This is a genomic window from Moritella sp. JT01 (assembly GCF_001574435.1).
GTDB lineage: Bacteria > Pseudomonadota > Gammaproteobacteria > Enterobacterales > Moritellaceae > Moritella.
In genome coordinates, this window is record NZ_LOCN01000032.1 from 58,020 (window position 1) to 105,710 (window position 47,691).

41 protein-coding genes (1 of these 41 cut by a window edge) are annotated in these 47,691 nt (G+C 40.1%); 14 read left to right on the forward strand and 27 right to left on the reverse strand.

The genetic code is table 11. From position 1 onward, the window contains the following. From AKG98_RS19970 to AKG98_RS19980, 3 genes are all read left to right on the forward strand, one after another. Positions 1-96, forward strand: the 3' end of a protein-coding gene (locus AKG98_RS19970) for a tryptophanase (RefSeq protein ID WP_067050265.1). The gene continues 1,275 nt to the left of window position 1, outside the view; only the last 96 of its 1,371 coding nucleotides appear in the window; the start codon falls outside the window, past its left edge; it ends in the stop codon at positions 94-96. A 10-nt stretch (positions 97-106) separates the two neighbouring features. Continuing rightward, the gene (locus AKG98_RS19975; protein WP_067050268.1) at positions 107-1,366 is read left to right on the forward strand and encodes an NAD(P)/FAD-dependent oxidoreductase; all 1,260 of its coding nucleotides are present in this window, start codon (positions 107-109) and stop codon (positions 1,364-1,366) included. 65 nt (positions 1,367-1,431) lie between these two features. Beyond that, positions 1,432-4,125 carry an amino acid adenylation domain-containing protein gene (locus AKG98_RS19980; RefSeq protein WP_067050271.1) on the forward strand — a complete coding sequence of 898 codons (2,694 nt, stop codon included), beginning with the start codon at positions 1,432-1,434 and terminating at the stop codon, positions 4,123-4,125. A 103-nt stretch (positions 4,126-4,228) separates the two neighbouring features. Here the strand turns inward: AKG98_RS19980 and AKG98_RS19985 are convergent, their stop codons facing one another. Both AKG98_RS19985 and AKG98_RS19990 read right to left on the reverse strand, forming a co-directional pair. Further along, on the reverse strand, positions 4,229-5,173 hold the full coding sequence (locus AKG98_RS19985; RefSeq protein WP_067050273.1) for an ornithine cyclodeaminase family protein: 945 nt from the start codon (positions 5,171-5,173) through the stop codon (positions 4,229-4,231). A 33-nt stretch (positions 5,174-5,206) separates the two neighbouring features. Next, positions 5,207-6,385 carry a DSD1 family PLP-dependent enzyme gene (locus AKG98_RS19990; RefSeq protein ID WP_067050382.1) on the reverse strand — a complete coding sequence of 393 codons (1,179 nt, stop codon included), beginning with the start codon at positions 6,383-6,385 and terminating at the stop codon, positions 5,207-5,209. A gap of 137 nt (positions 6,386-6,522) precedes the next feature. On the opposite strand from AKG98_RS19990, the gene AKG98_RS19995 reads away from it, so the two are divergent. Beyond that, positions 6,523-7,437 (forward strand): LysR family transcriptional regulator, encoded by a 915-nt coding sequence (locus tag AKG98_RS19995; RefSeq protein ID WP_067050276.1) that lies wholly within the window; start codon positions 6,523-6,525, stop codon positions 7,435-7,437. Between the two features lie 39 nt (positions 7,438-7,476). Further along, complete coding sequence (locus AKG98_RS20000) at positions 7,477-8,451, forward strand: ribonuclease Z (RefSeq protein WP_067050278.1); 975 nt, start codon at positions 7,477-7,479, stop codon at positions 8,449-8,451. Here AKG98_RS20000 and AKG98_RS20005 read toward each other — a convergent pair. Beyond that, a complete protein-coding gene (locus AKG98_RS20005) occupies positions 8,444-9,838 on the reverse strand; it encodes an MATE family efflux transporter (RefSeq protein WP_067050281.1) in 1,395 nt (464 codons plus the stop codon). The genes AKG98_RS20000 and AKG98_RS20005 overlap by 8 nt on opposite strands. Before the next feature lie 191 nt (positions 9,839-10,029). Between AKG98_RS20005 and AKG98_RS20010 the strand changes: the two genes are divergently transcribed. The 5 genes from AKG98_RS20010 (at position 10,030) to AKG98_RS20030 (ending at position 16,579) form a co-directional block, all read left to right on the forward strand. Beyond that, positions 10,030-10,911, forward strand: coding sequence for a LysR family transcriptional regulator (locus AKG98_RS20010; RefSeq protein WP_067050283.1), 882 nt, complete (start codon positions 10,030-10,032; stop codon positions 10,909-10,911). 267 nt (positions 10,912-11,178) lie between these two features. Next, a complete protein-coding gene (locus tag AKG98_RS20015; protein ID WP_067050286.1) occupies positions 11,179-12,891 on the forward strand; it encodes an ABC transporter ATP-binding protein in 1,713 nt (570 codons plus the stop codon). Between the two features lie 95 nt (positions 12,892-12,986). Continuing rightward, entirely contained in the window at positions 12,987-14,537 is a 1,551-nt protein-coding gene (locus AKG98_RS20020) for an ABC transporter substrate-binding protein (protein WP_067050290.1), read from the forward strand. Between the two features lie 117 nt (positions 14,538-14,654). After that, entirely contained in the window at positions 14,655-15,629 is a 975-nt protein-coding gene (locus AKG98_RS20025) for an ABC transporter permease (RefSeq protein ID WP_067050292.1), read from the forward strand. Positions 15,630-15,634: 5 nt separating this feature from the next. Continuing rightward, a complete protein-coding gene (locus AKG98_RS20030; RefSeq protein WP_067050295.1) occupies positions 15,635-16,579 on the forward strand; it encodes an ABC transporter permease in 945 nt (314 codons plus the stop codon). Positions 16,580-16,952: 373 nt separating this feature from the next. Here the strand turns inward: AKG98_RS20030 and AKG98_RS20035 are convergent, their stop codons facing one another. After that, on the reverse strand, positions 16,953-18,422 hold the full coding sequence (locus AKG98_RS20035; protein WP_067050298.1) for a peptide MFS transporter: 1,470 nt from the start codon (positions 18,420-18,422) through the stop codon (positions 16,953-16,955). Positions 18,423-18,731: 309 nt separating this feature from the next. On the opposite strand from AKG98_RS20035, the gene AKG98_RS20040 reads away from it, so the two are divergent. Together AKG98_RS20040 and AKG98_RS20045 are read left to right on the forward strand one after the other, a co-directional pair. Beyond that, entirely contained in the window at positions 18,732-19,313 is a 582-nt protein-coding gene (locus AKG98_RS20040) for a Tfp pilus assembly protein FimT/FimU (RefSeq protein ID WP_067050301.1), read from the forward strand. Positions 19,314-19,443: 130 nt separating this feature from the next. Continuing rightward, a complete protein-coding gene (locus tag AKG98_RS20045) occupies positions 19,444-19,623 on the forward strand; it encodes a hypothetical protein (RefSeq protein WP_067050304.1) in 180 nt (59 codons plus the stop codon). Between the two features lie 377 nt (positions 19,624-20,000). Here the strand turns inward: AKG98_RS20045 and ribA are convergent, their stop codons facing one another. The 4 genes from ribA to AKG98_RS20065 form a co-directional block, all read right to left on the reverse strand. After that, positions 20,001-20,594, reverse strand: a complete 594-nt coding sequence (gene ribA, locus AKG98_RS20050) for a GTP cyclohydrolase II (protein ID WP_067050307.1) — start codon at positions 20,592-20,594, stop codon at positions 20,001-20,003. 117 nt (positions 20,595-20,711) lie between these two features. Beyond that, positions 20,712-22,310: a sulfite reductase flavoprotein subunit alpha gene (locus AKG98_RS20055; protein WP_083544026.1), complete on the reverse strand. Its 1,599-nt coding sequence runs from the start codon at positions 22,308-22,310 to the stop codon at positions 20,712-20,714. After that, positions 22,310-22,732, reverse strand: coding sequence for a PAS domain S-box protein (locus tag AKG98_RS20060; RefSeq protein ID WP_157534178.1), 423 nt, complete (start codon positions 22,730-22,732; stop codon positions 22,310-22,312). The genes AKG98_RS20055 and AKG98_RS20060 overlap by 1 nt, the downstream gene beginning before the upstream one ends. A gap of 318 nt (positions 22,733-23,050) precedes the next feature. After that, a complete protein-coding gene (locus tag AKG98_RS20065) occupies positions 23,051-23,302 on the reverse strand; it encodes a hypothetical protein (protein ID WP_228140376.1) in 252 nt (83 codons plus the stop codon). 180 nt (positions 23,303-23,482) lie between these two features. Between AKG98_RS20065 and AKG98_RS20070 the strand changes: the two genes are divergently transcribed. Both AKG98_RS20070 and AKG98_RS20075 read left to right on the forward strand, forming a co-directional pair. Then, complete coding sequence (locus AKG98_RS20070) at positions 23,483-23,749, forward strand: hypothetical protein (protein ID WP_067050313.1); 267 nt, start codon at positions 23,483-23,485, stop codon at positions 23,747-23,749. Positions 23,750-24,292: 543 nt separating this feature from the next. After that, on the forward strand, positions 24,293-24,949 hold the full coding sequence (locus AKG98_RS20075) for a hypothetical protein (RefSeq protein WP_067050316.1): 657 nt from the start codon (positions 24,293-24,295) through the stop codon (positions 24,947-24,949). Positions 24,950-25,058: 109 nt separating this feature from the next. Here AKG98_RS20075 and AKG98_RS20080 read toward each other — a convergent pair whose 3' ends face one another. From AKG98_RS20080 to AKG98_RS20170, 19 genes are all read right to left on the reverse strand, one after another. Next, positions 25,059-26,294, reverse strand: coding sequence for a glycine betaine/L-proline ABC transporter ATP-binding protein (locus AKG98_RS20080; protein ID WP_067050319.1), 1,236 nt, complete (start codon positions 26,292-26,294; stop codon positions 25,059-25,061). A 1-nt stretch (position 26,295) separates the two neighbouring features. Then, on the reverse strand, positions 26,296-27,186 hold the full coding sequence (locus AKG98_RS20085; RefSeq protein ID WP_067050322.1) for a proline/glycine betaine ABC transporter permease: 891 nt from the start codon (positions 27,184-27,186) through the stop codon (positions 26,296-26,298). Between the two features lie 111 nt (positions 27,187-27,297). Beyond that, the gene (locus AKG98_RS20090) at positions 27,298-28,302 is read right to left on the reverse strand and encodes an ABC transporter substrate-binding protein (protein WP_067050325.1); all 1,005 of its coding nucleotides are present in this window, start codon (positions 28,300-28,302) and stop codon (positions 27,298-27,300) included. A gap of 398 nt (positions 28,303-28,700) precedes the next feature. Next, positions 28,701-29,177 carry a MarR family winged helix-turn-helix transcriptional regulator gene (locus tag AKG98_RS20095; RefSeq protein WP_067050329.1) on the reverse strand — a complete coding sequence of 159 codons (477 nt, stop codon included), beginning with the start codon at positions 29,175-29,177 and terminating at the stop codon, positions 28,701-28,703. A gap of 171 nt (positions 29,178-29,348) precedes the next feature. Further along, complete coding sequence (locus AKG98_RS20100) at positions 29,349-30,566, reverse strand: choline transporter (RefSeq protein WP_067050388.1); 1,218 nt, start codon at positions 30,564-30,566, stop codon at positions 29,349-29,351. Positions 30,567-30,895: 329 nt separating this feature from the next. Beyond that, positions 30,896-32,587: a choline dehydrogenase gene (gene betA, locus AKG98_RS20105; protein ID WP_067050332.1), complete on the reverse strand. Its 1,692-nt coding sequence runs from the start codon at positions 32,585-32,587 to the stop codon at positions 30,896-30,898. Between the two features lie 9 nt (positions 32,588-32,596). Further along, complete coding sequence (gene betB / locus AKG98_RS20110) at positions 32,597-34,060, reverse strand: betaine-aldehyde dehydrogenase (protein WP_067050337.1); 1,464 nt, start codon at positions 34,058-34,060, stop codon at positions 32,597-32,599. Beyond that, entirely contained in the window at positions 34,051-34,656 is a 606-nt protein-coding gene (gene betI, locus AKG98_RS20115) for a transcriptional regulator BetI (RefSeq protein WP_067050340.1), read from the reverse strand. The genes betB and betI overlap by 10 nt, the downstream gene beginning before the upstream one ends. A gap of 481 nt (positions 34,657-35,137) precedes the next feature. Beyond that, entirely contained in the window at positions 35,138-36,613 is a 1,476-nt protein-coding gene (locus AKG98_RS20120) for a PepSY domain-containing protein (RefSeq protein WP_067050343.1), read from the reverse strand. Between the two features lie 196 nt (positions 36,614-36,809). Then, positions 36,810-37,160 carry a hypothetical protein gene (locus AKG98_RS20125; protein WP_067050346.1) on the reverse strand — a complete coding sequence of 117 codons (351 nt, stop codon included), beginning with the start codon at positions 37,158-37,160 and terminating at the stop codon, positions 36,810-36,812. A 160-nt stretch (positions 37,161-37,320) separates the two neighbouring features. Further along, a complete protein-coding gene (locus AKG98_RS20130) occupies positions 37,321-39,636 on the reverse strand; it encodes an FdhF/YdeP family oxidoreductase (RefSeq protein WP_067050349.1) in 2,316 nt (771 codons plus the stop codon). Then, a complete protein-coding gene (gene fdhD / locus AKG98_RS20135; RefSeq protein ID WP_067050392.1) occupies positions 39,626-40,630 on the reverse strand; it encodes a formate dehydrogenase accessory sulfurtransferase FdhD in 1,005 nt (334 codons plus the stop codon). The genes AKG98_RS20130 and fdhD overlap by 11 nt, the downstream gene beginning before the upstream one ends. A gap of 357 nt (positions 40,631-40,987) precedes the next feature. Further along, on the reverse strand, positions 40,988-41,749 hold the full coding sequence (locus AKG98_RS20140; protein WP_067050352.1) for a carbohydrate deacetylase: 762 nt from the start codon (positions 41,747-41,749) through the stop codon (positions 40,988-40,990). An 11-nt stretch (positions 41,750-41,760) separates the two neighbouring features. Beyond that, positions 41,761-43,062 carry a 6-phospho-beta-glucosidase gene (locus AKG98_RS20145; RefSeq protein ID WP_067050356.1) on the reverse strand — a complete coding sequence of 434 codons (1,302 nt, stop codon included), beginning with the start codon at positions 43,060-43,062 and terminating at the stop codon, positions 41,761-41,763. Between the two features lie 3 nt (positions 43,063-43,065). Further along, positions 43,066-43,386 carry a PTS lactose/cellobiose transporter subunit IIA gene (locus AKG98_RS20150; RefSeq protein WP_228140377.1) on the reverse strand — a complete coding sequence of 107 codons (321 nt, stop codon included), beginning with the start codon at positions 43,384-43,386 and terminating at the stop codon, positions 43,066-43,068. A 138-nt stretch (positions 43,387-43,524) separates the two neighbouring features. After that, positions 43,525-44,865 (reverse strand): PTS sugar transporter subunit IIC, encoded by a 1,341-nt coding sequence (locus tag AKG98_RS20155; RefSeq protein ID WP_067050359.1) that lies wholly within the window; start codon positions 44,863-44,865, stop codon positions 43,525-43,527. Between the two features lie 54 nt (positions 44,866-44,919). Further along, positions 44,920-45,225: a PTS sugar transporter subunit IIB gene (locus AKG98_RS20160; protein WP_067050362.1), complete on the reverse strand. Its 306-nt coding sequence runs from the start codon at positions 45,223-45,225 to the stop codon at positions 44,920-44,922. A gap of 717 nt (positions 45,226-45,942) precedes the next feature. Next, complete coding sequence (locus tag AKG98_RS20165; protein ID WP_067050365.1) at positions 45,943-46,152, reverse strand: NAD(P)H-dependent oxidoreductase; 210 nt, start codon at positions 46,150-46,152, stop codon at positions 45,943-45,945. A gap of 1 nt (position 46,153) precedes the next feature. Next, positions 46,154-47,281: a hypothetical protein gene (locus AKG98_RS20170; RefSeq protein ID WP_157534180.1), complete on the reverse strand. Its 1,128-nt coding sequence runs from the start codon at positions 47,279-47,281 to the stop codon at positions 46,154-46,156. Between the last annotated feature and the right edge of the window lie 410 nt (positions 47,282-47,691).

Consider the following 47,691-nt stretch of genomic DNA (forward strand, 5'->3'; position numbering starts at 1 on the left):
CAACGTAAAGAACAAATACAAGGGCTAAGCATGACACATGATGCGCACCCTTTACGCCAATATGCAGCTCAATTCGAGCCGTTAATTACTCAATAAGGACCACAAAATGAAAACTTTCTATGACGTAGTTATTATCGGCGCAGGACAAGCCGGGCTTTCTGTTAGCTATTACTTAACGCAGCAAAAAATAAATCACCTTATAATTGAAAAAGACGATGTATTAGCGTCCTCTTGGAAAAATCGTAAGTGGGATTCTTTTACCCTCGTCACCCCTAACAGCATGAACCAACTGCCAGATTTCCCTTGTTCTCAATTTAGCGATGATGTTTTTTTGAATAAAAAACAGGTATGTCAGTACATCGAGGATTTTGCCGCATCATTTAACGCCCCCGTTAAGTTTGGTATTACAGCAACAAAGGTATTTAAAAATGATGAGGGCATCTTTGAAGTTATCACAGGTAACGATACGTTATTGTGTAAAAAAGTAATCATCGCAACGAGTACCTTTAACCAACCAAGTATCCCAAGCATTGCCTCAAATATACCCGACGCTGTCCTACAGCTACATTCAAGTAATTACAAAAATCCACAATCATTACCAGAAGGCGGTGTATTAGTGGTTGGTACCGCCCAATCTGGCGCTCAGATAACACAAGAGCTAGTCGAATATGGTCATAAGGTATTCTGTACCACCAGTAAAGTCCCTAAATCTCAGCGTCGATATCGTGGCAAAGATATTTCATTGTGGGCCCGATTAATCGGATTTTTAGATATGAAAAGTGCCTCATTAAAAGAGTTGAATGGCCACTTCCCTGCAAGCCCACAGATTACGGGTAAAAATGGCGGTAGTACGATTCATTTATCCGCGTTAATGAATCAGGGCCTTGTCCTTCTTGGGCGATTAACCAACGTATCAAATGAAGCGTTAATATTCTCTGATACGCTGGCTGAGAATATGAAATTTAACGACGCTGCTTATATCAATTGGAAGGATAAAATTGATCAATATATTTTAGACACCAAAATAGATGCGCCCGAACCTGACTTTATTGAACCACCGAAAGCGGATTATTCCAACGCCCCCACGTCACTGCAATTCCAGAAAGACCAAATTAGCACAATAATCTGGGCGACTGGCTATCGATTTGATTATAGCTGGATCAAGGAAAATGTTTTTGATGAATACGGCTATCCCGATACCAAGCGAGGTGTCACCACTTGTGACGGTCTCTGTTTTGTTGGCCTAAACAACATAGATCTAAATAAAACAGGCCTGTTATATGGTGCTGGAGCACATGCAAAGTATATTGCAGAGCACGTGATAACGGCACTTAAGACTCCATCGTTAGAAGCAGAATTAAACTAATCAGGTAACACGCTTATTTACTGCTTAACCACCAGCGGTAAATAAGTACGCATCAGGAGCTATATATGTCTATTCAAGAATGCTTAATTACAGATGAAAGCAAAAATGATTCTTTTAGCTATTTACACAATGTTGAGGTTCCCTATCCAAAAAATAAAACTATCTATCAAGTATTTCAAGGACAGGTAGAAAAAACGCCCTATAATGTCGCTGCTACATTTGCAGGGCAGATGATCACATATATAGAGCTGGACATACGTTCAAACCAATTAGCTCGCTATATACGTCAAGAATATCTCATCACCGAAGGCAAAAATATAGCGCCTGATACGCTCATCGCTATTTTCTTAGATAAAAGTATCGACATGCTTATCGCGATATTAGGCATTATGAAAGCGGGTGCTGTTTATGTCCCTATCAATATCAATGATCCAGATAAGCGCATTAACTATTTATTAGCCGATACCCAATGCGAACTCATTATCACGCATACGAAACTGACTGATAACCTGACTCATGCGCTGAAAAGTGATAAAGGAAAGCAAACACAAAAATTACCACGCCTCATCACTTTAGACCGTAACGCTTACCAAAGTGAAAGTGTTCAGTGCTTACCTATCTATAATAAATCGACTGATTTAGCTTACATTATCTATACCTCTGGCACGACAGGTAAACCAAAAGGTGTCATGATTGAACATCATAGCGTCATTAATTTAGCTTGTTCTCGAAAACATGATTTTAATATCGATGAAAACAGTGTTGTTCTACAATTCTCACCAATCACCTTTGATGCTTCGGTCTGTGAAATATTTAGTGCATTACTGCATGGTGCAAAACTCGTCATAGTCACAGATGAAGTAAAACGAGACCCCGTTTTACTTACGAATAGCTTACACTCAGAACGCGTTTCAGTTGCAACAATATTGCCTTCATTATTGGCTCAAATATCGTTAACGGATTGCCCTGAGTTACCTTATTTAAAAACACTGATTGTAGCGGGAGAACCCTGCAGCAAGGATGTCATGCTAATGTGGAGCAAAGGGCGACAGCTAATCAATGCATACGGCCCGAGTGAATCAACAGTCTGTGCAACAGTACATCATTTTAAATCAGGTGACTTACCGTCAACCATTGGTGGGGCAATACAAAATACAGCGGTTTATATCCTTGACGAAAACTTATCGCCAGTAGACAAAGGCGTTACCGGTGAGTTATATATTTCAGGTGTTGGTCTCGCGCGTGGTTATTTAAATAAAGCTCAACTAACCAGAGAGCGCTTTATCCCCAACCCATTTCATCTATCACAAACCCATAACGCCCACACTAAACTTTATAAAACTGGCGATCTTGTCCGCTACTTAGAAAATGGGGATATAGAGTATATTGGCCGTAACGATTTTCAAGTTAAGATCCGTGGGCACCGCATCGAACTCGGTGAACTAGAAAATACGCTGCTAAGCTATCCTGGTATCAAACAAGTCTGCGTACTCGCAAAAAGCAGAATTGCGAATCAATCTGGCTCGGTCACAGATAACAGCGCGTCAAAATATCTCGTTGTTTATTATGTCGCTAATCAAGAGATTGATATTGATAAATGTATTAATTTCCTCTCTCAGTGTTTACCCGAGTACATGGTACCCAGCTACTTTATATGGCAAGAAGCCTTTCCACTCACCAATAATGGTAAAGTAAATCGCAACCTCTTACCCGAACCAGAATCACGACAAGAAAAACAGCATTGCATAACGCCTTATACAGACCTTGAATCCTCACTACTTAATATCTGGCAGTCTGTGTTAGGGTTCGAACAAATTAGTATTAAAGATGACTTTTTCAAGATCGGTGGTAACTCACTACTGGCCATTACACTCGCCGTCAAAATCAATACAGCTCTGAATTTAAAAATAAACGTATCCCTGTTACGGATATATAGAACCATTGCAGATCAAGCATCATTTTTACACGAAACCAATAGTAATAATCTTGAGTTCAAACCAATCTCGACCTTTCAGTCTAATGGTTTGAAACCACCACTCTTTTTTATCCATCCGAGTATGACAGGTTCCGAATTATATAAAGATATGGTTAGCGAATTTGATCAAGACCAACCTTTTTATGGTGTTGAATCATACAACTTTAACCATTTAGAAACGCCTGAAACTGATTTACGTTCGTTGGCTAAACGGTATGTCGATTATATAAGAGTCGTCCAGCCTCATGGTCCTTATTTTCTCGGCGGATATTCATTAGGCGGAAATATTTCTTATGAAATCGCCCACCAGCTAATTAATATGGGAGAAACCGTCGAAGGTATTTATTTAGTCGATTCAGTATTACCCGCACCCTCGGCGAAAAAAGACGGTGTCACCTATAAAGATGCAAAAAACTTCCTTGAATATTTTGAATTTAAAGATACTGAAAGTAAACGTTTATTAGCACTAGCAAAAATAGAAATGGAATTATTATTTAGCTATTACCCAACGACAAAATTACCCGTGAAGTTAGTGTTAATTAAAGCCACAAACTTACTTTCACCCTTAGATGATTTAGAGGAAGATCACATCGCAAATCATTTTTTCCAAGTAGATAAAGCGTATAGCGGCTGGGATAAATTTGCCAACGAGGTTCATCAATACAAGATTGATGCCGACCACGAAACCATTGTCGATCCTCAACACCTCGCTCGAGTTGCAAACATCATTCAAAGAGAAATCAATCTACCAGAAAGCATTGAGATGTTCTGTCTTTGGTCATAGTCTAAGTTAAAAAAAGGGTCCACAGTACAGTGAGCATCATCACCAAGGCGGGTATCAAACCCGCCTTTTAAATATCGACTATTCAACCACGCATATTTAAACGTCAGCACTCAATAGCATGCCCAGCATCAAGAGCAGCATTCAGTAAATATTTCCCAACAAACAGATCCTGAACCGCAACACCCGAACTATCAAAAATAGTAATATCCGTATTATTGACACGCCCTTGTGCACATCCAGATAATACCTCTCCAATCATGGTTAATTTGTTTATAACCATCTCTTTATCACCATGTTGAAATTCACCGATCACGACAGATTGCGAAGTGAAATCGCAATATAAATCAGCTTTATAAAACAAAGATACGGGTAACTCTTGCTTGCCTTTGGTATCGACCCCCATTGCTGATATATGTGTACCTGCTTGTACCCATGCCGCAGAAAACAGCGCTGCACGCGCAGTCGTTGCGGTAATGATAATATCCGCAGCACGGCATGCTTCTTCAGCCCCTCTCACTTGTGCATTAATGCCAACATCTGCTAATTTTTCAACCATAGCTTGTGCCTTACTATCGCTACGACCAACAACCAGCACAATACGAATATCACGAACACGGCAAACCGCAACACATTCATAAAATGCCTGATGGCCAGTACCAAAAATAGCTAAACAGTTCGCGTCTTCACGCGCTAATACCGATACAGCAACGGCATCTGCTGCCGCCGTGCGGTAAGCATTAACGGTACTGCCTTCAATCACGGCATCCAAACGCCCAGTGTCTTGATCTAATAAAAAGATAGTCGATGCATGACAAGGAATATTCTTGGCGATATTACCCGGCCAATAACTCCCCGCTTTCCAACCCACTAGTTCTGCGGTGTTAGCCGACTTAAGTGAAAAAACACTATTTTCAGCATACCCCTCTGCGATCACCACAGGGAATAACTTCGCTTGCTCACTCGCCGCAATGAACGCAGCGGATACCGCATTAAACGCTAGGTCATGACTAATTAATTGACTCGACAATACTTCACTCATGTATTTCATATTCTTTTATCTTCCCTTATATGATTAGTATTACTACCAACCCTGAATTCGAGCCCAGTAATCAAGTTCAACCTGCTCTGGGTCTACTACGTAATAACCCGCATGCATGGCTGCGGTGGCGCAAGCATGATTGGGTAAAATGCGTAACTGTGTGCCTACCGCTATATCGGATAGCTTTTTGCTATCATTCGCGCCATCAATATCGCCACCAGCCGCAGCAATAATGCCATGTTCTTGATTAGCACCGATGACTTGCAAACCGGGAATAATACTGCCATCGCTATCGCAAACTAATCCATAACCACAATCCTGTCGTTGCGACTGCGTACCCCGGTCTTGTGACAATGACATCCAACCTGCATCAATAAATAACCAGTCTTTCTCTTCGTTATGACCTATCACAGTGGTGACAACCGATAACGCGATATCACTTGGCTTACAAACGCCAATACCAGCCATTACTAAATCAAAAAAGGTATACACGCCCGCTCTTACTTCTGTCACACCATCCAAGTTCTCCGCAAAATGTGCTGTCGGTGTCGAACCAACGCTCACCACAGGACAAGGTAATCCACTTTCAATTAACTGAGTAGCTGCAATCACCGCAGCACTACGTTCACCTTCAGCAGCAGCGACTAACGCCTTTTTACTGATACAATCATAAGATTCTCCCGCATGTGTCAGTACACCTCGTAGCTCAGCGCCACCTTGATGAAGGATCCTTGCGATCTCGACTAAACGCATATCATCAGGTTTGATACCACCTCGATGACCATCGCAATCAATTTCCAATAGCGTTGGGATCTTGATATTTTGCATCTGACAAAATGTAGCTACTGCTTTTGCTTGCGCAACACTATCAAGCAAAATGCTGATATTAATGCCTTTATTAAGCAATGCTTGAATACGCGGTAATTTTTGCGGAGCGATACCTACGGCATAGAGCAGATTGGTATAACCCGCGTCTGCAAATGCTTCCGCTTCTTTAACGGTCGATAGTGTGGCTGGTGAATCAAAACCTTCTAGTACATGCTTCGCACCCGCAATGGATTTAACGGTTTTTAAATGTGGTCTTAATATCACATGATGCGGGGCTAACTTCGCTCTTAAGAAGGCCACATTGATATCAAACTTGGCTTTATCGACCAACAAAAAAGGCGTGTCTATCTTTGCTAAACTTGTTGTGATTGACGTAGACTTTCCAATTGACATCGTTTTTATAATTGACACAGTAGTCGCTCCTTATACTCACTTTATTCAGTTACCTGCTTGGTAATACACATATTGTGATATATCTAGAATTAGAATAATATTAACGATTACTAACTATCATATTAGGTTTGAACTTAATGCTTACCAGCGAAGACTTGCGTTTTTTCTATGCTATCTCAACTCAGCCCTCCTTAACCGCGGCTGCGCGTAAGCTTAATGTGACGCCGCCGACAGTGACTCAACGCCTACAAGCTATTGAAGCCAAAGTGAGTGTAAAACTGGTACAACGCCAAGCCCGTGGCATAAGCCTGACCGAAGAAGGTTATTTACTGCAAAATAAAGCCCGATTCATCCTTGCAGAAATGGACCAGCTGCAAACATTAATGGCCAGTAAAAAAAACAGGATCAATGGCACTCTAAAAGTATTAGCACCCTTAGGATTTGGTAATGATTACATAGCCCCCTTGGTTGGCGAGTTTCAACAACAACATACAAACCTAAACGTCGAATTAGAGCTCTCGGACAAGCCAAGTTGGGCAGAAAGCCATAAATGGGACATTATCATCTATATTGGTGAACTGAGGGACTCAACATTAAAGCTCGCGACACTTGCACCTAACCAACGCTTTCTGTGTGCCTCTCCAGATTATTTAAAGCGCCATGGTTCACCAGAGTCACCGCGAGAGTTAAAAAACCATACCTGTATTGCGTTACGGGAAAACAGTGAGGATGTGACCTTATGGCGTTTCACCCATACTAACAGCCAAGAGCAAGAGTCGATTCGCATTACCCCCACTTTTACCAGTAACGAAGGCAGCGTTGTGAAAAACTGGACGATAGCAGGTCATGGGATCATCATGCGCTCAGAATGGGACGTTCAACCTGAATTAAATAGTGGAGAATTAGTGCGGTTATTACCAGACTACAGCTTGCCGAGTGCCGATATTGTGGCATTATTAGGTACTGACTCACGCGCTCGTTCAGCCAGAACATCACATTTTTTACAATTATTAAAAGTACGTTTTGCACAGCAACCTTGGTTAACAAAATAGTCATTTTAGACCACGATAACAACACAAAAGAAGCGCATCATGGAAATCGTATTTTTAGGCACATCGGCAGGTACGCCGACCAAAACCCGTAATGTATCGGGCCTGGCTATTCACCGGGTTAATTCAAAAAAGTGGTGCTTAGTTGACTGCGGTGAAGGTACGCAACATCAGCTCTTACATACCAAGCTGTCTTTAACGCAATTACAGGCGATCTTTATTACCCACATCCATGGCGATCATTGTTATGGTCTACCCGGGTTATTAGCCAGTGCGGCAATGCAAGGCAGGACTGAGTCTCTTTGGATTGTAGGACCATCAGAAATTCAAACCTTCATCAAGTTAATGCAAACGGCTATGCATCTCAATTTAAACTATGAATTAAAGTATAAGTGTATTGATGAGCCAAATAATACACTCGATGACTTAGCTATTGAATTTGACGTTGAGACGACTGAGCTCTCTCATCGCCTGCCTTCTTTTGCTTATAGTTTTAGTGAAAATAGACTAAGTAATAAGCTTGATGTCGATAAGTTAGCGCAAGACAAGGTCCCTAGCGGCAAGCTTTGGGGCGAGTTGCAACAAAGGTTAGATGTGCAACTCGATGATGGTCGCATTATATGTGCACAAGACTATTTATTACCGATTCAAGCGCCTCGAAAAATTATCATCTCAGGTGATAATGATGACCCATCACTGCTCACTCAAGTAGCCAAGACCGCAAACGTATTAGTGCATGAAGCAACGTATACGCAAGATATCGCTATCAAATTAGGCAAAGGGCCGCAACACAGTTATGCAAAACTCGTCGCTCAGTTTGCCAGTGATATAGGACTTGATAATTTGGTGTTAACTCACTTTAGCCCACGCTATCAAAACACGATAAACAGTAGCCCCTCGATTGCCGATATCGAAAACGAAGCACGTACTGTTTATAGTAGAAATCTGTTTTTAGCCAAAGACCTTGAGCGCTATAACTTAAGCAAGCAAGGCGTTCTAACTAAAATAGCTAACTAAGACTATTAACTAAAGCTACGTTCTCTCTTTGTTTTATGTCGTGCCACACTAACGGCGCGACAATAACAAACAACGCGATATTCGATAAAGGTAAGGCTAACCAAATACCATTAACTCCTAACCATTGTGGCAAGAAATATAAAAATGGTAATTGAATTAGCATATTACCGACCGATATCGCCAAAGCTTTAGCCCCCTTACCTATCGCCATAAAATACACGGATGCCAACACAATAATGCCATCTAAAAACATCGCGAATAAATGTAAATGAATGCCATTTTTTGCTTCAGCGATGAGTTCTGGATTATCACTAGTGAACAAACGAATCATCAAGTCAGGCATTAAATTCAAAATCACGATAGAACCAACACCAGCCATCACCGTTACTTTTATCGACATTAGCAGCATTTTTTTGATATTTTCAAACTGCTGTGCGCCAAAGTAATAACTCACTGGTGGTTGCATACCTTCCGCGATCCCTTCTGCCACCAAGTAGTAAACCGTCATAATGTAACCTACAATGGCAAACGCACCCACTGTCACAGACGTACCGTATTGCATGAATAAACGGTTATGCAATGCAAATACAAAACTGGTATATACATACATCACGAGTGATGACGCGCCCAAGCTAATAATCTTTGTCGCCATACGCGGATCAATCATCATCACGCTTCTATCGAATTTTAGACTTGAATACTTTGACAGAAAATAACCGATACCTACGATACAAACCGTCAACTGAGCAATAATAGTCGCCAACGCAGCGCCTTCAAGTTGCCACTGCCACAAACCAATAAACACATAATCCAACACTATATTTAATAACGCGCCAAGGATCATTAACGCCGTGGCGACATTTGGGCTTTCATCATTACGTACTAGCATCGGAATCGCAGCAGCCATGATGGTCACAATAGTCGCACTCGCAAAGACATTGACATAATCGAAACCAAGCTCAAAAGTAATACCGTCACCACCTTGCACACGGAGTAAGTCGGCACCCCACAATGACATACCAGCAGTCGACAATATTGCCAATACAATGATTAAGAAAAAACTGACATTAAATGCCTTCTGTACGGCACCTTTGTCTTCTTCGCCACGCTTCATCGAAATAAGGCTGCCGCCGCCCATGCCAACCATTAAACCCAGTCCAGAAACAACAAAGGTAATCGGCCACGCCATGTTAATACCCGCAAGCCCTTCTACACCGACATAATGACCGACAAAAATACCATCGATAATTTGATAAAGGCCGCTAACCAACATCGCGGCAATCGACGGGATCGCATAACGCCAAAAAGAACGTTTAATCTCCGCATCCGATGCTGAATCAGTCTTGTTTTGATCTAATGATCTTGGTTGTAACGGCGATGCACTCACAAAAACCTCTATTTAATATTGAATACGTTTATTTTTATGGATTATGCTTGTTTTTGATATTGATGAAAGTTAGCATCCATCCGATTTTCGGATAGTTAGCTCCCTTTATGCCCGCTATAATATTTTATAGAATCCGTAATTTGTAGATTATAAACCGCCTAGCAGTCACTCAAATAAAGTGAGAAAACAAAATGAATTGGACAGTTGATCAATTAGAAGCATTTGTAACCGCTGTAAAACTCGGTTCATTTTCAGCCGCCGCTCGCCATTTAGGTAAAGCACAATCAAGAATCAGTACTGCGATATCCAATTTAGAAACCGACCTTGATATAACCTTATTTGATCGCAGTGCTCGATTACCGATACTGACACTGGCAGGTGAAGATATGTATGCCGAAGCAGAAGCGGTACTACAACAATGTCAACGCCTACAATCTCGCGCATTAACGGTATCTGCTGGTGAAGAAATTTGTTTAACGATCGCCATGGATGAAGCGGCGCCGATTATCATGTTCCAGCATTTATTTGAAGATATTGCCAAGCAATTTCCCCTATTAAAAATCAATATTATCAGTGGTTCACAAGCGGACATTGCGAAGTGGGTCGATGAGAAAAAAGCCGACATTGGCATCTTATTCCATTTAAAATCACTATTAGACTCACTCGAATTCATGTCTATCGGTAAATTCACCCAATCTTTGATCGTTGCGCCCGAACATCCTTTAGCTAAAACCCCAGAGCCAAAAATCGAACAATTGAACCAATTTAGAGAATTAGTCATCCGTGATCGCATGGGCATAACGCAAGCCAAAGCCACCTCGCCAAATCATTGGCATATCGACAGTTATTACTACATTACTGAATTAGTTATTCGTGGTATCGGTTGGGCACTAGTGCCTGAGCATGTCGCCAATATACATTGGTATAAAGGTGCATTAACAGAACTATCTACTAAGCATATTACCGACCCCCTATTAATTGAAATAGGTATTGTTAAACGTCGCGATCAAGCCAGTGGTCCCGTCATGAATTGGATTTATCAAGCGTTAAGCAAGGGTGTTACGAAAGAGTGAATATATTACTTTTTGGTTAATTTTAAGTAAATAGTCTATAGTTCTGTGCTTAAATATTTTTTAAAAATCTAAATAAACTATGGATAACCTGCCTTTTAGTGCACAAAACTTACATAATCTAGATTTTTATGCCTTTTTTGTTGCTTTATCGCAGTTTTTTTGTCAGATTAATACCCACGTAACATATCAGTGACATCTACTGCTGATAATGAATGGAATCAATTTTTCAGACTGGATGGGGAATCATCGAGTTATAAGGGTCTGGTAATGTCTTTATTAGAAGTAAAAAATCTTCGCATCGAATATCCATCTCGACATGGTGTGCACGCAGCAGTGAAATCATTGTCTTTTTCTATCGAACGCGGTGAAATCGTTGGTGTAGTTGGCGAATCTGGTGCAGGTAAATCAACCGTGGGTAATGCCATTATTGATTTATTAAGCCCACCAGGTGTGATTGCTAGCGGTGAAGTATATCTTGAAGGTGAAAAAATATCGGGTTTAACGCCTGAAGAGATGCGCAAAGTACGTGGCTCAAAAATAGGCTTCATCTTCCAAGACCCAATGACATCGCTAAATCCACTTTTTACCATCGAACGTCAGATCACAGAAACGCTTCTAGCCAACCTTGATGTAAGTAAAGAAGAAGCTTACTCTCGGGCTCTTACTTTAATGGAACAAGTGGGTATTCCTGAGCCTGAATTACGTATTAAGCAATACCCGCATCAATTTTCAGGTGGTATGAGACAGCGTGTGGTTATCGCTATCGCATTGTCTTGTGAACCCGATTTAATTATTGCCGATGAACCCACAACCGCACTCGATGTTTCAATTCAAGACCAAATTCTAACGTTGATCCGTGAATTGTGTATCAAGAAAAACGTAGGCTGCATGCTCGTTACTCATGACATGGGTGTGGTATCAAATGTAACAGATAAAATTGCCGTGATGTACCGCGGTGACCTTGTTGAATTTGGTCCAACCAAGCAAGTACTTAGCGATCCTTCGCATGAATATACTCGTAGCCTTATTTCTGCGGTACCTCGCTCTGATATCAAGTTAGATCGTTTTCCACTGGTAAGCTATATCGAAGAAGCCGAAGAAATGAAGCAAATCGATATTAAAAACCACTGGTTAGGCCAAAGTCAGGATCAACGTGAATACACGGGTCCACTACTGACAGTGAATGATGTAAGTCTTCGCTTTGTGACTAAAGATTCATTTTTTGAAAGTAAACGTGAATACGTACAAGCATCTGACAAAGTCAGCTTCCATATTAACGAAGGTGAAACCTTTGGTCTGGTGGGTGAGTCAGGTTCAGGTAAATCAACGATTGCACGTATTATTGCCGGTCTTTATACGCCTAATGAAGGTAACATCACGTTTGAAGGCATTGATTTAACCGCATTGAAATCTGAAAAAGAACGTCGCCCTATTCGTCGTCAAATGCAAATGGTGTTCCAAAATCCATATACGTCGATGAATCCGAGAATGAAGGTTTTTGATATCATTTCAGAACCCATTCGTTTCCACAAATTAGCATCATCTGAAGCTGAAGTTCGTCAAATCGTACATGATCTATTGGATCACGTAGGACTAGGCAGAATGGCTGGGGTTAAATACCCACACGAGTTCTCTGGCGGTCAGCGTCAACGTATTTCAATTGCCCGAGCACTCGCGACACGTCCGCGTTTATTAATTTGTGATGAACCTACATCAGCACTTGATGTATCAGTACAGGCTCAAATTCTAAACCTACTTAAAGATTTACAAGACGAACTCAATTTAACGATGTTATTCATTAGTCATGATTTACCCGTTATTCGTCAAGTAAGTGATCGCGTCGGTGTAATGCAAAAAGGTCAATTACTTGAAGTGGCGGCAACAGAAGATTTATTTACTAAGCCACAGCATGAATACAGCCAGCATCTTATTTCGTTAATGCCTGAATTTAAAGGCCTGCGTGACAAATTGGCAAGCTAAATTCCATTAATTAGACGAAAAAACAACCGCTAAATAATAACAAAAATAAACACAACACATCGGGAGTCACGTCCCTGCATGAAGGAGTTATGCAAATGAAAACCTTAAAGACCAAACTCGCCATTGCCTTAATGGCCGCAGGCCTAAGCTTTTGCGCTGCTGCAGCAGATATCACTGTTGCTTATGATGCAGATCCAGTATCGCTTGACCCGCATGAGCAACTATCTGGCGGTACACTACAGATGTCGCACATGTTGTTTGATCCCTTGGTTCGTTTTACCAAAGATTTCGATTTTGAAGGCCGTATCGCAGAAAAATGGGAACGTGTAAATGACACAACTTTCCGTTTTCACCTACGTAAAGGCGTAAAATTCCACTCTGGTAACCAACTGACTGCTGATGATGTTGTATGGACATTCGACCGTCTAAAATCATCAGTTGATTTCAAAAACGTTTTTTCTCCATACGAAAAAATGACCAAAATTGATGACTACACGGTAGAAATCGTATCTTCAAAACCGTACCCACTCGTACTACAGACAGCAACTTATATCTTCCCAATGGATAAGAAGTTCTATTCTGGTAAAGAAAATGGTAAAGACAAATCTGAAATTGTTAAACACGGTAGCTCTTTCGCATCAACACACGTTTCTGGCACAGGTCCTTTCATCGTAACGTCTCGTGAACAAGGCGTAAAAGTTGTGTTTGAACGCTTTGACGATTACTGGGATAAAACATCACCAGGTAACGTAGACAAGTTAACGCTTGTACCAATTAAGGAAGATGCCACACGTGTTGCAGCACTCCTTTCTGGCGACGTTGATATGATTTACCCTGTGTCACCAAATGATCAACGACGAGTGAAAAACGCGAAAGATATCGATCTAGTAACCGTATCTGGTACACGAATCATCACGTTCCAAATGAACCAAAACAGCAATCCTGCGCTTAAAGATGTGCGCGTACGTCAAGCTATCGTACATGCAATCAATAACGACGCGATTGTGAAGAAAATCATGAAAGGCTTTGGTACCACAGCAGGCCAACAAGGCCCTGCAGGTTATTCAGGCTATGACGCTGACCTAGTGCCACGTTATGACTTGAAAAAAGCCAAACAGTTAATGAAAGATGCAGGTTATGAAAATGGCTTTAAACTTTCAATGATGGCACCAAATAACCGTTATGTTAACGATGCTAAGATCGCACAGGCAACAGCGTCAATGCTATCTAAAATCGGTATTAAAGTTGATCTGAAAACAATGCCAAAAGCACAGTACTGGCCTGAGTTTGATCTTTGTGCTGCTGACATGATGCTGATTGGTTGGCATTCAGATACTGAAGATTCTGCGAACTTCTCTGAATTCTTAACAATGACACGTGATAAAGAGACTGGTCGTGGTGCTTATAACTGTGGTCACTACTCAAACCCAGAAGTTGATAAGTTAGTAAACAGTGCAAACGCTGAAACAGACACAGCAAAACGTGGCGTGATGCTGCAACGTGTTGAAAAAATATTGTATGACGAAGCTGCTTTCGTGCCACTACATTGGCAAGATCTAGCTTGGGGCGCAAAATCGACTCTACAAGTTGCTCCAATTGTAAACGCACTAAACTTCCCGTACTTCGGTGACCTAGTCGTTAAATAACTAAGTACACTTCACTATGCGGTGTTTTTATCAAAACTCTGATAAAAACACCGATTATTTTTACAAAAAATATAGCAATAAACGCTATAGATTTAATAATACTTTGGGAGACAAGGAATGTTCACATTTCTGATCAAACGCCTGTTTCAAGCCTTGATAGTAATGTTCGTGATCAGTTTGGTAGCATTTTCTATTCAAGATAATTTAGGCGATCCATTACGTGAATTAGTTGGTCAATCTGTATCTGAAGCAGACCGACAAGCACTTCGTGATGAGCTAGGCCTTAATGATCCTTACATGACTAAATATAGCCGTTTTCTTGTTAATGCAGTGCAAGGCGACCTCGGCACTTCATATTTCTTTAAAAGACCTGCAGCAGAAGTTATCTTAGATAAACTTCAAGCGACACTTGAATTGGTGTTTGGCGCAGCATTAATTATCGTTTTTGTGTCAATTCCTTTAGGAGTTTACTCAGCTATTCATCCCAAAAGTACGCTCACGAAAATAATTATGGCTGTAAGTAGCATTGGTATTTCTGTACCGGTATTCCTTACTGCAATCATACTGATGTATATTTTTTCCATCGAACTAGGTTGGCTACCCTCTTATGGACGTGGTGAAACGGTCAATATCATGGGCTGGGAAACAGGTTTCCTTACTAAAGATGGTTTATTGCATTTAATCTTACCAAGTGTATCACTTGCTTCTATTATGCTACCGCTTTTCATCCGCTTAGTTCGTTCAGAAATGCTAGAAGCATTAAGCTCGGAATACATCAAGTTTGCGAAAGCGAAAGGCTTATCATTAAACAAAATTTATTATATACATGCGCTTAAAAATACCATGCTGCCTGTTATCACCGTTGGTGGTGTACAAATCGGTACTATGATTGCTTACACAATTTTGACCGAAACGGTATTTCAGTGGCCTGGAACAGGTTTCTTATTCTTAGAAGCGATTAACCGTGTAGATACACCTTTAATTACTGCTTATGTCATCTTCGTTGGTTTAATCTTTGTGGTAACAAATACCCTAGTTGACCTGTTATATGGGGTAATTAACCCTACCGTAAACATTACAGGTAAAGGATAATAGGTATGAACACAATTACTTCATCTCATGTTCCTACTCGTTGGGAACGCTTCAAAAACTCAGATCTTATTTATTATTTCTTAAGAGATAAGGTCGCCATGTTCAGTTTTGCGATCTTTATGACGTTCTTGATCGCAGCGTTAGCGGCACCGTTAATCGCACCAACAGACCCTTATGATATTACCAGTATTGATATCATGGATTCAGAGTTACCGCCGTCTTGGTTAGAAGAGGGTGACGAGCGTTTCCTATTAGGTACTGATGATCAAGGCCGTGATATTTTATCCACCATGCTTTACGGTTCACGTTTATCGCTAACAATTGGTTTCTTGGCTGTTGCAGTACAATTAACCTTAGGTATTGTGATAGGTCTATCTGCAGGTTACTTCGGTGGTCGTATTGACAGTTTCCTCATGCGCTTTGCTGACGTACAGCTCTCATTTTCGACGATGATGGTCGCGATTATTGTCTCAGCTATCTTTAAAGCCAGTTTTGGTAGTGAATTCTTTAGTCAATATGCCGTCGTTATGCTCGTGGTGATCATCGGTATTGCCGAATGGCCACAATATGCACGTACTATTCGTGCATCCGTATTGGCCGAGAAACAAAAAGAATACGTAGAAGCAGCACAAGTGATGGGCTTAAAATCAATGCGCATTATGTTTAGACATATTCTGCCAAACTGCTTATCCCCTATCCTCGTGATTTCAACAGTACAAATTGCCAATGCCATTATGTCAGAAGCAGCATTGTCATTCTTAGGTTTAGGTTTACCGGTTGATCAACCTTCATTGGGTGCGTTAATCAGTACAGGCTTTAAGTATATCTTCTCTGGCGCTTGGTGGATAACAGCCTTCCCAGGTGTATTACTAGTAACACTTGTACTTGTAATCAACCTACTTGGTGACTGGTTACGTGATGCGTTTAACCCTAAGATCTATAAAGGTTAAGTAAATAAGCGTCATTGTTTATATGTAAATAAATGATAGTAATAAAAAAGCACTGTTCGTAAATACGTTCAGTGCTTTTTTTATATAATGAAAACAACCTTCCACAGTATTGCGAACGGTTATTCTTATCTTTCTGTCAGGACAGAGTCCCTTGGTGATCACAATGACAGAGTAAGGACTCTAAGCTATTAAGGGGAAAATTCGGCTTAGCGTTATTGCACTAGCCAGGTCTGGATCTGGCCAAGTTAGCGGTGAAAAAATAAATAAGGCTTCTAATATCAATTTAGAAGCCTTATTTTCGTAAGTAAATTCGTAGGTCTATAACTTATATCTTAGGTCATAGCCTACTCGTATAATTTAAAACAATGTGTAATTACGCTTGAGCTGTTGTCATACCTTCAGCTTCTTTACTCTTCTCAAGCATCTTACGAATAACAAATGATGCCAGGAATGCGACAAATACCATCACCACTGCTAAACCTGTTAATAGGCTAAAGTAGTCACCGTAAACTGTTTGCACCACTTCTTGCGTGATCTCTTGACCCTTCTCCATCGCAATCGACGTAGAGAATACCGCACCAACGATACCACTCATTGCCATAGCGACTGAGTATAAACTTACCGAGAAGTTCTCTATGTGTTTAGGTGAAACAGACAAGATGAATGCCACAACCATACTACCAACAATCACTTCAGCAAATGCTTGGAAGAAATGAATCAACATAAATATTTCAGGGCGAATTACAGCATCTTCACCGACATTCAGCACTGCCATAGTAAGAATACCAAACGCGATTGCCGTTAAGATAAATGCGAAACCGATTTTCGTCGCTGTCGTAAAGTTAATATTTCGTTTTTCAAGTGATAAGAAGACATATACGATCACCGGACCACCAACGATACACCAAAGTGAATTCATTGCCATTGCCGCTTCAGGTGCAATTGGAATAAACCCGAACAGGTCACCGCGCATAGTATTAATTGTTACCATGGTCATTGAAGTCATCATTTGGCCGTAATAAACAAAGAAAGCCGTTGTTAATACAGTCATGATAAGGATAGTACCCATCTTTAATGCATCTGCACGTTCTGATTTCAGCATTAATGAGATGAAGTAAAGGATCGCTGATGCACCAATTGCGTAGATAATATTCTGGCCAATATCCATATTTGAAAACATAAAGAATACTAAACCAATCATTGCAACAGATAACGCTGTGAATGCAATCCAGTTTTTGGGGCTTACCGGCGCTTGCTCAATTTCAGTGCCTACTGTTAATAACGGTTTACGTGAAACGACGAGAATAGCAAAAGCAATGAAAGCCATCACTGCAGATAACATGAAACTGCCATTAAAACCAATTGCAAGTACGAACATTGGGAATAAATATTGACCTAAAAAGGCACCTATATTGTTAACTGAATAATTAACAGGGTAACCGTTTTCAAAGTCTTCTTCACTTGCAAATGTACGCTTATACAGGCTTGGATATGAAGGCGACATAAGACCACGGCCGTAACTTGCTAGCGCAATACCAACCAGACACAACTGTACATTACCTGCCGATGCACCGAAAACAAGTAAGCCATAACCTATGGCAAAGGCAAGATAAGCAATCGTTAACGAGCGATAAGCACCTAAGAACTTATCAGCAATAAAACCACCAGCAATAGCAAACAACGGACCAATAGCTGAAAAAGCACCAACAACCATCATGGTGTCAGCTTCGCTATACCCCAAATCTTCTAAAAAGAAGCGGGTTAAAATAATCATTACGCCGTAAAAAGATAAGCCAAAGAGCATTTGGCAACACATCATAGATTTATTCAGTCGATTCCACATAACTTAATCTCTTTTATTATGGATAAGTAAAGAAAGGTAAACTCGACGAGATGTTAACACTTAAGGAGTAATTGATTGCAGGGTAAGATCTCATAAATCAACACGGAGCATTACTTTTAACTGGTAAAGCGTAAATAGATAGGTCGCATATAACGAAATAATATAATTATGCAGTTTAATATATTTACACAAATCGAATCAATACCATACAATAATATTGAATAACTAAGCCTAGAACTGAAGATCAATAAATGAACAAAAAACCACTAATCAGTTATAATTAAGACTTGCGGTATAAATAGGCAAACTATGACTTCTCGATTAAAACCAGCACAGGGTTTTACCCTTATTGAACTTGCTATCACGATTATCATTTTGGCGACACTGGCTGTAATTGCGGTCCCAAAATTCTTAAATTTCCGTGAAGATGCAGAAATAAGCCGTGTTAAAGCCGTGGCAGCCGCTTACCAAGAAGCGGTTAGTTTTGTACAAATTCGCTACCAAATTTTAGGTTTAAGCTCGGATATGACAAATATACCAGGCTATGCCGATGGGACTATCGATGTAAACCCAAACGGTTTTCCATTGGGTATTAATAAAGGTAATCGCCAAGGTTTTATAAAAAATACTAAAAATATTGGGAAAGGTAATCAAGGTTGTGTTTCATTATGGAATATCTTGTTATTAGATCCACCTTCAGTATCCCTAAATAAAAATGATGATACTGATTTTACCGCCTATCGCCATCGTGCTGATAACGGTAGTGGAAAAAGCCAGTGCAGCTATATTTTGAGAACGCTCGGAGATACGACGAATAATCCTGCGGATGCTAAAATCTTGATTAATTATGACTCAGAAACCGGACGCGTCATTGCTATTTTTAGGGATTAATTATATTAATAACGGATGATGGTGCTCTGCACTTGACACATTAAAACAGGAATGTATTGCTCAAGCACGTCTTATGGCGTGCTTTTTATATCTAGTTAAACTCAAAGTAAAATAGAGCTGAGGAATAAAGATGGAAATTAGTATTGAAGATGTTATGAATATTGAGATAGATATCGAAAACTTACCTCCAATAGCAGTACAAAAGAATATAGTTGAAGACATCGAACGGTTAATATCTGAAGGTAAAAGTCAGGCTGAAGCTCTTCACTTTGTATTTGCATATTATAAAATGGGTAACAAAGTTAACTAAAATCAGAATATTTACATGACCATATTCGTGTCAGAATTATCTCAGCTGACACGAGCTTGTCCCTTTATGAGTTAGCTCTCACCCATGTTTTATTCTCATGTGAGGCGTGGAGCTACTTGTCATATCATAATGTCTCACTCGAACCCTATTGCTAGCGAAATTTGGATCCGACCTTTAGAACACCCGCTTCCACCTTTAGGAGCTGGTATTCAGGCGCAAGGGAAGATCGTAGTTTCAAAATTGGCATAGTTCCTTGTAAGTAGCTTACAAAAATGTAATCGTTAAACCATAGGTCCCTGAAATACAGTTATGAAGGCTGCTGAACGATGTCTTTTGGGCGCTGAACAGCCTACGGTAATTGAACTGGGTCCATTATCCTATGTGTTATTCAGCCAGTGCCCTAATTTCTCTGCCTTAGTGGTCAGATAACCTTCATTGTGGGGGTTCTTTCCCACTTGAATCGATACACGCTCAACAATTTCAATACCAAACTCACTTAAGGCTTCAATTTTTCTAGGATTGTTAGTCATGAGTTTTAACTTTGAGATATTTAGATGGCTTAATATTCCCTGACATATACCATAATCTCGAAGGTCAGCAGAAAAACCCAGTCGCTCATTGGCTTCAACGGTATCTGCCCCCTGATCTTGTAGGCTATAAGCTCGGATTTTATTCAATAAGCCTATCCCACGCCCTTCCTGCCTAAGGTAAAGTAAAATACCGCGGCCCTCTTCAGCAATCATCCTCATGGCTTCATTCAGTTGATATCCACAGTCGCAACGCATACTAAATAGCGCATCCCCAGTGAGGCACTCTGAATGAACTCTCGCTAAAACAGGTTTGCAATCAGAAAAATCACCGAGTGTTAGGGCCACGTGCTCCTGTCCAGTTTCTAAATCTTCAAAGCCATGCATATCAAAAGTAACAAACTGGGTTGGTAAACGACAGGTTTCAATAAAACGAACAGGCATATATCCTCAATACGGTGTACTTATCATTAATTTTAGGGAGGACATTGTCATATACTCAATGTCCTTGTGTAATATGGTTTAGAAATAATTAAATATTAGTTTTTAATTGACATGTTCTTAATATAAATCCCGGCGGTAATACCCGGTGTCAGTGAGTTGATTAATATAGCTCTGAGCTTGATCAAATGATAATTTACCGTGCTGTTGTGCTACTTCAATAAGTGCATTATCTATGGCTTTTGCTAAATTATCTTTACTACCACAAAGGTATAGTGTTGCATCACGTTGGAGTAGGGACCAAACCAAAGCACCTTGTTCTATTATCGCATGTTGCACATAGCGCTTTTGTTCTTGATCTCGTGAAAATACTGTAACCAGTTGACTTAAAACACCTTCGCTTAACCAATCTTCAAGTTCAGATTTATATAAAAAATCCTTCTTGGAATATCGTTCTCCAAATATAAGTAATGTTTCTGATCTTATTTGTAATTCAGTGTGAGCTTTCTGTTGTCGCTCTAATTGCTGTAAGAAACCAACATAAGGTGCAATCCCAGTACCTGCACCGATCATTATGACAGGTGTGTCTATTTCATCAGCTAAGTGAAATTCTTTATTAGACCGAGTGAATATATCAACGATATCACCAGGTTCACAACGACTCAACCAGTTGCTCATCGTACCAAAATGCATTCTATTTTCATGTTCATAAGCGATATCTCTTACACATAAACTGACTTGCGAAGCACTTTTACCGTCACTATTTTGATCGCTGGATGCTATGGAATAAGCGCGTGCCGTTTGCTCTGATAATGCATCACATAATTCGCTTAATGTGATATACCCTACTTCTCCGCAATCCTGTAATACATCTAAAACATCACGACCGTAAAGGTAATCGGCAAGTGCTTTTTTGTTACGGATCTTTAGTTTTTCTTTTAAGTTAGCATTATTTGATTTATTGGCTAGCGTGCGTAGTAAGCTTTTGCTTAACAAACGTAATTCTTTGCCCTGTAATTGTTGTGACGCCTGTTCATCACCAAACCAGTCTGTAATATCTTGTAGTAACTCAGATTTATGGTTAGGTACTACATATAATAAATCACCGGCCCGATAATTCATTCCACTGCCATCAATATCGAGATCTATCTTATAGACACCGGCAGAACTGGAATTTAAGCGAGTGACATTAATTATTTTAGCTTGATGTGGCTTAGTTTCACTATAAGGCTCGACTCTGAGCATTAACTGATGACCAATCGTATCGTCACCTGCCACCACTGCATTGACTGTATCGACCCATTGTGTGAAAAAATTACGATAATCCAAGTCAGCGTCTACTCTATTAATAGCTCGGATAGCACCTTTATCGTGTAACTGCGCATCGAGTTGTTGGCCGAATTGACAAAAATTGGTATATGCTACATCACCTAAAGCAAAAATAGCATATTGAAAGGGAGCCAAAGTGTTAAGACTTGCCAACTGTAACGCAAAGTCATCGGCATTGCCTGGAGGCTCCCCATCACCAAAGGTACTGGTGATCACCAGTAACAAATCTTTGGTGGATAAATCATTTATCACTAAATTGTTGAGAGTAACTAATTCCAATTTAACGGAAGATAGAAAGGGTAGCTCGCAAAACTGTCTGGCCAAGCGCTCTGCATTACCAGATTCAGAGCCATAGCTTATAATAATCCGTTCGAAATTAGTTTTCATCATTACTCTCCGTAGAAGTCGTCAAATACTTCTTTAGATAATTCAACGCTGTCAAAATCACTCATTAGGTCATTAATAACTCGACGAATGCTGATATATTCTGTGATGTTACCTGCATCATCAAAGATAGGTTGTACTGTTGTATCTACAACATACAAGCTGCCACCTTTACCTACGTTTGGTATAATACCCGTCCAGATTTCACCATTTTTGATAGTATCCCACATATCTTTATAGACACTTTTTTCGATTGATTTATGGCGTACTAAATTATGTGGAGCACCTACTAACTCTTCTCTGCTATAACCAGTTAACTGACAAAATAAATCATTAACATAAGTAATGTTGCCTTGAAGATCTGTTTTAGATACGACTAAAACCTTATCGAGGGCGGTTAAAACTTGTTCTGAAATTGAAGTTTGCATCTATAAATACCTTTTTATAATAGTAATTTTGTGAATTCGTCATCACTATATTATTGTTGCATTTTGAATGCAACAATAATATAACTAGTTAATCAAAAAGATTTTTATGCAAGTATTTAAGAGTTAAATAGAATTAATAGTTGCAACTTCAAGATGCACAATCAGAAAACCGTATGAAGAGTATGTTCAGACTTCATAACGCCTCCGTCGGCTTGTCCTACTCGTCTCTGATATCGCATGGGTATAGACATCATTTTTATTTAGGCGTTCTTATGGATATCAATCCCTGTTCGTTCAACGATTTCAGTTTAAAAACCATCAATACTTTGCTGATTTTTTAACCCAGTATTTTTCAATGCCTTCTTTGCCTTGGCGAGTTGACCATTTAGCTAAGTCATCGCGATCTTCATTATAATTGAAGTAAGGTACGGACTTGCCACAAGATGATTGAACCATTTCTATATCTAAAATAAATATTTGTCGGGCAGCCACACTTTGTGGGAATAGCGCGCAGTATTTATCCCATTCAGGATCTTTTTGATGGATTACTTTTGCATTGCCATATCGCAATAGCCGTGTATTTAATTGCTTAAACCACCAGCGTTTATTACCAATTGCATTAAATAAATGGTCAATTGAACAAATCGGCTCGGTGCTAGATTCAAGTAATTATGTTTAACACCCGAAAAGCTGTCATACTAGCGCCATAAAATTTAGTATTTTGATGACGAAGATTAAAGTGAGAAAAACATGATCAATATTTACCGTGTATCTTTTCCTGATGGCAGCGTTTATATCGCAGCGAAAAAGACGCCACCAGCAAACGCAGTAAAAAGCTATGAATGGGCTAAAGGTCACGCAGACCCAACACGTCCATTGGTTGCTGCTTACCTGAAAAGCAAAGGCCAAAGCACGTTAGAACTACTTCATTCAGACTTAACACCTGATATGGCTAAAAAATTGAAAAGAAGATATATCGTCGAGGCAAGACAAGCAAAACAACTCGTTATTACCTAATAGAATTCTGAAAACCTGCTTGTTCGAGCAGGTTTTATTTATTCAGCACAACACTCACATCCATCTTCGAACAAAAACGCCTACCCTTGTTGTGGTAAGAGCATGTCTGATAGCACTGATGATCCAAAGAAAAAAATCAATAATGAGAATAACATATTCATTCTTTATTATTTCCGTTCTAAATTTGATTAGATAGATTTATCTCCTTTTTTATCTACCCTCCTTTTGCTTTTACCCTCTAAAACAACCCATTGTAAGTATTAGAAAAACCTAATTTAATTAAAAATAAACCTCGTTATAGCATTTTTATTATGCAATCCATTCCTACGCATAATAATCAAACCAGACAGAAACATTACTTTAGTTTATTAAACCATAAATTATTTTACATACTTTATTCAGCATTGAGTTCTATAAAATCATGGGCTAAAGTAGTTTACCAATTTCAAGGTAATAGATTGTTATTAAAGTGAAATTGTAATTAATCAATAGTACTTTCGTATGCTATTAACTAGATAAATAATAAAACAAGGATGTAATAAAATGAAAGCAAAATCTCTTTACTCACTATTATTGTCAGGCGTTATCGCCCTCTCTGTTGCAGGCTGCAGCTCTTCATCAGTAAAACGTAATGCAGACCAAGAATTTCCACTGGAAGTGACAACCAGTGCTCCTGCATTTATTTTCCCAATAAGCCTGCATGGCGTACCTGGGGACAGTGCTGAAGTTGGTCTAGCTATCTCTTCAGGTGCTGTAGCTGAATACGGTACATCAGTCATTTCTGGTCAGCAATTGTATAGTGTTGTTGGTAATCTATCTTGGACACTTGGCGAAAATATGCGTCGTCAAGCAAGTCTAGATAAACTAGAAATGACAGGTTCAGCGGAGAAATATGCAATTGAACTTGATAAGAAAATGAAAACACTTACAAGTAAGTTAAAAGCGTCAGGCGTACTGACTAACAAAGACTACAACTTCAAGTATGTTATTGTTTTACACGTTGACTCATCTGGTGGTATGAATATCCCGATGATGACTAACGTAACGGCGTTCGGTGGTGTCATGGATATGGAAACACGTAAGATTGTATCTTATATCGAAAAAGACCTTACATTATCTCAAGACGCAATTCTAGCGCAAATGCCGATCGAAATGAACAAGATCATTGCTGAGTTATTAGATAAACCCGAAGACGCTTAATCACGTTCTTTAAAACAATGAATAATTAATGCCTATTACCTCCGACCTGCTGTAATAGGCATTCATCATTGCACAAGCTCACTTAAATACGATAATTAACGTGGTTACATTAAGCGTGAGTTACTTTATCTTTATCCTTTTCCACACTCGGCTGATCACTTAATACTTCGGCAAGTGTAGAACGACACAAATGCCCCTCAACCTGACCATCCATATTTAACACCGGCAGTGGCAATTGATTATCCAGCATTTCAGGAATCACAGTTTCCAGTAACGCATCACTTTGTACGGCAGGCACAGCGTCCAATAAAGACGCATCTAGGGCATTGCTGTAATCGCTTTTTTCAACATTATCCAAGGTATCTTGTGTGATCACACCTTGATAGCCATTCTCGTTAACAACATAACCATAGTCTTGTTTTGACTTACGCATTTGTAATACCGCTTCACCGATTGTCTCGGCCGAAATGCGGAAGATTTGCGGTTGCATTACCGTTTCCACCGTCAATGCGCGCGCGCGATTTACATCTTTGACAAAGGCTTCCACATAATCATCAATCGGGTTAAGCAAAATATCAACAGGTGTTCCTTGTTGTACTAATACCCCATCACGCAAAATAGCAATGCGATCACCCAATCGTAATGCTTCATCAAGATCATGGGTAATAAAGACAATGGTTTTATGTAACTTTTCCTGCAGCTCAATCAGCTGGTCTTGCATCTCGCTTCGGATCAAAGGATCCAATGCTGAAAATGCTTCATCCATTAGCAGAATATCGGCATCGGTACACAAGGCGCGTGCTAAACCGACGCGTTGCTGTTGACCACCAGACAGCTGTCTTGGGTATTGATTGGCATAACCATCCAAACCTACCGTTTCCAACCACTCTGTTGCACATTGTTTCCATTCCGCCTTCTTGACCCCTTTCACTTGCAAACCATAGCCAATATTTTCTAACACGGTGCGATGTGGCATTAATCCGAAACGTTGAAATACCATCGACATTTTATTACGACGAAAACCTTGCAGATCTTTACTCGACAGTTGCATAACATCACTACCCGCGATTTCTATTTCCCCGGCAGTAGGTTCAATTAAGCGGTTAAAATGACGGATCAAGGTTGATTTACCCGAGCCTGACAACCCCATGATAACGAATATTTCTCCCGGATAAATATCCAGATTAATATCCGATAAACCAACGGTATGACCCGTTTCAGCTAAAATAGCATTTTTTGATTTACCCGCTTTGACTAGCTCAAGCACCTTTTTCTCATTTTCACCAAAAATTTTGTATAAATTCTTAATACGAATTAACGGGCTTTTCTTCTCACTCGAACTCATCTTACTGCCCTCCGAAATTTTGTAACGTACGTTTTGCGTAACTTTGCGAAATCCGATCAAAAATAATGGCGAGAACAACAATGGCTAAGCCATTCAATAAGCCAAGTGTGAAATATTGGTTGGTGATCGCCTTTAATACCGGTTGACCTAAACCTTTTACGCCAATCATAGAAGCAATCACAACCATAGCGAGCGCCATCATAATCGTCTGATTAATACCGGCCATGATATTAGGCATTGCCAGTGGTAACTGTACACCAAATAAACGTTGCATAGGGCTAGCACCATAAGCAGTTGCCGCCTCTAGCACTTCTTTGTCTACCAGACGGATACCTAAGTTCGTTAAGCGAATGACAGGCGGTACAGCGTAAATAATAACGGCGATAACACCCGGGATTTTACCGATACCTAATAACATCACCACAGGGATCAAATACACAAAGGCAGGCATTGTTTGCATAATATCTAAGATAGGTGTGACAACGGACTGAACACGATCAGAGCGAGCCATCGAAATCCCGATAGGGATACCAATAAACACAGCGAGTGAGGTGGATACCAGAATAATACTCATGGTTCGCATCGTATTGTCCCACATGCCAAAAAAGCCGATGAGGAAAAAGGCCACAACAACGCCTAAGGTTAATTTCCAAGAACGACTAGCAATATAAGCAAACACCGCGAGTACAGCAATGACTAACCACCAAGGGCTGCCGAGTAATAATTTTTCAAACCAAATAAGAAAAGTAAGTAAGGGATCAAAAAATGCTTCAATACTATCACCGTATTCACGCGAAAAACTGCGATAAGCGCCGTCCAATGTTTTCCTAATATCAAGTAATTGGCGACGATCTAGCTGCGGTATTTCCGAAAGCCATGAACTGTCTGACATATTATTTATTTCCTAAAATGAAAAAGCCCGAATAAGTCGGGCTATATATATACCCAAACGACTTCAAGGCGCACAATCAGCCAACTGAAGTGGTTTGGGTATAGTGAAAGGCTATAGTTCTGAGACTGCTTTCTTGATTTTCTTCGCGGTAGCTGAATCAACCCACTGTGACCAAGTATCTTCATAGTTTGTTAAGAAGTACTCAACACTGTATTCGCCATCAGCTTGCTCATCTTCCATCCAAGCAAGTAGTTCATTCATCTGAGCATTCTTGAATGAGCGGGCTGTAAGGTAAGCCAATGCTTCAGGTGCTCTTGCCGCAAATTTTTCAGTCACGACAGTATCCACAGCAGAAGGTGGGAACATAGTCACTTTAGGTTCTAAACAATCGTCTTGAGTAATGCACTCTTTAAAATGTTTTTCATCTATACCAGAACCAAAATCAACCTTAACCATATTGTATTTACCCAATATAGCGGTCGGCGCCCAATAATAGCCAAACCAAGCTTCTTTACGCTCATAGGCTTTAGCAATAGAGCCAGATAAGCCAGCACCAGAACCCGGATCAATTAAATCAAACCCGTCATCGGCAAGATCCAGTGCCTCGTATAGATTAGTTGTTGTGATTTGACAATTCCAACCTGATGGACAAATCATAAATGCAGATTTATCTGGGTCTTCAGGGTGCTTGAATAGTTTTGCGTTGGCTTTAATGCCTGCAATAGTTGCTAAACTCGGGTCTTTTTCAACCATATAAGCAGGAACCCAAAATCCTTCTTCACCGCCATCTGTTAGTGTGGCACCAGCATAACGAATTCGCCCTTCTTCAACACCTTTATCAAGGGCTGATTTCATGGCATTACTCCAAAATTCAGGTGCAATATCAGGCTGGCCTTTTTCGATCATAGCCGTGCCGGTTGCCATTGTATCGCCAGGTACGAGCTCGGCATCACACCCAAAACCATGCTCTAAAATAAAGCGATCAATATTAGCGATGATTGTTGCTGAATTCCAGCTCATGTCAGCAATGGTAACACTGCCACATTCACTTGCATTAGCGAAGGTAGAAAGAGATGAACAAGCAAGAAGTAGTGAGGTAGCGAAAGTTTTCCGCATATGAATAACATCCTTATTATCTTATGAAGTTCAGTTAATATTACAGGATTTAGCCACTAAATTCTTAAGTTTATGCTAAAAAATCTGAGATGTCGTTAAAAAACAACCCAAATAGATATATTATATAGCCTTTAATATATCAGCTAAGTACTTGTTGATGTTACGGATATAAGCAACCACAAACATTTAACATTTCATTAATATTTATCTCAATATAATTTCGTTTTACTAAGAATATCACCTGTTTTACCAGGTTATTTACAGAGGTACATAATAATATGAGAATAGATAATGGACAGTCCTAGACGCTATTTCTAGTGATTTTATATACACCGAAATAGCGAACTCCGCATAGGTAAAACCTAAAAATTTAGAGCGGTGAATTGACGGTCTAAACCTTACTCTTCCGCCTGAATTTGACCAACAAATAATACTGGCGCAGCATCTAATTTTTCTGCATCCATCATTGAGGCAATGCGTTCGACAGCTGACAATAGCTGGCTTTGTTCCCACTCTTCAAGATTTTGATAACGCTTGATGAAATGGTCTTGAAGCGGCTTAGGTGAACTACTCAGTAATAATTTACCTGATTCACTCAGCGACAGATGCACTTTACGTTTATCGGTTTCACTTCGCTTCCTAATCACCAACGCCCGACTCTCAAGTCTGTCAATAATCGTCGTTACTGTCGCAGCACTTAAGGCTATCTCTTTCGCAATGTCTTTCGCCAGTGGCGCATCAAGCAGGGCAATATTTTGCATCACCATGAGCTGAGGACCTGTTAAACCAGACTGCTTATTCAGCTGGCGAGAATGTATATCAATGGCTCTGATCACTTGACGCAATGATACTAATAATTCTTCATACTTTTCCATAACCCTTCCATAATTCGCCCCTCATTTTTCGAAACAATAACAGAAATGAGCACCAGACTCATACTGCAAATGTGAAAAAAGCAAAATAACGCCTATACGTTATTTTGCTTTTGTTGTATTCCTAACCACTATCGAACTAATTAACGCATTAAAACGAGCGTGGAAAGGATGTTAGTTCACTAACTCAATTTTATTAAAGTCAATTTTGTTTTCTTCAGGTGAACATTCAATCGCTGCAACCTGCTTGTATTTATTCGCCATAATATAACCGAAACAGCCGATAATAAGTGCGATGGCTAATGCGCCAACCCACTGAATTTGTAAGAAATCCAGTTTGAACAATAACGTCAAGCCACTCATTAATACAACATTACCAATAATGTATTTAGCCTTACCGAAACGTTCTACTGTTAAGTTTAAATTATCAGTATAAAGTCGTACTAATGAATCCAGCGAGTTAATCACGAAGGTGATGCCCACTAATATCATCGCAAGGTTATAGAAGCCTGTTGTCGCGATCTCATTCACGCTGTAGTAGTAAAGTACCGAGAACCATACTGCGATTGGAATAGACGGGAAGACCATCATTGCAATCAGTACTTGATAAGTTTTCATGCCACCAACAAAACGGGAAGTGAATTGACCAATCATGATGCTCCAAGAGAACCACCAGAATAAGTAAAATTCATGGTAATCATTCATCGGTAAAACAAACTGATGTATATTACCAAAGTAATCGCCAATCAACGCAAAGGTTGTTGTAAATTCACTCACGCTTGATTCTTCAGATAAGAACGCGCCAGCCCACATAATTACAATCAGACCTAAAAATAACCAGGTACTCGCTAAACTCAATATACGTACATAACGAATACTAGTACTTGAGTAAACAGCCGCAGCAATGACAACAAAAACAATTAGATAGAAACTACCCACTATCGTTTCGCCATCACCTAATTCAGGTAAATACCAAGGTAAATTGGTCAGTAATAAGTAAGCAGTAAAGGCACAAGTTCCTATAATGATAAGGTTATTGATGAATTTAATTAATGGGATCTCGAAGAATTTAACTCTTGGTTCAATGACACAAAAATAGAAACAAGTTAAAAAGTAAAATGCCCAGATCAGAAATGCCCAGAAACCAAATTCAATCGCTAAAGGATTACTAAAGCTGTATTCAGGGCTTGCCGCAAGGTTTGCATAACCAGCAAACTCGGTCAGCGGAAACATGATAAGTCCCACATCCAGACCAGAAGTAAATAGAATCGCGATAAAGGTAAATGTACGTACAGGCGTAACACCCACACACCGCACATTGCCCCAACGAAAAATCACAAATGCAATTGCAACAAAGGTAAATATAATACCGATGCTAAGCCAAGTAGTCATCATTTAAACTCCATGTAAATATTGTATAAAACATAAATTTAATCCTTTCTTATGTTTTAAATAGCCTTGCTCAACGTTTAAGTGTGTAATCTGATAAAGTCTGTAATCGAGCATTAAGACTGTAATAAAAAACTAAGATTGCATGCACCCTCAAACCTTAAATATCGAATTTCCGATATTTAAACCCTGATGAATTGAGTTTGGCATTAAAGACCATTCAGCCAGAGTGGCTTAGGCTGGTCAGATACCTATGGTTAAGCACTGTGTTGTGACAACTAATGGCCCTAACAATGCAGTCCTTAACAATGTAGTCGTTAACAATGTAGTCGTTAAACAGGCTGGCGTTTTGGCACCTGTAAGCGTTGTGTACTCTGCCATTCTGGCGCTACAGTGACACTGCTAACGTCTGCTTTAAGCGGTGTATTGCCCAAGATCAGATCTGCAGCGCGCTCTGCCAGCATGATAGTCGGTGAGTTAAGGTTGCCATTGGGTATCGTTGGGAAAATAGATGAATCAACCACCCTCAATCCTTCAATACCATGAACTCTGGTTTCTGAATCAACGACAGCCATAGTGTCTTCGCCCATCTTGCACGAACAAGAAGGATGGTAAGCACTTTCTACCGAACTTCTCACAAAACGGTCGATCTCTTCATCCGTTTGAATATCGATTCCCGGTTGGATCTCTTCACCACGGAATTCATCCAACGCTGGTTGACCAATGATTTCACGTGTTAAGCGTACACAAGCCCGAAAACCTTCAATATCCTCGGCATGAGAGAGATAGTTAAACTGAATATGCGGCGCAACATGCGCATCCTTAGACACGACTTTTACAAAGCCACGGCTCTTAGGTTTGTTGTGACCCACATGCACCTGAAAACCATGCCCAGCAAACGCTTCTTTACCGTCGTAACGCATTGCAGCAGGTAAGAAGTGGTATTGTAAATCAGGCCATTCCAGTCCGGGTTTAGAACGAATAAAACCACAAGATTCAAAGTGATTCGTTGCGCCTAAACCTGACTTATCAAAGAACCAACGCGCACCAATGAACAACTTGTTTAATGGATCAAGTTTGCCATTAAGTGAAATCGGTTTAAGACACTTGAATTGGAAATAAAATTCGAGATGATCTTGTAAATTCTCGCCGACTCCCGGCAATTCATGTACTTGCTCAATACCGGCGTCTGCAAGTGTACTTGCTTTACCAATACCGGATAATTGCAGGATATGCGGAGAGCCAATCGAGCCAGCCGAAAGAATCACTTCTTTATTGCAATATAGTCTGGTTAACTTGCCTTTACGTTCGAATTCTAGTCCTACGGCTTGCTTACCTTCAAACAATACCTTGTGTACCAAAGCATGGGTAATCACGGTTAAGTTGCTGCGTGACATTGCCGGTCTTAAATACGCATTCGACGTCGACCAACGCACACCCTTTTTAATGGTCATGTGCATCGGGCCGAAACCCTCTTGCTGCTTACCATTGTAGTCATTGGTTGCCATGTAACCGGCATCAATACCCGCATCAACAAAGGCTTTGTACAAAGGGTTTTTCATGTTGTTGCCGTTATTCACAGCAAGGGGACCTGTATCACCACGATAGTCATCGCCGCCAAACGCCCAACTTTCAGCCTTTTTAAAGTAAGGTAAGCAATTGGCGTAATTCCAATTTTTTGCCCCGCTTTGCTGCCACTCATCAAAATCGCGAGCATGGCCACGTACATAGACCATGCCATTAATAGAAGATGATCCGCCTAATACTTTGCCTCGAGGACAATGCATACGGCGATTATCCAAATGCGGTTCAGCTTGAGTTTCAAACTGCCACGCATACTTCGCACTATTCATCGGAATAGATAATGCAGTTGGCATTTGAATAAAAATACTCTTGTCACTGCCACCTGTTTCTAATAGCAGTACCTTGTTGGCTGGATCTGCTGATAATCGGTTGGCTAAAACACAACCAGCACTACCCGCGCCAACAATAATGTAATCATACAGTCCCTGTGATTGAGTCATATAGGCTCCCTAAAATGGACTTTCGAGTGGTTGCATACCTACATACACCGCTTTAATCTGGGTATACGCTTTTAAAGTTTCGCTACCGTTTTCACGGCCAATACCAGACATCTTATAGCCGCCAACAGGCATTTCTGCAGGTGACGCGCCGTACGCATTGATCCAACAGATACCGGCTTGCATTTGATGAATAACACGGTGAGCACGGGTAATGTCTTGAGTGAACACACCCGCGGCTAAACCTAAACGGGTATCATTAGCACGGCGAACTACTTCATCTTCATCGGCAAATGTGAACACTGACATAACAGGACCAAAGATTTCTTCTTTGCTTAATGTCATTTCATCAGTGCACTGGGTGAAAATGGTTGGCGCAACAAAGTAACCATTCGGCGCATTCTCTGGTTGCAGAGCATGACCACCGGTAAGGAGTTCAGCACCTTCTGATTTACCAATCTCAATAAAATTCAATACTTTGTCTTGATGCTCTTTCGAGATCAACGCACCAAAGTTAGTCTCTGGATCCATCGGATCGCCACAGATAATGTTGTTCTCGGTGCGTTCACGCAGTTTCTCGATAAAGCGTGGGTAAATGGCGTCTTGCACAAATACACGCGTACCGTTGGTACATACTTCACCTTGAGTATAAAAGTTTGCCAGCATTGCTGCCGATACGGCATTATCAATGTCAGCGTCATCAAAGATGATTAGCGGTGATTTACCACCTAATTCCATTGTGACTTCTTTCAGTGAGCCCGCTGCCGCAGCCATCACTTTTTTGCCAGTACCGACTTCACCAGTAAACGAGACTTTAGCAATCTCGTCATGTGTTGTTAGCCAAGCACCAACACGACCGTCGCCTTGAACAACGTTGAACACGCCATCGGGTACGCCCGCTTCGGTAAATATCTCAGCTAACTTGATTGCGCCGCGTGGTGTCTCTTCTGATGGTTTAAAGATCATGACATTACCGCAAGCAAGCGCAGGTGCTGATTTCCAACACGCGATTTGTAGCGGGTAATTCCACGCGCCAATGCCAGCACAAATACCTAATGGTTCACGGCGGGTATAATAAAAATCATCACCGACCTGTTGTTGATTACCTTCAATGCTTGGTGCAATACCAGCAAAAAATTCAATTGAATCTGCACCCGTGACAACATCAACCACAGAGGCCTCTTGCCAAGGTTTACCTGTGTCTTGTACTTCGATAACAGCAAGCTCGTCATTACGTTCACGTAACAAGGCAACTGCTTTTAATAAAATACGGTTACGCTCCATCGGCGTCATTTTAGACCAGGTAGCGAAACCAACTTTTGCACTTTCAATTGTCGCTTGCTGAATACTCGCATCAGCAACTTCAACTAAATAACTTACTTCTCCGTTAGCCGGATTAATGACTTCAAAGGTTTCACCTGAGTCATTGGAGAGAGACTGTCCGTGGACATAATTTTTATAAGTAACTAACGACATTTATTTTCTCCGTGCTGCATGATCACAGCCTCGATAAAGGCTTTACATAAAATTTGGGCTTGTTCGAATTCTTTTTCAGGGCAACTACTCAAGGCACTGCGCAACCAAAAACCATCAATCATCGCTGCAGTTTGTTTCGCAGAATGAATCGCGACATCCTCAGGCATTAATTGTTTAAATGAAAATGCGAGGTTGCTATACAAACGTTGGCAATTGACGTGTTGCAGTCTGGCTAACCCTGGGTCGTGGACTGCTTGAGACCAAAAACTTAACCAGGTTTTAGTCGCTGCGGTTGAACGTTGGAATTCAGTAAAATTAGACTCGACGATCATCGATAAGCGTTCTTCTGCGGATAAGTTTTTACCTAAAATGCGGCTTAATAATGCTTGTTTTAGTTCATCGAGTAGATATTTGAGGGTTGCTTCAATGAGACCTTGCTTACCACCAAAATAATGGCTAATAAGGCCAGATGACAGTCCAGCTAAACCACTAATGGTATTGATTGTTGTGTGGTGTAAACCGTGGCGTTCAACAGAGATTAACGTCGCGTCAATCAGCTGCTGTTGCCTTACCGTTTTCATTGCTGGTCTGGGCATAAAAAGTAACTATCCATGTTTGGTTGTTGATAATTCAATGCTTAACTGTTGTTAAAAGTTGTTAATTGAACGTTCAATTAACTACAACTATAATAGTTAGAGCTGTAACTATCAACCCCCAGATTTGTCGTCAACATAGTTAAAATAAAATAATCTATACATAATCCAGCGATAAACAATAGGTTAAACAACTGTTTTAAAAGAGTATTACTCTACCGTTAAATTCTGGTTAATTAGCAGTAAAATAGTCGTAAATAAATTAATAGTTTCAACCATAATCATTAGAAATGTAAGTATTAGACTTAATTGCAACAAAGCACTAACACCTATATCGATAGGTCAATTTTATTTAGAAAGGAAATATGCTTTATACGGCTTAGCATTTAACTTGGGGAATATAACGTTGAGAAATTAAAACAAGATAAGCCTGCTTTCAAGCAGGCCTATTTTTTACAATCTGTATCACCCTCGCGTTAAAAAACTAATTCAACGCCAATTTTAATTTATTCACACGACTAAAAACAAGCCAATCAACAAACAATACTAAGGCGATAGTGCCACCAGCCATTGGTAACATAAACGATAATGAAACTATAGTGATTAAGCCCACTTTCCAAACACCCTCATGTTCAAATCGTGGAGGCGCACCGAGTACCTTCTTCCCTGCTGGACGACGGATCCACCACATTACAGCACCGGATATCGCAATGAAGATAAATGCTAAACAAAAGAATACATTAACGATTTTATTCACCACGCTAACATCGCCTTGATGTAATGCGATACCTGCAGCCATGAACTTGGCCATTGGGTTATATTCGTTCCACGTTACATCCGCTAAAACCCGACCTGAATACTGATCGATATGTGTTGTTCTATCTAATCTAGGATCGGTAATATCCCCGCTCATGGTATTCGCTGCTAGCGTATAAACCCCGGTCTCACTACGAGGGAAGTTAAGCTTAAACAGGGTAAATCCAAGCGTTTTAGCTTGCGCTAATATTTGATCGACACCAAGTTTAACCTCGGTGTGTATGTTCATGTCATGAGCCATCTTTGTATCATGCTGCATAGCACCCGCTCCTGCTGCTAACATCGCTGCATGGTCATGTGATTCAGGCATCAGTGTTTGCTCTAAATTCCACGGTATTTCTTCTTCACTGCCGTGATTCATTGACGCGTGACTTTGTGTCGACAAAGGTACATCATCCCATTTCTCAGCGGGGAAGCTACTCCATGCTTGCACAAATTTACCGCCCCAAACGCTTGCCCATGCAAGACCTGAAATAAAGAAAAATAACAATACAAACGACAATAACCCACCAATATTGGCGTGTAGGTCGCGCATGAGAATTCGTGGTCCACTTGTCATTCTTATTTTAAGAAAACCAGCCTTACTGGCCTTGTCTCGAGGCAACCACAGATAAACGCCTGTCACTAATAAGATCACGCCTAAACTTGCTGCAATTTCAATGAGGTAATCACCCCAATCACCCAGTAATAGAGTACCGTGTATATCATTCGCCAACTCATACCAGCTATCACTGCGATCTATCGTGCCAATAATATCCCCATTATAAGGGTTAACAGTAACAAACACCGTCTTACCTGATTCAAACATAATCGAGAAACGGTTAGCAAGCTCACTACTTTTTGCGGGTATAAGTTGAGTCACCATTGCATCCGGATACGCAGCAAGTACATTTTCTATTTGTCGTGAAATAGTTATAGTCGTAGCCTCTGGTCTCACTTCTAATACTGATTGATAACGGCTAAATTCAATTTCATCATCAAACAACATCACTAAACCCGTTAGGCTCAGCATCAGCATAAACGGGATCACAAATAACCCAGCATAAAAATGCCAGCGCCAAGTTAAGAAGTAACGTGATTTTGAGCGTGCAAGTTCCTCGCTGTTAGACGAAGCCTTATTTACAGGCTGATTAATTTTCGACATTTTTGTATTTTCCTTTCTACAAAATCCCTATCGAGTGCACGACGGTCATCCATATTAATACCAATCACAATAAATAGATGATCATTATTTAATGCAATTGGTATAGCTAAATTTTTTCGTCATCAATCCCCGATTAAACATAAAAGTTTAACGGTACATTGATAACGTCAGTGTTGTAGTACTGTAATAATTTAAGTTACGAAAGGGCTGCAGGCGGTGCGCGAGGAGTCTGCCATTGATAACGCACGTTATGTGCTAAAAACGAATAATGATCTTGAATTGAAACACTAACACGGCCCAGTACAGGTACAGTTAATAACGCAAGATCATGAAAAGAAGAAAAATGGCTGAATGGGCAAGGTTTTCCCTTATGGATTTGGGGTTTACCTTCTTCGATCTGAACCAGTTCCAGTCCATTAACGGTACACAACGTCGCCCACACACCAACGCTATTATTGGCATTAATCACTGGCATAAGCGTGACTAAAACCCAACTAAGCAGGCTAGCAAGCAACATTGATTTTTTAAAATAAGAACTGTTTTTCATACGATACTCTATAGATTTGTATGGAGTGTACATAAATCTATAACATACCGCAAAGTTAGTAACATATGGTTAACGTTTAGACGTTCAATCACCCGAAGGTCAAAAAAGGCAACTATCGAACGGCTAATTAATCAGCCGTTTCCAGCAGTAAAAGAGAGGGTTAAGCGGTAACAATCTCTATTTTATCACTCTTCAATACCGTCGCGGATAACACAACCGGGATCGCTTTCGAAATTGGTGTGTCACTCAAATCCCCTTTCCCATCAATAGATACCAATGGATTCGTTTCAGGAAAATAAGCCGCAAGATTGCCTTCTGGAATATCATAAGCCACCAATTTAAAACCAAACACTTTACGTTCGATACCATCCGGCCACAGCGATTCAATATCGACTAATTGGTTATTCTCCATACCTAATGCAGCGATGTCATTCTCGTTAACAAAAAGGACTTTACGTTCGCCTGAAATACCGCGGTAGCGATCATTAAAACCATAAATGGTGGTATTGTATTGATCATGTGAACGCATGGTTTGTAATACGAACACAGGGTCGTTACTGAGTTCTCGTAAGTTTGCAGGCAGTAAATGAACGGGCAGATCATGTTGCATGAATTGTGCTTTTTTCGACGCTGTTTGCCACTGTCGCTGCGCGGCACTGTTACCAAGATAGAAACCACCAGGCTGTTTTATCTTGCGATTAAAGTCGCTAAAACCAGGAATCGTTTTTTCAATCAAATCTCGGATCCGAGCATAATCTTCAATGACCCAACCCCAATCAATAGGCTGCTTGCCCAACGTTGCTTCAGCAATACCCGCAATAATAGCAGGCTCAGATCGCATTTCGCTAATATCACCTGCCACCACGCCCGCAGAAGCATGCACCATGCTAAACGAGTCTTCAACGGTGATACGTTGTGGCCCAGATGCTTGCATATCAATATCAGTACGCCCTAAGCAAGGTAATATGAGCGAGTCTTTACCCGTTATCAAATGCGTACGGTTTAATTTTGTCGCGATATTAACCGTCAAGCTACAGTTGGACAGCGCTTGTTGTGTTAACGCAGTGTCTGGCGTTGCAGCCGCAAAGTTGCCCCCTAAGCCAATAAATATTTTACTCTCCCCAGCAAGCATCGCTTTAATCGCTTCAACCGTATTATGTCCAGGTTCTGAAGGGGCTTTAAAATCAAATTCATCCGATATGCTTTTGATGAACGCAGCACTGGGCTTTTCATCAATACCCATAGTACGGTCGCCCTGTACATTACTGTGCCCACGTACTGGGCACAATCCCGCACCTTGTTGCCCCAACTGCCCAAACAATAACTGTAAATTAGCAATTTCTTGGATAGTTTTCACCGAATGCTTATGCTGAGTGATCCCCATTGCCCACGTGATAATCACCCGCTTAGATTGACAATAAATGCTAGCAGCTTGCTCTATTTCAGATTGTAATAACCCAGCCTGCTCGGTAATTTCATGCCATGACGTCGCTTCAACGGCGGTTAAGTATTCATCGAGTCCTTGGGTATGTTCAACAATAAATGCATGATCAAATATAGAGGCTCGTCCAGCGACTAATTCGGCTCTATCAATCACACCAAGCGCTTTAACCATGCCACGCACAACCGCCATGTCCCCGCCAAGTTTAGGCGTAAAATAGCATTGACTAATTTGCGTCGAACCATCAGTCAGCATTTCTTTCACTGATTGTGGGTTAGTAAAACGCTCTAACCCTCTTTCTTTTAAGGTATTAAAAGTAACAACAGCCGCCCCACGACGCGATGCCTGTCGAAGTGTATCTAACATGCGCGGATGGTTTGTGCCTGGGTTTTGACCAAACACAAAAATAGCATCAGCATGCTCAAAGTCTTCCAGTGTTACTGTACCTTTACCGATACCAATCGCTTGTTTCAAGCCGACACCACTTGCTTCATGGCACATATTGGAACAATCAGGAAAGTTATTGGTACCAAATTTACGCACAAAAAGTTGATACAAAAAAGCGGCTTCATTACTCGCTCGACCCGATGTATAAAACTCTGCCTGATCAGGATGTTCAAGTGTATTTAAGTGCTTCGCGATCAGCGAAAATGCCTGTTGCCAACTAACCGCTTCATAGCAACCCGTTTCACGATTGTACTGAACAGGATGACTAAGCCGCCCTTGAGACTCTAAAAAATAATCACTTTGCTGGGTTAACCAACTTACCGGATGTTGTTCAAAAAATTCAGGCGTAACACGTCGACTTGTGGCTTCCCAATTAACAGCTTTAGCACCATTTTCACAAAATCGAAACCGAGTTTGTTCTTTGGACTCACCCCATGCACAACCTGGGCAATCAAATCCTTTATCTTGGTTTGTTTTGAGTAAGTTTCGGATATTACGTGAAACATTTTCGCTTTTCACCAGATGTTTGGTCGTACTTAATAAGGCACCCCAACCACCAGCAGCCCCTTCATATTTTTTAATTGTCATGTTGATTCTCTATATCAGTCGCCAAGTTTAAACGAAAAGCACCATGGTAGACGTTAAACCCACCATTACGGCTAAAGCCAATCAGTGTTAAATTAAAGCGTTTCGCCATATTGATCGCGAGGTTAGATGGCGCGCCTACTGCTATCAGTACCGAAATACCAGAAACAAGTACTTTTTGAACCAACTCGAAACTAATACGACCGCTTAGAAATACAATTTTCTCTTGTGGATCAAGTTCTGGGCGTCTTGCTAATACCCCCATCAATTTATCTAATGCATTGTGACGTCCTACATCTTCACAGCTCAGTAATAAAGTCCCCTTAGCATCGAATAAGGCGCATCCATGCACCCCGCCAGTTTGGTTAAACATCGATTGATACTGACGTAATTTGTCGCTGAAATGAGGAATAATAAGGCCCGACAACCACCCTTCTGTCGAATCTAAATCAGGGATGTCGCGTAGCTCTAAAGACTGTATTGAAGATTTCCCACACACTCCACAACTGGAGAAGGATGTGCTATCTCGATTGATTAATGCCCAATCCACAACGACATCTGATGATAAACGTAGATGTATTTCATTTTGACTCATTTCATCTAAATCAAAGTGCTCATTGATACCAACAATATCGCTAGCGCTGTTGATAATACCTTCAGCCAACAACAGGCCCGTAACCAGATTAAGATCGTCACCCGGTGTGCGCATCGTCACTAAGTAAACACGCTCTTTCTGTTTGCCCGCGCAGTCGCTATAAATGAGGTGTATCTCTAAAGGTTCTTCGACAATCACGGAGTCAATTGACAAACTGACATCTGTACCATTTATCTGTCGGATAGAACATGCCGCAACACCAATCGTTAGCACGCTTGATTGATGCGTTTGCTTACTATTGGTATGGTTATTTCGATGACTATTTTGTTGATAAATGGCATTAAAGGCAGAATCTCTATCAACTAACGAATAATCTTCCGGACTTATTTTCTGTTCAGCCATGGGCATGTCTCACTCTAATAGATTGATGTTAAAAACGGACAAGCATTTTTACGGAGAGCTTTAACATTCTCAAGATAAGCCCTTTACAATACCTTTTACAGAGCAATAAACATAACGGGAAAATTCTTTCATTTGATAAGAAAAACTTATCAGCTAGCTCAATATAAGGTACTTGAAGGGCTCATCAAACACGCTCGATGCATATCAAATTTAAAGATTAAGTCATTCTGTGATGGTGGTCTAAGAAGATAGGGGTCGTAGAATCGTAACGTTTTCAGGGTTATCAATTAATACCCATGACCTCTGACTGACGTAATGGGTATTATTTTTAACTCGCTTCTTAAGTTAAAAGTTAAGTTAAATAGAATCAAAGCCTATGCATTCAATTTTATGGACTTCTAACCAATCTTTGAGTGCTTGAGAGGTTAAGATATTAAACTCATCAACACGCTTATCAACGTAGCGAGATAGTGTTGGTAATAACGTATCACCCTCTAATGTTGTGTGGCTCATTAGCTCCAGTGTGCCATTCGGGATCTTAGCGCTAAATTCAAGAATCAACGCTTGCAGTCGTTCCAATGTTACCCCATCAGCGTAGAATCTTGCGCTAAACCCTTCAGTTGTTGGTACCGTTAAACCTTCACAACCCGAAATAACATGATCGACACGGCGTACAGGGATTCCAGTATCATTCGCAAAAGCAATAAATGCTTTTTTGTATGGCGGGAATACAGCAGCAAAGTGGTGACTATCAATATGCGTTAATTTAATACCCGCATTGATCGCTTTATCATATTGCGCTTTAAACTCACTATAAGCTTGATCAAAACTTAAGACCTCAGACGCGATCACTTTGTCTTGCTTTAAAAAGTACCCGTCACTATCAACCAAATCTGGCACTAAACGCGGCGCTAAAATTGGTTTACCACTGGTTAGCGTTAAATGTAATCCGACACTGGGGACTAAACCTTGTTTGATTAATTCAATCGCATGCTCGGTTGCAGGTTGGTTCATCATTAATGTTGTAGACTGAACAACGCCAACTTTAAAGCACGCGACCACTGATTCATTAACTTTTTCAGTTAAACCTAAATCATCTATGTTTACGATTAGCTTCATAATGAACTCTTCTACTTTTTGTTAAACTGAGGTACATATTTCGCATTCAATTCAATCATCTCATCTAAAATTTCTTTCGTTACCGTACCTTTACGCACTAATGGGTTGATTGTTAATGCTTGTAATGCCGCACCATAGTTACCAAAGACACCCGCTTCAACAGTGAGTTCTTCGAAGGCTTTTTGTAGTTGTAACGTACCACGTATCGCCGGATTGGTAATTGGCGCAACGTTCAGTGGTTGTGGACCGCACGATGTAATGACAGATGTCACTTCAATCGCGCAGTCATTTGGCAGTTCAGATATTGTGCCATTATTACGTATATTGACATGCATTAATGTACGTTTGTCATTATGGATCGCATTTATTAACTCACACGCTGCTTCCGAATAATGTGCACCTCCACGTTCTTCTAATTGCTTAGGTTTCTCGTTTAGATTTACATCTTCGTACAGTTTGAATAATTCTCTTTCAATTTCTTGAACTTGTTCGCCACGTGTAACATAACCTTCTGACTTAACTTCCTTTTGCTCTAAATCATCTTGCTTGTAATAATACTGATGATAACCACAAGGTAATGCACCTAGGTGTTTTAATTGCTCAGGAATCCAAGTCACTTCACCTAAGTTTTTAGGCAGTGCAAAATCTTCACCAGAACACACTTTATCGATTAATTCGCCAATGCGATCTTTACCGTGATCCCAAATATGGAACGCATGGATGAAGTGATTTAGCCCTGCAAACTGAACTTGCAGATCTTTCGTTCCCATCAATTCTTCAATACCAAACTGGGTACAAACAGGCACGTTACATAGGCCGATTACTTTGATGTTTGTATGTTTAAGCACTGTTTCAGTAATAATACCCGATGGATTAGTGAAGTTAATTAACCATGCGTCAGGGCAGACTTCTTCCATGTCTTTACATAAAGAAAGTGTCACTGGAATAGTACGCATTGCCTTAGCAAAACCTGCGATACCATTTGTTTCCTGACCGATCATACCGTACTTGTTGCCCAGTAATTCATCTTGAATACGCGCAGGGATCATACCAACACGCATTTGAGAACACACATAATTAGCGCCTGTTAACGCTTTACGGCGGTCAAACTCAATATTCAATTCAATATCAAGACCTGCGTTTTTAATCATACGTTTCGCTAATGCGCCAACAGTCTCAACTTTGTAACGACCTTCTTCGATATCGAATAAATCAATGTGTGTCACTGGTAATTCGTGATGACGATTAATGAAGCCTTCAATGATTTCAGGTGTATAGCTAGAACCACCACCGATAATTGTAATTTTTAACATACGTTAGTCCTCATTTTGGATTCTTCTTTGAAGTTCAATAATTTCGAATGCGAGGTCTTTACACAGCATTGCATTCATAATGTGATCTTGAATATGCGTTAAGATCAGGGTCATTTTTACTTTGCCTTCACCTTCGTCAAAGCTAATGAGTTCTGTTTGTGATTTATGTACTTCTGCTAATGCTTCATCGGCGGCTTTAAGTGATGCTTTTGCTGATTCGAAATCACCTTGCCTTGCTTCTAGCATTGCTTGCATCACTGCTGAACGCGCAGCACCAGCTTGGCATAAAAGTGTCATCAAAAATTCTTCTGTAATTTCCATCATCCATTCCTTAATTTTTATTCTGAATTTTGATAAGCCATCTATTACCTTATAAATTAAGTGTAAAAGATGGCTACTTTCTATTTTTGAAATACCGTTATTAATGAGATATAGCTATTTGTGATTGCTATACGGTATTTATTAAGCCGCTTTAGCTGATGATAACGACCCTGCTTCAGCAAGCTGTTCAGGTTCTTCTTGTGCTAATAATTCTTTTTCATACGCTTTGAAGAATGGGTAGAAGATTAAACCACTAACGACGAAACAGACCGCAACAACAACTGCCGCTAGCATTGAGTTCGTTGCCATTACAGCACCGATAGGCGCAGGCATTGTCCATGGTGGTAAAGCTACAACGTTAGACACTAAATCGAACTTGAATACACTCCAAACGATAGATGCGTTGACTAATGGCGCTACAATCCAAGGGATAAAGAATGTTGGGTTCATTACGATTGGCGTACCAAAAATCACAGGTTCATTAATATTGAAACAACCAGGAATGAATGACATTTTACCAACAGTACGTAAGTGAGCGGATTTAGAACGAGCCATCATGCAAACTAGCGCCAATGTACCGCCAGAACCACCAACGAATACGAAGAAATCCATGGTTGGGTTGATGAAGATAGCCGGTAAGTCTTTACCTGCTTCAAGTGCTTCTTGGTTTGCACCTAAGTTGATTAGCAGTAGTGGACCAATAACACCTAAAACAACGGATGCGCCGTGAATACCCGCAAACCACAATAATTGGATTAATAAAATAGCCAGTGCAAAAGCGAAGAATGTATCAGAAGCCGCTACAAGAGGGCTAAACAATGCCATGATGCCCGTTGCGATATTTAGGTCAAAGTTACCCAATATACTATTGATAACTTGCACAATTAAGATCATTGCTACAACAGGGATGAGCAGGTCAAATGACGCTGATATTTTTTCAGGTACTGCTTCTGGCATTTTGATACGAATGTTCTTTTCCACAAGAAACGTTTGTAGCGTAGGAACGAATAGGCCACAAATTATGGCTGTAAATGCACCCGCACCACCTAAGTAAGCCATAGGAATAACACTGCCTAACTCGCCACCAACCCAAACAGCTGGCGCAACAGCTAATAGGAAAGAGAACATAGACAGCATACCTGAGTTCATTGGGATAACACCTTTCGTGTTAAGCGTCTCAGCTAAGTTATATGCGATACCATAAGCAGAGTACATCGCGAAGATACCCATACTGACAAAGAATGGACCAACAATATTATCACGACCAATACCTTGAACAACTGAGTGCCAGCCATCTAAAAACCAGTTACCCGTACCAGGAGGGTTAGCAAATACAAGCAGTAAAGAACCAACAATCAGAAAAGGCATTGTTGAAATGAAACCGTCTTTAATCGCGCAGATATGCTTTTGATTAGCTACCTTGCCAGCAATGGGCGCAATGACGCGCTCGACAAAATCCATAGTTGCATTTATAAGAGACATAAAACTTCCTTTTTTTATAAAAAATGTATTGAGCTACAACAAAAAACCTCTTCCCTATCCTTTTAAATCAATAGCTTGCTGTAGAATCTCTTTACCCTTCATCATGCCGTATTGCATCATATCGATTTGTCCACAAGCCACATTTTCTTCTTCACAACGCTTACTGAATTCAGCAAACTTGTATTTCACTTGTGGCGCGACGAGACAAACATCATTTTTCTTAACTTCAGTCTCGAATGCAGAAATAGAGTAAGCGTTAATTTCAGCTTTAACATCAGCAGCTTCTGCAGCTTGTCGCATTTTTTTAACAACCATTGAAGTAGACATACCAGCTGCACAGCAAAGGAAAATCTTAATCATATCTAATAACCTCTTGATTTATAAATTTAAAAATATTACATGGGAATGTATAATCGATATCAACATCAGATTAACTCAACGCCCCTTTTGAGGTATATGTTGCGCCAGTGTATTTTTTTTTACAAATGCCAAACACTTAATTTGTGATCTGAAATATGTTTCATTTTTAGTTTATTCATTCATATTACGAACATAACGCCATGTGTAATTCAACAAACAGTTAACATTGAAGTCCTGATAAAAAACCAACTATTTTAATTTTTATACCTTTAAAACATAAAGTTAAAAGAAGATTCCTATTTTCAATGAGCATTTAAAATCAGTACAAAATAAAGGGTTAAATCTTGAACTTGATAAATATAAATTTAAAAACAGAACTTATTTCCCGCTGTGAACTATCTCTCACTTTGAGTTTTAATCACTTTAGAGTTTGATGTTTTTTCATGTGATCCAAGTCTCTTCACCACAAATATTTAAAGATGTTTTTAAGATTTAAGCCTGACAAAAAGAGGCGTTGAATAAATTTAATTGAAGATATAGGGGGAGGTATTTTAGGTTTATTGAGAGGGGTTAGATCATGAATTTAAAGTCAAACGCACGCTTAGTTAAATAGTTTTCTTTAATCACATTGACCGAGTTTTTAATTCTTAATATAAGAAATAATATCCCCATCAATGTGATTATCTAATCATGAATATTATGCTGCGACTTGATTCATCAACGCACATATTTCATCAATTTTTTCATCTGCGGTAAGTCGGCGTCCCACAAGTCAACATGATCGACTGTATATTCACCGCCTATTTGTAAATTACGGATCACCTTGTTACACATATCACTGCTGATAGACTTTTCTTTCCTTGGTGAAGACTCTACAAATAAGATCTTTTTTATAATAACTCCATTTATTTGATTACCGCTTACCAATCTAATCACCTGAAAGATTATTAATATATTTCTTAATAATATCAACAGCTTTACTATCAACAACATTTGTACCAACAAAAGGCATTTTCACGCCTGCTGTCAATGAAAAACCTGCCGAATGGTGCCACGGCGGAATTTCAAAAGTATATTCCTCTTGTTCTTCTGTCATACGGTAAATCAATGCACTATTCTCAGCAGCACCGGGATTTATCACTTTTTCAGGAGAACCCGTAGAGGTTAGATAGTCACTTATCGACTTTCCTATTGCGGTTTTATAAGTACCATTTTGTTGAATATAATTTGCTGTTGCATCATGGTTGAAATTTAAAGTCGTTGTGAACTCAGCAAAACCTGATTCATTATGGCAGTGACCACAATTAGCATGTAAATATCCAAATACTGAGCGTTGTAATGGTGCACTAGCTACATTTTGAATACGCGGCATCACCTGTAATATCTTCGTTGTTTTCTTCAATCTTTGTAGCTCTGATAAAGTTATCATTCCAGGTTTCAATTCACTTCCATGGATAGCGTTAGGATCTCGATCATCAGATAATTGTAATGCAGAGAATCCTAATACTGGTGTTTTTTTTGGTCCACTATCAATACCTCCTTTCGAGTGACAATAACTACAATCATGTTTACTTGGAATATCGTAATACTTCCCATTAGCTAAAAGGTAATGTTCCTTAATTCCCTCCTCAGGAGCTAAAGTCGCAACGGTTTGATCCTCATTCCAAACATAAGTTTCCGCTATCCAGTCTGTATCACTAATTTTTTCTAAAAGACGAGTTTCAATTTTACGCTTTTTTCCCGTTTCAATAAATGAGAACTCTTTCCACAACTTTGTCCCTCTAGGAAAGACCCAACTGTTTGGGTTTGATGTATCAATTTTTTTCCTTCTAGGTAAATAAATCCATCTTTTTTTATCTGCACCATCAGACCACAAAGGATATTGGGGGCTATATTCAGAAAAAATTGCTCTACGGAGGAAGTAAATACCAAAGTGCCCACCTGATTTTTTCTGCAAGTGATAAAAACCAGAGTCACTCAACGAGTCATAAGCTGATACGGACGTAGTGATCAAGCCAGAAAGAAGAGTTATCAATATTTTCATTTTCATTTTCATTTTTATTCTCATTTTAATCAGTAACACCTTATTTACGCTAAAAGCACTTAACATAGATGAACTTGGATTAACTAAACGTGGGTTACCTACACAATTAAGCATTGCAAGATCGGAAATATCATTACCATAGGCATAACATAGATTTAAATCTAATTTGTAGTACTTTGCATAGCGAAGGGGGCACAAAGATATTCGTGAACACCTAAAATTTTACCTATAGGCTCAAGTAAAGCTCGACATGAGCCAGAGCCAGAAACAAATACGATATTGATATCTTCTCGGGGTATTTGACTAGAGCGCAATTCTTGCAACTTCAAAAGGTTGTCCTGAAACCGGGAAAAGCGATCTCCTACGTAAGCGGTTGGTTAAGCGGTCAAGCCTGATATCATCAGGCTTCTAGGCCTGCATTC

Coding starts and splice junctions, on each gene's coding strand:
- AKG98_RS20140 (WP_067050352.1), bottom strand. CDS start 41,749: ATGAAGCTAATCGTAAACATAGATGATTTAGGTTTAACTGAAAAAGTT.
- AKG98_RS20120 (WP_067050343.1), bottom strand. CDS start 36,613: ATGTCGAAAATTAATCAGCCTGTAAATAAGGCTTCGTCTAACAGCGAG.
- AKG98_RS20130 (WP_067050349.1), bottom strand. CDS start 39,636: ATGACAATTAAAAAATATGAAGGGGCTGCTGGTGGTTGGGGTGCCTTA.
- betI (WP_067050340.1), bottom strand. CDS start 34,656: ATGCCCAGACCAGCAATGAAAACGGTAAGGCAACAGCAGCTGATTGAC.
- AKG98_RS20170 (WP_157534180.1), bottom strand. CDS start 47,281: ATGAAAATGAAAATGAAAATATTGATAACTCTTCTTTCTGGCTTGATC.
- AKG98_RS20010 (WP_067050283.1), top strand. CDS start 10,030: ATGAATTGGACAGTTGATCAATTAGAAGCATTTGTAACCGCTGTAAAA.
- betB (WP_067050337.1), bottom strand. CDS start 34,060: ATGTCGTTAGTTACTTATAAAAATTATGTCCACGGACAGTCTCTCTCC.
- betA (WP_067050332.1), bottom strand. CDS start 32,587: ATGACTCAATCACAGGGACTGTATGATTACATTATTGTTGGCGCGGGT.
- AKG98_RS20045 (WP_067050304.1), top strand. CDS start 19,444: ATGGAAATTAGTATTGAAGATGTTATGAATATTGAGATAGATATCGAA.
- AKG98_RS20090 (WP_067050325.1), bottom strand. CDS start 28,302: ATGCGGAAAACTTTCGCTACCTCACTACTTCTTGCTTGTTCATCTCTT.
- AKG98_RS20080 (WP_067050319.1), bottom strand. CDS start 26,294: ATGAGTTCGAGTGAGAAGAAAAGCCCGTTAATTCGTATTAAGAATTTA.
- AKG98_RS20070 (WP_067050313.1), top strand. CDS start 23,483: ATGATCAATATTTACCGTGTATCTTTTCCTGATGGCAGCGTTTATATC.
- AKG98_RS20095 (WP_067050329.1), bottom strand. CDS start 29,177: ATGGAAAAGTATGAAGAATTATTAGTATCATTGCGTCAAGTGATCAGA.
- AKG98_RS20155 (WP_067050359.1), bottom strand. CDS start 44,865: ATGTCTCTTATAAATGCAACTATGGATTTTGTCGAGCGCGTCATTGCG.
- AKG98_RS20075 (WP_067050316.1), top strand. CDS start 24,293: ATGAAAGCAAAATCTCTTTACTCACTATTATTGTCAGGCGTTATCGCC.
- AKG98_RS20060 (WP_157534178.1), bottom strand. CDS start 22,732: ATGCAAACTTCAATTTCAGAACAAGTTTTAACCGCCCTCGATAAGGTT.
- AKG98_RS20020 (WP_067050290.1), top strand. CDS start 12,987: ATGAAAACCTTAAAGACCAAACTCGCCATTGCCTTAATGGCCGCAGGC.
- AKG98_RS20030 (WP_067050295.1), top strand. CDS start 15,635: ATGAACACAATTACTTCATCTCATGTTCCTACTCGTTGGGAACGCTTC.
- AKG98_RS20035 (WP_067050298.1), bottom strand. CDS start 18,422: ATGTGGAATCGACTGAATAAATCTATGATGTGTTGCCAAATGCTCTTT.
- AKG98_RS19980 (WP_067050271.1), top strand. CDS start 1,432: ATGTCTATTCAAGAATGCTTAATTACAGATGAAAGCAAAAATGATTCT.
- AKG98_RS20125 (WP_067050346.1), bottom strand. CDS start 37,160: ATGAAAAACAGTTCTTATTTTAAAAAATCAATGTTGCTTGCTAGCCTG.
- AKG98_RS19975 (WP_067050268.1), top strand. CDS start 107: ATGAAAACTTTCTATGACGTAGTTATTATCGGCGCAGGACAAGCCGGG.
- ribA (WP_067050307.1), bottom strand. CDS start 20,594: ATGCCTGTTCGTTTTATTGAAACCTGTCGTTTACCAACCCAGTTTGTT.
- AKG98_RS19990 (WP_067050382.1), bottom strand. CDS start 6,385: ATGTCAATTGGAAAGTCTACGTCAATCACAACAAGTTTAGCAAAGATA.
- AKG98_RS20150 (WP_228140377.1), bottom strand. CDS start 43,386: ATGATGGAAATTACAGAAGAATTTTTGATGACACTTTTATGCCAAGCT.
- AKG98_RS20085 (WP_067050322.1), bottom strand. CDS start 27,186: ATGTCAGACAGTTCATGGCTTTCGGAAATACCGCAGCTAGATCGTCGC.
- AKG98_RS20000 (WP_067050278.1), top strand. CDS start 7,477: ATGGAAATCGTATTTTTAGGCACATCGGCAGGTACGCCGACCAAAACC.
- AKG98_RS20055 (WP_083544026.1), bottom strand. CDS start 22,310: ATGATGAAAACTAATTTCGAACGGATTATTATAAGCTATGGCTCTGAA.
- AKG98_RS20160 (WP_067050362.1), bottom strand. CDS start 45,225: ATGATTAAGATTTTCCTTTGCTGTGCAGCTGGTATGTCTACTTCAATG.
- AKG98_RS19995 (WP_067050276.1), top strand. CDS start 6,523: ATGCTTACCAGCGAAGACTTGCGTTTTTTCTATGCTATCTCAACTCAG.
- AKG98_RS20015 (WP_067050286.1), top strand. CDS start 11,179: ATGTCTTTATTAGAAGTAAAAAATCTTCGCATCGAATATCCATCTCGA.
- AKG98_RS20145 (WP_067050356.1), bottom strand. CDS start 43,062: ATGTTAAAAATTACAATTATCGGTGGTGGTTCTAGCTATACACCTGAA.
- AKG98_RS20040 (WP_067050301.1), top strand. CDS start 18,732: ATGACTTCTCGATTAAAACCAGCACAGGGTTTTACCCTTATTGAACTT.
- AKG98_RS20025 (WP_067050292.1), top strand. CDS start 14,655: ATGTTCACATTTCTGATCAAACGCCTGTTTCAAGCCTTGATAGTAATG.
- fdhD (WP_067050392.1), bottom strand. CDS start 40,630: ATGGCTGAACAGAAAATAAGTCCGGAAGATTATTCGTTAGTTGATAGA.
- AKG98_RS19985 (WP_067050273.1), bottom strand. CDS start 5,173: ATGAAATACATGAGTGAAGTATTGTCGAGTCAATTAATTAGTCATGAC.
- AKG98_RS20100 (WP_067050388.1), bottom strand. CDS start 30,566: ATGACTACTTGGCTTAGCATCGGTATTATATTTACCTTTGTTGCAATT.